The sequence below is a fragment of the Sinomicrobium weinanense genome (genome assembly GCF_018863395.1).
GTDB lineage: Bacteria > Bacteroidota > Bacteroidia > Flavobacteriales > Flavobacteriaceae > Sinomicrobium > Sinomicrobium weinanense.
Window position 1 is genome coordinate 1 of sequence record NZ_JAHKRR010000014.1, and the last position, 57,671, is coordinate 57,671.

Here is a 57,671-nt window from a genome sequence, read left to right on the forward strand (position 1 = left end):
GTTCGTTTTCCTTTAAGATCTTGATGATCTGACTTTCGGTAAATCTACTTTTTTTCATCGGACAGTTTAATGGTTTAAAGTTAAGAATTTCGAATTTTAAACTGTCTTATTTTTAGGGAAGGCTACAAATGATATTGAGAATCTATAGTATCTATATAGGATTGAATTCTTGGGTTTTCAGCTTTTGTGAATCTTAGATCCTCTCTAATGGAAGCTAAGGATTGATTTATACTTTCTATCGAAGGTATTGGGTTGTTCAATTTACTGTTACACAATGGACACAATGATTTATCTTTACTTGAATCATTATATAAATTAATTGATTCTAAACGAATTTCTTGCTGTTTTGCTTCTGATGAATAACCAAATGAGTTTTTTAGATAATCAGTAGCTGCTTTCTTATTATCTGATATTTTGCTTAACTCAATTCTTAATTCACCTCTTTTATCAATTAGTTCTTTTAAAGCAGAGTTTTCAGCTTTAACTTCAAGTGGTTGATATTCCCACTTTGATACGTATTCTAATAATGAGTATGCCTCTATTTGGTTTTGCGGATTAGCAGATTTTTCCAGAATTCCAATTTCCCTTGCTTCATTGACAAGTGAAAATGCTTGGCTAATTCCCTCAGCTTTAATTTTTTCTGACTCTCTTTTTTCCCTTAGTAGTCTGTTTAGTAGTTTTTTAAGTTGAGTAATTTCACTTTCAATGGCTAATGAATTTTCATTAACGGCTCCTAAAAAATATGGTAGGGTGTCTTTAATTGACTGGGGAACAAATTCCTTGTTTTGATTGTAAAAAAGTTGATATGGGTCAGCTACTAAATATTGTGGTTGATAACAATAAAAGCGTGAATGCTTAAAGTTGGCTTTTAATGGTTCTCTTGTTAAAGTATCGGGAACGTGAACATTCTCAGAAATACCAATCTTTCTAGTTAAAAACTCTTTTAACGAATCTACATTCAGATTGGAGTTTATACTTTCTAATTCAGGTAATTCTTCTCCTAGATTCCTTATTAGACAAACGGTTGTTGAAGCTTGAATACCTTTTATATTTGGATTTTCACGTGCAATAAATGCCGTCTCTGAATCTTTAAAAGTCAACAAGACCGCAAAATATGATACGGTATCTCTTATTATTCCTTCGGGGATATCGCAACCACTTGAAGCCAAGCAATAATTTAATATTTCAATTAGTGCTGATTTACCCGATTTTGATTCTCCCGTTATTATGTTGACTCTACCGAGCTCAAATGGTAAAATTCTTTTTTCTCCACTATGACTGTATAAGATGATTTTTTTTATCTGCATATTAAGGTGTGATTCTTAAAAATGAGTAAATAGACTTGACATCACTCGTAGATGACAACCATTTTCCTAGCATTTCTGCTTTTTTTAAAATTTCATTATATTCTTGATAATCGTCTTTATTTATCTTTTTAACTTTTTGTTCTGTTACGATTATTCCAGCATTATCTTCAAATTCAATTTTGCTGTGAAAAAGTAAGAAGGATAGGGCCTCTTTGGTGTACTTTACCATACTTCTTGAGCGTTTCGTAAAATCAAAAAATAAATCGTCATTTTTTTCTACCCATACGAAAAAATAAGTTTTAACAGTCCGCGGCATCCTTTCTCTAGTTGCTTTGTGCAATACGATTGGCAGTACTAAAAATGCAAATGCAAATGGAAAATTTGTATTGGTGTGTTTATTGTATTCTTGAGCAGTTGCTCTAATAATTTCTCCACAGAAAGCCGGATTAAATAAATTAGCAACTATTTTGTTTCGCTCTGTCCATTTTAGGTTCATATCTCATCTTTATAATTTGGATGCCAACCAATCTTTTTAGAATCCGAAAGCATTTGATAACTACCTCTTGTTAGATAATCTTGATTAAATTTTTCTCGTATCTTAATTTGCGGACAAGTTTTCGCAAATTGTCCTATATAGAATTCCCTCCCTAGTTCAACCAATTCTTCTAAACTTTTATCCTCTGTTTGGTCGCACATAATGTCAAAAATATTCTTCCAATAATCGTGTAATTTCAAGTCATATTCTTCTTCTTCATCTGGATTCAATAAATCAAGTCTCAGCCATTTAGAGCGTTGTTCAAACGCACGTCTAAAATCACTGATAGCACGTTTAAGAGTTTTTGAATTTACTTTTATATTAATTAGTTCAAGTTGCTTCAAAAAATTTCTTTCTTTTAAGCTTTCCACATCTTCGTCAGTTATTTCTAATTGAACAGGGAAATGGTTTGGCAAATTATCTGCTTGAAAAGAATCGCTTATGTTGGCAATTTTTAGTTGTAATTCACTAGCACTAATAAAGTCAATTTGACTTGTCAAATTATCGATAGATTTTCTAAACCACCATCCTTCTAAAATTTCAAGAAATGCGTCTATGGTACTTGGATATGTAGAAAAAATAAGTTCCTTTTTTATTCTATCATTAATTTCAGTTATTCCAATTGAATTATCTAAAATTCTAATGCGTTTAACCAGACTTTTTTTATTATCGAGTGATAAACTTTGATAGGCTAAATAAGCTTTTTCATTGGTTTTATTTGTAGATTCAATTGAAATTTTGTCAAGTTTTTTTATTACCTCTAAAGCATCACTGTCTAAAGTAATATTAGATTTAAATTTATGAAGAACACTAGAACTTGGAATTTCTTCGGTTGTGATTAGATTGAAAATCGTTGTATCTAATTCAATGGTTCCGTCATTTATATATTCCGACCATATTCTTACTGTTTTCCAAAAATCAACACTAGAATCAGTAAGATTCGCTTTATTCTTTATGTGTAGCTTAGTTTGCAATAGTTGTAAGTTGTTGATATCCTCAATTTCAATATCATCAAGGTTTTCAATACGTATTTTAGGGTTGTCAAGTTCTTTAGATTGACTTAAAAGAATTAGTAGGGCATATTTTATTTGGTAGAAGTATCCTAAGGAAGGCTCTTTCGCAGAAAAATCAGTAGATGTCCGTGTCATAGATTATTTTTTATTTTGAGTTTCCTGCTTTATGTTCAGCTAGCTATTAACATTTCGTAGTGATATGCGGAGTTAATTTCCGGATAACAATACATTGTTCCTGGTCTTCTTTGTATGGTATAAATAAAAGAAAACCTGGTCCATATCCCAAAGGGGATTTTCCCCCATAGTTCAAAGGAACATATTTAAAGTTAAACTATTTTACGGAAATCCATAATGGAGCAACTTCGATAGTGAGGATGGCTAATAATAGTGCCATGGCCGACCCAGCCGGAGAATTGTTAGCGGAAGGTAATATGGTCTTCTGGAAAATAAATAAGGAAAACCGGTTAAGGGTATTTTATAAGAAAGTTAAGCCATCTTCTCTCAGGAATTAAAAATCAAAGGGATTTTCAAGGGCTTTTGAATTGTAAAAACATGTTTTTAAGGATATCCGTAAGGCTTTTAGAAATCCATAATGTATGTTTACAGCGGTTCAAAGCAATGTTGTGCTTGGTGTCCAAAGGAAAATAGCCGTTGTGTTTGCATAAAGAACCGGATTTAACCTATTTTTTGCTATATTGGATAGCTTTTCTACGCTTTTAAATGTACGGTATGATAGATAAAACTACTCAAGAAATTATTGTTTTCGATTATATTCCGGCGGTAAGCTATGCTTTATACCAAAATCATGTGCCCGTATTAAAATCATTGGCTATTAAAAATGATACGGATAAACAATGGGAGCACCTCAAGGTTAATATAACTCCTGAAGATGATTTTGCCGAACCCATCGAGCTTTTTGCCGAACAGCTACCTCCGGATACCTTATATGAACCGGAAACGATCAATTTAACACTGAATCCGTCATTTATATACACCTTAACAGAAAAGCTTTGCTCGCGATTACGCCTGACCGTGATGGTGGACGGTGAGGAGATTTACAATCAAACCCACCCCCTTGACATTCTGGCGTATGACCAATGGCTCGGAAGCAGCGTGCTTCCTGAAATGATCTCCGCTTTTGTAATGCCTAACCTACCCGAATTGGCCCCGCTGTTGAAAGCAACCTCTGTGACCATGCGGCAATGGACGGATAATTCCGCTTTGGACGACTATCAAAGCCAGGACCCGGACCGGGTAAAGAAATTGATGGCAGCACTGTATAAAACCATTGCCGAAAAAAACATTACCTACTGTACTGTCCCAGCAAGTTTTGGAGGGATCGGACAACGCGTTCGGATGGTCGATATGGTATTGAAAACAAAGATGGCAAATTGTTTGGAAATGTCTCTTTTATACGCATCTGCCCTGGAAGCTATGGGAATCCATCCTATCCTGGTCGTTATTGAAGGACATGCCTTTGTCGGAGCCTGGCTCATCGATGATACCTTCCCCGATGCCGTCAATGACGATCCGAGTTTGCTTACCAAAAGGATGGTAAGTGGGATCAATGAAATTATACTCATCGAGGCAACGGCCATGAATGAAGGCAATGTTCCTTCTTTTGACCAGGCCATGGAACTAGCAGCGAATCATTTCAATGATTTGGATAAGTTTTTGTATTTTATAGATATACACAGAAGCCGTTTTAGTGGTATTCTACCTGTCCCGTTGCGTAGGAAAAAGGGAGAGGATTGGGAGATCATAACCTTTGACCATCCTTCTGAAGACCCCGTGGATTTACGAAGCCCGGTAGCTCTTGAGAGTGTTGTTGAGTTGCAGCATGTAAAAAAAATAGACTATGGTAAACAGCAGCTATGGGAAAGGAAATTGCTCGACCTTAGTTTACGAAATAACCTGTTGAACCTCCGAATGACCAGGTCCTCCTTACAGCTCATACCCGTTCCTCCTAATGAATTGGAAGATGCAATGGCTGAGGGGGAAGAATTTCAAATCCTGGCAAAGCCCAAAGATTGGGAGAACCCGCTGAGAAATACAGGGGTCTACCAGGCACTGCATCATAAGGACCCCATTCTCCAGCTGGTTAAGAAAGAACTCAAGCAACATCGCCTGAGGGTATACCTTACCGAAGAGGAACTGCATAAAGGATTGTTGAACCTCTACAGGAATGCCAGGCATGCGCTGGAAGAAAATGGCGCCAATACCTTATACTTGGCTATCGGTTTACTGCGATGGTACGAAACACCATCCAGCCAGAAACCCAGGTTTGCCCCCATAATGCTCATGCCGGTTGAAATTATCCGGAAATCAGTAAAAAAAGGGTTCATCATCCGTAGCAGAGAGGAAGAAACGGTGCTGAATGTCACACTCCTGGAAAAGTTACGGCAGGATTACGGCCTCTCCCTTTCAGGACTGGACCCTTTGCCAAGGGACGAAAGTGGCGTGGATGTTAACTTGGTGTTTAATATCATCAGGCAGACGATCATGTCCGTTCCGCGATGGGATGTAGAAGAACAAATCTTTCTCGGTACTTTTTCTTTCAGTAAGTTCATCATGTGGAACGATATTCATTCCAATGCTGAAAAACTCGCAATGAACCCTATTGTTAAAGGGCTCATTAAAGGAAGCCTGGAAGCCCCGCTAAAATACACCCGGGAAGAAGAGCTGGATCGTAAATACGGCCATGAAAAACTCCTGCTCCCTATCAGTGCGGATGCTTCGCAATTGCAGGCTATCGCAGCCACAGTCTCCGGAGAGAGTTTTATACTACATGGTCCTCCGGGAACCGGGAAATCACAGACCATCACCAATATGATAGCCAATATGTTGTACCGGGGCAAAAGGGTCTTGTTTGTGGCCGAGAAAATGGCCGCTTTGTCCGTAGTACAAAATCGCCTCGAAGCTATAGGCCTGGCGCCCTTCTGCCTGGAATTGCATTCCAATAAGGCGAGAAAGTCTGAAGTGTTGGAACAGTTCCGTAAGGTGATGGAAGTTGCCAAAAGTAAAATCCCTGAACACTTTACCAGTCACTCCAAAAGACTGGACCTTTTAAGGGACGAACTCAACCAATATGCCGAAAAACTTCACGAAAGACAATACTGCGGGTACTCCCTTTTTGAACTCTTTAATGCATATTCTGGATGTAAAAAGGGTTCGGACCATGTACCGTTTGATACAGATGAACTCAAAACATTAAACAGGGAACAGGTACAGGAACTTATGGATGTTGCCGAACAATTGCAAATCGCTGCGCTTATCTGTGAAGGGGCATCGAGTAAACACCCGTTGTACGGTATTGAGGTCTCAACATACAACAGTGGCTTTAAGGACAATCTGGGCGATCAACTGGAAGTATTTTTAAAACACAGGAAAAGCTTAAATGAGCTCCTGGAAAACATTGCAACCGCTATAAATTGGTCCGATACTTCCTGGGATGATCAAAAGCTGGAAGATTTTAATCAAATGATCCGGATTATTAATGAGCTACCGCAGGTGCCTGAAAAATTCTTTACCGAAAGGGAATTATATCGGTTGGGAGAGGAACTTCAACCGTTAATACGTGCCGGAGAAAAAAGAGATGAACTCAAACATAAGTTGCTGGAACGGTTTCAGGCTACATACTTAACAGCCCCTGCCGGGGAAATGCTAACGGCGTGGAACATGGCTTCCGTTCAATGGTTCCTGCCAAGGTATTTTGCGCAAAAAAAGATGAGGGAAACCTTGTATGGGTACCTGAAAACAGGGAAAATACTAAAGACCGAAATACATCAGATCCTACTGGATCTATTGTCGTATCAGGAAAACCAAAAGCAGATTGATGACCATAAAAATTTTCTAACGGAAAAACTCGGGCCCTTATGGAGAAATGGTACGCCTAGATGGGATAAACTCAACGAAGCCCTTTTGGGAATACAGCGTGTGGAACAGGAACTTTTAAAACGGTTGCCGGGTAAAGAAGAGGCCTTTAGGATAAGAACAGCCATAGGACATTTATACGACAAGGGCTATGTATATTTCAAGGAACATTACGGTGACGTATTCAGTAAACTGCCTGTGGTTATACAACAGGAAGAAAAAGAGCGAAGAGTTATAGAAAAACTGGTCGGCTGCGACTTGGGGTATGAGAAACATGCCGGGGTGGATGTTGGCATGGAGAAAGCGATGCGTTGGAACCGGCATTTGGATAAACTTAAAAACTGGTATCATTGGACCCAGGTGCGTAAAAAAGCAATGTCCCTGAATCTTAAAGGACTGCTTGATGTGTATGAAAAAGGAGAGCTTTCCGATGTAGAGATCAAAGATACACTCTGTAAAAGCCTGTACAGGGCGCTTGCAACTATAATCATAGAACAGGAAGAAAAATTATCCATTTTTAATGGAAAGCATTTCGATACCCGAATATCCAGGTTCAAAACCTGGATCGAGGCCTTTACAAAACTTACCCAGGAAATGCTTTATGCCGAATTGGCCATGCGTATTCCCGAACTCTCGCAAGGTACCGTAGCCACCTCGGAAACCGGGATATTACAGCGGGCTATAAAAAGTAAGGGCAGGGGAAAATCACTTCGCCAGTTATTTAACGAAATTCCCAACTTGTTACCGCGAATAGCACCATGTATGCTTATGAGCCCTATTTCAGTAGCACAATACTTGGAGGTTGATAACGACCCCTTTGACCTTGTTATTTTTGATGAAGCTTCACAAATGCCGACAAGTGAAGCGGTAGGTGCTATTGCCCGTGGAGAAAAACTAATTGTGGTAGGGGACCCTAAACAAATGCCCCCGACAAATTTCTTTTCTTCCATACATTTTGATGAGCATGACAGTAATGAGGATTTGGAAAGCATCCTTGATGATTGTCAGGCACTGTCTGTTCCATCCAGGCAACTGCAATGGCATTATCGCAGCCAGCACGAGAGTTTAATAGCCTTTAGCAATGCCAAGTATTACGATAACAACCTGTTTACTTTTCCATCTCCCGATGATCGTATATCCCGGGTACGTTTTATGGGGATAAATGGGGTTTATGACCGTGGTAAAACCCGGCAAAACCGCGCAGAAGCAGTTGCCATAGTGAAAGAATTAACACGACAGTTGACAGCTCCACAAGGGAAAAGAAAAAGTGTAGGGGTCGTTACCTTCAGTTCGGTACAACAGACCCTGATTGAAGATTTGTTAAATGATGAATTTGCAAATAACCCGGTGTTGGAAGAGATTAATAATAGCCTGGAAGAACCCCTGTTTATCAAAAACCTGGAAAATGTTCAGGGAGACGAAAGGGATATAATCCTTTTTTCAATATGTTACGGTCCGGATAAAAATGGCTACATCTCTCATAATTTCGGGCCCCTGAATCGTGAAGGAGGCTGGAGAAGGTTGAATGTTGCAGTGTCTAGGGCAAGGTATGCCATGAAAGTCTATTCCAGCTTACATGCAGATCAGATCGACCTCTCACGTACACGCTCGGAAGGAGTGGCTGGATTAAAAGCGTTTCTGGCTTTTGCTGAAAGAGGTAAAAAGGCCCTCCCGGTATCTCCTGTTACCTTATCCCGGGACAATCAAACAGGAAACCTGGAGGCCTCCGTAGCTGATTTTCTCATGGAACAGGGCTATAGCATAGAGACCAATATCGGGAATTCCGGTTATCAGGTAGATATGGCTGTTATCCACCCGGATAAGGACGGGGAATATCTTGCCGGGATATTATTTGATGGAGCAAATTACCGCTCAGGGAAAAGCGCCAGAGACCGCCACGTGATACAACCCTCAGTGTTAAAACTGTTGGGTTGGAATATCTTCAGGATATGGAGCCTGGATCTATGGGAATATAGGGAAGAAGTATTACAGGACCTTCTCGAATTCCTCGACAGGTTAAAATCCGGGAAGAAAGAAGAGAAAGCTCCGGATAAAGTTGCAGAAAATATGGAAACAGATACTCCCGAACCGGTACTGACCCATGTAGATGTTTCTATACCGGAATCTTTTGAAGAAAAAACGACACCTGAACCCCTGCCTGAAAATAAGCTGAACAGCAGCTTAAATTTCATTAATAGCCTTCCGGTAAAGGAAAACCTCCGCACTGGGCAGAATCCGATCTATACCATTACAGAATTGACACCTTTGTACCAGGTGAGCTATGAAGACTTTTTGTCGGAAAACAGTACGGAGAAGATCATGGACCAAGTACGACAGGTAATAGCAATAGAAGCCCCTATCAATGAATCGCTTTTATGTAAAAGAATATTAGAGGCATGGGGCATAGCTAGGCTGGGATCTCGTATTCAGGCTTATCTTGACCAGATTTTTGAAAAAATGGAGTTGCAAAGAACCAAGGATAGCAATGGAACCGCTTGTTTTTGGAAAGATAACCAGGTTCCGGAACACTATACGGTATACCGTATTCCGGCACAAACCTCCGAACGCCGAAATGCAGAAGACCTACCGATTTACGAAATCTCAAATGCTGTAAAAGAGTTACTTGTGAATCAAATAAGTATGCCGGAAGAAGACCTTGTTCGTGCAGTGGCCAAAGTTTTTCAATATGCCAGGGTAGGGGGCCAAGTAAATGCTGCCGTGAGGCAAGGCATTGCTTTAGCAATAGACAGGGGAATGGCAAGTAGAGATAAAAATGACAGAATAGTGAATGTATAAAAATAAAATTGTTTACGAGCTTTTTTTGCCATGAAACGAATAAGGATTTAGTGTTCGCGACCCAATACGATTTGCTAAGTTGTAAAGGAACAATGTATTGATATCCGGAAACTAACTCTGCATATCCATACGAAAGGTTAATGTATAACGAGTTGTAAAACATTTTGAAAAACCCAATGGAAGAATTTCTAACTAACTACGGACTTTATAAAGAATATATTCTTTTAGAGGATTATTATATTGGGAATCAAGACTTCACCGACCCAATTGACTTTGTTGGAAGAACTTTTGAATATTGGTGTGAAAACGAACAGGCAAACAGAACCTTTGAATTGGATTTAGATGAAGCAAGAAAGCATTATTTTGGTAGTCATAGAGCAGATTTAATACACGATGACCACTTTATTGACGGGAAATTGAACTACATATTTACGGCAATTGGAAAATGTAAATCTTGCAATAAATATCATATATATTTCGACCTAAATGTTTATTCAAATAAACCGATTTCAAATATTATTGATAACGTTGATAATATCGCATTTCACAAAAAGAACACAGAACAACACCCAAACACGAATATTTATATTCAAAAGGTAGGAGCTTTTCCAGAAATTAAAAGAGTTCCTAATAAAATAATAAGTAACTATTTTGACAGAGAAACAAATCAATGGTATTTCAAAGGAATAAATGCTCTCGATAAAAATTTTGGAATCGGGTCGTTCGCATATTTTCGAAGAATAATAGAAAAAGAATTAATAAACATTGTAGAGAGCATAAAACTATTACCTGACTCACATACCGCTGAAATTCAGAAATTGCTTGATAAGCATAAAGAAAATCCAAAAGTTAGTACTATTTACGACAATATTTTCCAACACCTTCCAAACTCTTTAAAAGTATTAGGAGATAATCCAATTAAGTTACTGTACAATCAAACTTCTGAAGGACTTCATTCGCTGACAGAAAAAGAATGTCTTGAAAAATCAGAGAAAATATTAAAGTTACTTGAGTTTGTGATTAGAAAAATCAATGAAGAGAGGTCTGAAATAAAAGACTTAAAAGAAACAATAAAAGGATTGAAATAAAAAACGTTTTACAATAACTAAGCGTTCATGTGGCCGTACCGACCACACGAACGCTTAGTTATTAGCGACAGGATTTTTTGTTACTCCATTCCAGTATAACTTCACGCGTCAAACCAGTTTTTCCGTCGAGCACTTTTTCTAATTTAACCAATTCGGTAATTCCAAGTCCAAAATCGTCAATGCCCTTATTCACTATTTCATCGTCTTGTCCAGTCATTATTTTATGAAAAATATCCTTATTTGGACTTTTTATCGTGTCCTTTGAAATTAGATAGAAAAATTTTTTTCTTTTATTTTCAGTCAGGTAAAGTGTGTCATTGTGAACTTTCCAAGTTCCTTTAACTTCCCTACACTTTAGCTGGTCGTCATGATTAAAAATATGATATTCAAAAGTGTTGTCCTTTTTTAAGTCAATCCAGTAATAGTGATTGATTGCGCTAATTTCTGTGCAAGCATATTCCTCTCCAAAATATTTTCCTTCTTGTGAAAATCCAATTTGGTTCAAAGTCAAAAAGAGTATTAATAAAATTCCTTTTCTCATCTTATCACTGACAGCTTAATATAACGTTTCGTAATGCTATACGGAGTTGGTTTTAGGATAGCAATACGTTGTTATGCTGTGTCCCTGGTACGGTTTGCATCCTATAAATAAAAGAAAACCTTGTCCATATCCCAAAGGGGATTTTCCCCCATTGTTCAAAGGAAAACATTTAAAGGTAAACTATTTTACGGAAATCCATAATGGAATACCCCCGATGGTGACCCGGTATGCCATGGCCGATAAGTACGGATCGCTCCGCTAAGGGACCGTTTGTCGGCTGATGTCCCTAAAATTAAAGGAAGTTTTAAAACTGGGGCGCCCCAATCCCCTGAAATGTATACCGTCCCTGCCCACCGCTGTGATCTTCTGCTTTGGGGCGTCTCCCCCCGGGCCGGGCTTTCCGCTCCAATCTTTTCCCCCGGGGAAAAGGGTACCCGCTGCAATCCCTGACGCATACTACAAGCCCTCTGAAGGCCATAGCCTTTCTGAACCTACCGCTGACAAGCGTAGCCCGGAAGCGTTTTTTGACCCAAAAGGGACAAAAAGGACAGCAAAGAAATAGCCATCCCGCTGGACGGGGGGCGCTTAATGCCGCCTTTGCGGCCCCCTTCGGGACTTATGCCCCCCGTGCACCGGGATAGCAGGCTAGTGGCTGTCTTTTTGTCCTTTTCAGGGCAAAAAAAATAGGCGGGAAAGGGAGCCGTGTCAAAGCAAACCCCACAGGGGAGGCAGCACCAATCCCGACCGCAGTAGTCAAACTCTTTGTTTAACGTAAATCTTTTACATCATGCACAACATCAATTTGAACAGCAAAACAGGAAAGTACAGCTTTTTCAGTACACGGAAAACCGCATGGCACGGCCTGGGGCAGGTCGTTCAGGACTATCCCACCAGTGAGGAGGCCATGCAGTTCGCAGGCCTGGACTACCAGGTGGACAAAATCCCGGTCTTTGCCCATTGGGATAACCCGGATGCCGGGGGCAGCCCGCAGGAACTTATCCCCGTACCGGATCATTTCGCCACCGTGCGGACAGATACCGGGCAGGCCTTCGGGGTGGTCGGGAAAGACTACCAGGTGGTACAGAATACCGAAGCCTTTGCCTTTTTTGACGAGATCGTAGGCGGGGGAGAGGGCATCCTCTACGAAACCGCCGGGGCGCTAGGCAACGGGGAACGGGTCTTCATTACCGCCAAACTCCCCGGGTATATCCGCGTAGGGGGTGGGGATGATATCACCGAAAAATACATCTTCCTGACCACCTCGCACGACGGTTCAGGGAGCATTACCGCTGCCTTTACCCCCATCCGCATCGTATGCCACAATACCCTGAATGCCGCCATGAGAAATAAAACCAACGTGGTGCGCATCCGCCATACCACCAATGCAGCGCAACGCCTTAAAGATGCGCATAAAGTAATGGGACTGGCCAATACCTTTGGCCAGGAACTCGAAACCCTCTTTAACCAATGGGCACAAGTGCGCATTAAAGACGAAGAAGTAAAACAACTGATCCGCATGGCCATGTGCCCGAATAAGGAAACCTGGCAAGCCCTTGAAAAAGGGGAGGAGGACAAGCTGTCCACCACCTATAAAAATACCTGTGACCAGGTGTTCTCCTATGCCATGATCGCCGAGAGCCAACAAATGCAGACCACCAAAGGAACCGTGTTCGGGGCCTACAACGCCGTGACCGGCTACTACCAGAATGTGCGCAACTTTAAAGATGATAACGCCAAAGTGAAATCCATCTACCTCGGGGGAACAGCCCAAAACCGGGGACAGAAAGCCTTCGACCTCTGCAACGCCTTTGTACAACACGGGGCGGCAGCCCTGAATATGAACTGATACCAACCGGGGTTTCCCTTCCCGGGAAGCCCCTTAACATTGGCTTGCAGGTGACGACCTCCCGGCAGCCGCCGGGACACACGCCAGATACCACTACACAGTAATCCTTACAAATAACTAAATAACCAATCCCATGAAAACGAAAATACAAACCTATCGCATCCCCGATTTTTGCCTGCCCTACCTGTATTACCGGGAAAATACCGGGGAATTATCCGCAGAAGAAGAAAAAGCCATCCAGGACTTTATCAAAACCGAAGGCGTACTGCACGTAGTGGAAGTGCTGGACCTCCAACCCTATCCCTATCCGGTCAATGATGTGTTTAACGGGACCAACGGTTTTACCTACCGGCTCTGTAGGGTCTATGATGTGAAGATCAGTGTAGTCTATGCATGCGGTTAAACAAATCCCTCTGAAAGCCGGATTGATCTTCCCCTGCCAAACACAATGTGGGTATTTCTCATAAAACTCCAAGCATAAAAGTATTGATGGTTAACCATTTGAAATGGTCCCATTTTAAAACTGGTTTGACTTCCGGGAATTAAAGATTTGTTCAACCGGTTCTTTGTTGGCAAAATGTTTATTTCTTTAGTACGGATAAGTTTAAGGAACTCTTTCCATGTGTAATTCAACATATTCAGATTTAGACCTGGAAGGGTGGCTTTTAATAATTAAAAAATGATCATCTAAAGTTAATATCTTGTATGTTTCTTTCATACTACCATTAATTATGATGAAAAATATCCCTTCTTTATAATCCCATTTAGCCGGAACTTTTTGTTCCATACCGTTACCAAAATCAAACACTAACGATTTGTCTTGCTTTAATTGATATGTGGTTTTTTCAGCACTCTCTTTGAATGATTGAATAGATGCATCAGAGAATCCTTTTCCTGCAAAATTTGCCTGGGTAACTTTCCAGGTACCAACTAACTTTTGTTCATAATTTTCATCGTAGCATGAAAAAATAATAAGACAAGTAAGGAGTAAAAAAACATTCTTCATGTAATGCGTATTGATTTTAATAGTTGCTAAAGATCTTGGTTATGGGTAGTTGCTTGGCCTGGCATTTAAGTTTGCAAGTACACCATACTAAAAATCCTCGCGGATTTTTCGCCGTAAACCGAAGATAGTAAATTTGCAAAAGATTTTTAAGAGGGAAGTCAAAAGCAATGAATTATAGCCATCTTTGTTGTATGAGCTATTTATCGATCATCAATCTTTTATTCATTTTTTTGATGTGCCTTTTATTATAAATTTTACTGTTTAAAATCCAATAAATCATTATACCAAATACGATTGTTGTTAGAATTGAAATCCAATGAATTCCTTCCCAATAAAACAATCCAACAAGAATAATTGTGAGCGCTGTTTCAAAGATGTATTTTTCTTTCTCTTCATTCCTTCTTTGAAGAATCATTTTGTTACCTCTTCCTTTTTTTATTCTTTCCAACACTTTTTTGGCCAACTTGTCAATACTGTAATAGGTGTCCAAATCTGAAAGACTAAAACAGATTCCAAATTCCAATTCAAGTTTATCCATAAACCTATGATACTTTCTAACTCCTCTAAATGAATTCTTGATTGTATTTTTTTGATGTGCCGGATGAGTCAAGAAGTCCATAAAATGATTTTCATCAAAATCAGCGGAAGAATTACTTCTTTCTGATTTAAAAATCTCAAGTATTTTATCTCTCACTTCTTGTTCGGTCATTTTGGTTTAATTCTGATTAACGGTTTGGTTCGTATGTTTTTACTTTTTATAAATATATAAGAAAATTTCCCCCATTCCTCAAAGGAGGAGTATGAAAAACTAAATTATGTTACGGGTATCCTTAATTTGGTTATCAGCCTACATATTGATGATGATCGAAGAGGACTATATATTATAAGACCAGGCCGTAGGTGGCTGAAAGAAGTGACAAAAGATGCTCGCGATGCTCCCGATAACGGAATACAGCAGTTCATAATTTTTGAAATTGTTCCTGCGAAAGACAATAAGGCCTGTGTTGACTTGCTCTTCTCATTTTCTTCTTTCTTGAACTTGTTCAACTGATCGTTCAGAAGTGTCATTATACATTTGTGCCATAGTTAATTGAACGGTAAGATAAAACTATAAATGATGAAAAAAACATTGACAGTAATTGTATTTGCTTTAGCGCTTACATCGTGTAAACAACAGAAAAACGAATATCAAAAAGAAAACATTATGGCACAAAACACAACGGAAACGACACCATTTGCCGAAAATGGCAAAACCGCTTTGGTAATCATAGACATTCAAAATGATTATTTTCCGGGAGGAACAATGGAACTGGTATCAGCAGATGAAAAGGCACAAAATGCAACTAAAATGCTTTCGTATTTCAGAGATAATGATATGCCTGTAATCCACGTAAAACATATTGCTCTCCAAGATGGTGCTACGTTCTTTTTGCCCAATACCAAAGGAGCAGAAATTCACAAAAGTGTAACACCGCTTAAAACCGAGAAAATCATCACCAAAAACTACCCTAATAGTTTCAGGGATACTAAACTGCTGGATTATTTAAAAGAAAACAATATTTCAAATTTAGTAATTTTGGGTATGATGACCGATGTTTGCGTAGATGCAACAACACGAGCAGCAATGGATTATGGTTTTAACAATACCATTATAGCAGATGCGGTGACCACAAGAGACCGGGAACTGAACGGAAAAATAATCCCGGCTGAACAAGTGACCGAATCCTATTTGGCTGGTCTTAATGCATTAGACGGTCTGTATGCAAAAATCATAACAAGCAAAACCTATTTGCAACAAGAACAAAAATAAAATGAGTGAACACTCTTCATTTCATAAGAATATTCAAAAATATGTAGACTTGTCAGAAGATGAATTGACAAAACTCAGTTCATTCTACGCACTTGAAAAAGTAGAAAAGGATACGGTTCTTTTGAAAGAAGGTGAAATTTGTGAATTTGAAGGATATGTACTTGAAGGGTGTTTTAAAGTTTTCTACGAGGACGAAAACCTTAGGGAACATATCCTTTATTTTGCTATTGAAGATTGGTGGGTTTTGGATATCGGTAGTTTTGTAACAGGTAAATCCTCGCAACTAAATATTCAAGCGTTGGAAGACTCTGTCATTTTAACCATCAACAGGAACAAAAAAGAACAGCTATATAATGAAATTCCCAAAGTGGAAAAACTATTCAGGATAATGAACCAAAAATCATTATCGGCAATGCAATTGCGTATGATTAGTATGCTTCGTGAAAATGCGGATAAAAGATATTTGGATTTTATAAAGAGGTACCCAACTTTGACACAAAGAATCGCCCAACACCAAATTGCTGCCTACCTTGGAATTTCACACGAATTTCTAAGTAAAATCAAAAAAAAGATGTTACAGAACAGAAAGTGAAATCTTCTTTCAAATCTATTAGATAAAACAGCCCTCTATCAAAAGACAAGGGCTGTTTTTTTATGCCCATTAAAAATAATTGATGAAAAGCATATCTTCATCATCCATTTTATTGTTTTCCTTTAGGCTTTCAAAGAACTTTAAAAGAGGTAATAAGTATTCACCTGGATTCCTGTTATCTCGACTGAGCGGGATTTTTGTAAGAAATCCCGCTTTTTTATGTAGGTTCATTAAATGTAATCATCTGATTTATAATGAATTAAGCATGAACGATTGAAGTTCGATTTCAGAAAATTTAGATATTTTTCATGAATTTTATTTGTTTGAATATCAGGTAGTTATTTTTGATCGTAGGAGAATAAAATGTAGGATTAGCGGGTGGTTTAATTTTTTACGTGCTGATAATGAAATGTTTACGGTTTTTTAGGGTTTGAGTACTTCAAGATCAATATTTTATTCTCTTTCGAAATCCCCTCGTGTTTAGTAGGATAAACATTAATTTTTTCCCTAATAACCTTAATAAATACTCATTTCACTTTGCACCTGATTTGGTCTGCTATGTACTTTCAGACTATCCAAAAACGTTAAAAAGGGAATAAGACGCTCTATGGATATACTGATATTCTCATACGATAGTATATGGTCAGGGAATGTTGTTTTCTTTTCATGAGCCAGAAGATTTTTTTCTTTAGAGTGTTTATGGAGGTATAGATATGACGCATGTCATTGAGGAGATCGAGATTTTTAGTTAATAGATCGGGTATTTGATTTTGACTTAAAGATTAAGGTCAAATTGTAATTGATTTATTTAATCAACTCCTTTATGATTTTAAACTAACTTTCTTTTCTATGCCCAAACGTTTCATTTTGGCAAAAAGTGTCTTGTCCTTCATCTTTAAAATTTTTGCAGCGCCATTCGGTCCGCTGACGCGCCAATTGGTGTGATCCAGCACCTCAATAATATAATCTCTCTGATTTGCTTCGAATGATTTAAAGTCGCTGGATGCGGCTACAATATCTTTTTCAGGTATCCAGTTTCCTGGTTTTAAAGTTGGGCCGTTCTCAACTATTACCGCACGCTCGATCATATTTTCCAGTTCCCTGATGTTGCCGGGGAAATTATAGTTCATGAGTGCGTCAATGGTATCTTTGGATAAACGCTTAAAAGTTTTTCCGGCCTTGGCAGAATACTTTTCCAGGAAAAACTGGGCCAGTAAAGGGATGTCGTCCTTTCTAGCTCGTAATGGAATATTATGGATGGGAAAAACATTTAAACGGTAGTAAAGGTCTTCCCTGAACTTCCCTTCACGTATCATTTCCTTTAAATCCCTGTTTGTTGCCGCGATGATCCGTACATCAATTTTAATCGTTTTGGTACCGCCCAACTCATCATATTCACCTTCCTGTAATACCCGTAATAGCTTGGGTTGCAATTCCAGCGGCAGTTCTCCGATTTCATCAAGGAAGATCGAGCCTCCGTCCGCAAGGGTAAATTTCCCTGCTTTATCGTTGATGGCCCCTGTAAAGGCTCCTTTTTTATGGCCGAACAGTTCACTTTCTATAAGGTCTTTTGGCAATGTGGCACAGTTGATTTTGATCAGGGGGCGGTTTTTTCTTCCACTACCGCTGTGTATGGCACTGGCCAGCAATTCCTTACCAGTACCAGATTCCCCCGTTATCAATACCGTTGTTTCGGTAGGGGCAACCTGATCGACCTGGATAAGTACGCTTTTGTACGACTCACTTTGGCATATGATATTATTGAAGTTGATTTTATTGCTGATCTCTTCCTGAAGATATTCATTCTCGTTTTCCAGACGATCTTTTAAGGATTTGATTTCTTCCAGTGCTTCATATAATTGCAGGTCGCGCATTTTTTTTGCGGTGATATCCCGGACCACGGAACAGCTATAATCTTCATCATAATACTTCAAATGGCTTGAAGTAATGTCAACAGGGAATTTAGTGCCATCCTTTCTTGAGATCAACCATTCAAACCTGTGCGACCCTTTTGTCCTAAGCATATCGAAATGTGCATCGTAGAATTCCTCTGTGACGGCTGTATCCAGATCGAACATCCCCATTTGATCCAGCTCTTCTTTACTGTACCCCAGTTTTTCGATCAATGATTCACTATAGAGCAACAGGTCGCCCTTGTCATTGTACACATAGATCAAGTCCTCCACATTGTCAATGACGGTCTTATAGAGGGTTACGTCATTTTCCTTGTGCTTGATCTCGGTCACATCCTGATAGACCCCTAATATTTTATAAATTTTATCCCCCTTCAAGATAGGTTTGGCCACAGTTCTGATATATCGGGGCGGTGAATCCTTGGTTTCAAACAGTTCATCAAAAGCAATCCCTTTTCGGATAACCTGCCCGAGTAAGAACTTGAACCTGCCACTGTCTTTAAATCTATGGATGACCTTGGGCGGGGTCAGATCTTCCGAACTTTTGGCATTCAAAATATCCAGGGCACAATTGGTGGCCAAAATAGATCCGTCATGCAAGTTCAGTTCCCATCCTCCGACATTGGCGATGCTGTGTGTGTTATCAATCAGGTTTTTGTAAAAACTGGACTCGGAAAATTCATTTGTTGTTCCGCAGATGTAATAATTTCCATTATATGAGAATTTTTGAACATGGACCTCAACTTCATAGAATTTTCCCTTCTTGGTTTTATGTACGGCCCTGAATTGGACGGCGCCCTTTGTCATTACTTCTTCCCAATGGTTTTTCCAGCTTTCAGGGGTGACCGTAACATTGATATCCGAAACTTTAAGTTTCATGCATTCCTTTTGGCTATAGCCCACACCCTCACAAAACTTGGCATTGGCATATATAATCTGGCTGTCTTCCCTGACCCAGACCATTTCGTAGGGAAGTTGATCTATCAACCAGCCTTTTATCTGCAAATCATCCATAGTATTATCCATTTTTTCAGCATTTTAGTCGCAGTAAAAATAGTATGAAATTCTTAAATAATAGAATTTTATAAAAAAGCAGAATTTGTTGTTCTTGATGCGAAGTGTTAATGATTTGGTTGTTAGGTTGTTGTGGTTGTGGCATAATAATGGCCAGCAATACCCCGAAATGGTTGTTCAAACCGCCTTGATGATAATCGGGTAAAGGATGGCCATAGCTGGAAAAAACTAACATTTTAAAATCTTAAGCATCATGAGCAAAATGCCAAAAAATGGACTTGAGGGACTTCTTCGACCTGAAGATAGCATCCTTGTATTAATTGACCACCAACCGTATCAGTTCACCAATTTGAACAGCCATGAACCAACCATGGTCATCAATAATGTGGTCGGTCTTGCCAAAGCGGCGAAAGTGTTTAACGTGCCCACTATTCTTACCACAGTGATCGAAGAACGCGGAGGGTATATCATGAAAGGGCTACAGGATGTATTCCCTGAACAAAAGCCCATCAACAGGACCTTTATCAATACCTGGGAGGATCCCAAGGTCACGGATATCGTAAAAGAAAGCGGGCGCAAGCAGCTGATCATAGCAGGGCTGTGGACGGAAATATGTGTGGCCATGCCCGCCATCCAGGCAGCGGGTGAGGGCTATGACGTCTTTGTGGTCACGGATGCCAGTGGATCCACATCGGTCGAAGCACACGATATGGCCGTACGTCGAATGACTCAAGTGGGTATTGTGCCCATCAATTGGATTGCCGTGGTCTCTGAATGGCAGCGCGACTGGGCCCGTACGGAAACAGCTAACCAACTCTCTGATGTCCTCTTTGATCATGGGGGAGCGAGCGGTATTGCCCTGGCATGGGAATTACAACTTTTGGCAACTCCTGCGCCTCAAGAAAACCAATAATCTGAAAACAAGGCTGTTTTCTAAATAGCCTTACGTCAACCTGAACTTGTTTCAGGTTCTCATAGTGCATAATCAGTGTGATGGGATGCTGAAACAAGTTCAGCATGACGGATTATTAGAAGACAGCCTCTGTTTATGGACTTAAAATACAGGCACTTTATGTGTTTCTGGATTAAACAAAAAATGAGAAATGAAAAAAAGAACCAGTTTTTCAACACAGGGCCATAGGGCCGATATAGGGGACCTGACCATCAATAGAATATTGGCCAACCGGTATGCGGATGCCGTTGGCCCGTTTGTCTTTTTGGACCATATTGTTCCCAGGCACCAACCTGCTGTCATGGATAGCGGGACAGGGGCACATCCCCACCGGGGTATCGCGACGCTGAGTTATATCATTGAAGGGGAAGATGAACATTTCGATAGTGCAGGAAATTACGCCAAGGTACATTCGGGCGGGGTGCAATGGATGAAAGCCGGTAATGGCATTATTCACGATGAGACCTTAAATGTGGATTCACATGCCGGTACCAATCGCACTCATGCCTTTCAATTTTGGATCAACCTTCCATCCAGGAACAAAGCTGAAAAACCGGAGTATCTGGCCATCCAGGCCAATGAGGTCCCTCAAAAGGGATTGCCCGACAATGGAGGTTGGATAAAGGTGATCGTGGGCGATTATGAAGGCCTTCATTCGGCCATACCCAATTATTCCATGCAGTTCTTATATCATATCAGATTGGAACCCGGCAGGGATTTTACTATTTCCATGGAGGAAAACATAGAGGTTGCCGCCTTTTTGCCCACAAAGAAAGCCATGCTTAACGGCGTTGAGTTCAAGGCAGGGGAATTTGTGGAATTTGATAGGGATGCGGGGGAAATAGCTATTGAGAACAGGCTTCAGGGAGCCATTGATGTTATTTTATTTGGTGGAGAACCTTATACGGAACCCATTGTGGCTGAAGGCCCGTTTGTGATGAACAGCCGGTCTGAGATTGCAGATGCGTACCGGGATTTTTATGCCGGGAAGTACGGTAACATAAGATATAAAAAACAAGCTTAACGTAAAATCAACAAACCATGAAAAAACTGATCGTCCTGGTGGTCGCAATTATTTTTGGTGTAAATAGTAGGGCACAATCCAATGAACAATTCATCGGTGCCGATATGATTGTATTTAACGCAAAAATCAGCACCGGAAGCCTGACCAAGCCCGAGGCTTCTGCACTTGCTGTAAAAAGAGGGAAATTTTATGCTGTAGGCACTGATGCCGAAATACTGGGGCTGAAAGACAAAAACACCAGGATTATCGATGCAGGTGGCAGGCGTTTGATACCAGGTGTCAATGATGCCCATACGCATATACTGAATGAAAGGAGCTTTAACTACAATGTAAGATGGGAAGGTGTGCCCACATTAAAACGTGCATTGGAAATGTTGAGCGAACAGGCAAAACGAACTCCCGAAGGCCAATGGGTGAAAGTGATCGGTGGTTGGTCGCCATACCAGTTTGAAGAAAATCGGTTGCCAACCATCGAAGAGATCAGGAAAGCAGTTCCAGACAGGCCTGCGATCGTACAGTATGCGTACAACCGTGCATTTTTAAATGAACTGGCCATGAAAGTTTTTGGAGTAGGTACCGATCGTTTTCCGGCATTGCCGGGTACCGTTTTTGAAAAAGACAAAAAAGGAAATTACACAGGAATAGTGGAAGGGTATACATTTACCTTTATCTCACTGGAATCCATGGTGCCACAGCCTTCGAATGAAGAGCAGCTCAGTTCCATTACAAATGTGATCCATCAATTGAACCGTTTCGGAGTTACTTCAGCCGTTGACGGAGCCTCCTTGATCGGATTTCCCCAGGGACATACCCAAATACAGCAACTGGCAAAGGAAAATCGCCTGAATGTAAGGATGCCGTTCATTGACCTTCAATTTGGTGATCCCGACAGCGCCAGTTTGGTGGATGCAGAAATTAAGGCCGTAACAAGGAAATCCCCCATAAGTCCTGGGGAAAATATGCATCCGACCATGGCGCATGGTCATGAATATGAGGGGGCCGGGGAATTGCTCAGGGAAGAATTACATGACCATGAAAATTTCGACAGACCTGAAGTGATCATTGATAAGGAAGTCATGCGCCGTTACATCAAAGAGGATATTTCAAAACTTGTGGAGAAAGGGATCCCTTTCCGAATGCACATTAGTTACAACGAGAATATCACTCCTTTTCTGGACGCCCTGGAGGCCATCGACCAAAAGACACCATTTGACGGTTTACGCTGGAGTATTGAACATGCCGAAACGATTGACCTCAATAATATTGCCAGAGTAAAAAAACTGGGCGGCGGCATTGCATTGGACATGAAAATGGCCATGCATGGGGATGGATTTATAAAAACCCACGGAGTTGAGAAGGCATCACAAACCCCAAGGTTGCGACAGTTGGTAGACAGCGGTGTCCCGCTAACCATGACCACTGATGCATTCAGGGTTTCATCCTATAATCCATGGATCGGTATTAGCTGGATGACTACCGGAAAATCGGTGTCGGGTTCTGAAATACTGGCAAAAAATAATCGGTTAACAAGGGAAGAAGCCTTGAAATTAGTTACGGTCGGACCTACCTGGTTTGAAGACCAGGAGGATGAAATGGGCAAAATCATTCCGGGTCATTTTGCAGATTTTGTGTTGCTTAATAAGGATTACTTCACCATACCGGATGAAGAAATAAAGACCATCTCATCCTTATTGACTGTTGTTGATGGTAGGGTGGTTTTTGGTGCGCAAGAGTACAGTGACCTGTCTCCGAAATTGCCTGAAACACTTCCTGAATGGTCACCTTTCAACTATTTTGGGGGCTATTATAATACGAAGAATTAAAACTAACGACATGCATATCCTGTGCTTGTTAAATAATAAAATCATATGGACATTGGAATAGATAGCTTTGCCTCGGCAATGTACGGTAGCAACCTTACCGGTGCCGAGGCCATGGAGCAGTTGCTGGACCGTATTGTAAGGGCCGATGAAGCAGGACTTCACTTTTTTGGCATCGGGGAACATCATAAAAAGGAGTTTTTGGATTCTGCACCCGATGTGATCCTGGCCGCTGCAGCGGCCAGGACCAAACAGATTCGTTTAGGGAGTGCCGTTAAAGTATTGAGTACTTCCGATCCGGTTCGCGTCTATCAAAGTTTTGCGACCCTGGACCTTATCTCAAAGGGAAGGGCAGAAATAGTGGCCGGACGCGGATCGGCCATCGAATCCTATCCGCTTTTCGGATATGACCTCAAGGACTATGACGCCCTTTTTGCAGAGAAACTGGAGCTACTGCTTCAGATACGCGATAAGGAATTCATTACGTGGTCAGGCAAGTTTCGTCCGGCTATACATAACCAACCGGTTTACCCAAGGGCGCTTCAGGAAAAACTGCCGGTGTGGTTGGGGGTTGGCGGTACGCCGGAATCCTTTGTTCGTGCGGGGTCTTTGGGACTACCCCTGATGGTAGCGGTGATCGGTGGTCAAACGGAACGTTTCCGCCCCTTGGTAGACCTTTATCGGGAAGCTGGCGCAAAAGCAGGTTTTTCGACCGAAGAGTTAAAGGTTGGGCTGCATTCACCGGGCTATGTGGCCGAGACCGGTACTAAGGCCATTACAGACTATTATCCCGGCTATGCGGAACAATGGACGAAATTGGGCAAGGAAAGAGGATGGCCACCGGTAACCCGGGCGCACTTCGATGCCATGGTTGCACCCGGTGGGGTATTGGTAGTGGGCGGTCCTGAACAGGTTGCGGAAAAATTGATGCGTCACAGTAAAGCTCTTGGGGGTGTAGATCGATTTACTTTTCAAATGGATAATGCAGGGCTGTCGCACCAACAATTGTTGCAATCCATCGGATTGATCGGCAAAAGGGTGATCCCTCTTGTGAACCAATCCGTACAATGATGTTGTGAAATCAACTTTATAAAATACAACCAACCGATGCGGACTATCTTAGTTTTGATTTTAATTTCCTGTCCTTTTCTTTTATGTGGGCAGCAATTTCCCGATTTTAAACCGGCTCGTTATGATGAGGATTACTCGTTTCTTGAAAATGATACGGTTTCCAGTTGGTACAAAAGCCTAAAATATAAGAAAATTGGCAAAAAGGCCTACGTTGGTTTTGGAGGGGACTTTAGGGAGCAATACCTGATAAAAACCAATGAGGGTTGGAGTTCCGAATTAGAGGACGGTGACGGTTTCACGTTGACAAGGTGGTTGTTCCACGCAGATCTACATCTCTCGGAGCACGTGCGCTTTTTTGCTGAACTGCAAAGCGCCCTGGCCAATGGAAAGGATACGCCCATTCCCATTGAGGAGAATCCACTTGAGGTCCATCAATTTTTTGTGGATGTAACACCATTTCCGAAGATCCCTTTGTCTTTTAGGCTTGGCAGACAGGAAGTGGCCTATGGTTCCCAGCGTTTGATCTCCTATCGGGATGCTCCGAACAGTCGCCGTGCATTTGATGGTATCAAAATGATGTTCGCAAAGAATAACATCGAGGCTGATATATTCTATTTACATACCGTTGTCGATAAGGTGGGGATATTTGATGATTCCTCATCCCCAGATCTAAGGGTTTGGGGATTGTTCTCGAATGTACCTTTGACAAAGGGAGGGCTGAGTTTCTATTATTTAGGGTTCAATAACGCCATGGCAATTTTTTATGATGGCCCTGGGATTGAAAATAGGCATACTGTCGGTGCCCGGATCCTCAAAAAGGTTGGGAATTGGCAATATGACGTGGAAGGGGCATATCAATTCGGTTCCATTGGTGATCGAAACATTGAGGCGTGGAGCACGGGCTTGGCTGTTTCCTATCGGTTTGAAGGTTTAAAGTATTCCCCGGAGCTTGGTGTCAAAGCAGATTTCATCAGTGGCGATAAAAATCCTACCGATCAAGTCCAGCAAACATTGAACGCGATGTTTCCTCCAGGGGCCTACTTTGGCTTGGCTGCTCCAATTGCACCGAGCAACCTTATCGATGTCCATCCCAATGCTACATTTCGCTTGAGTGATACGATGTCCTTTTTATGCGATTATGCATTGCTGTGGAGGAATAGCAGGACAGATGGTCTTTACCGGCCCAATATGACCCCGTTTTTTGAATTGGATAGTGGTGCAACTTCCAGGTTTATAGGGAGTCAGCTCTCGGGAACATTGATGTATCAGACTTATGGACATCTTTTCCTTGGAACTGGCTTTAGTTGGTTTGATGCCGGCCAATATCTCAAGGAAGTGACTGAAGGGAAGAACATATTATTTGGATTCGTCAGTGCGCAGTTAAAGTTTTAGGGGCGGCCATCAAAGCGGCAATTCAGCATCCAGTGCAATGGATAGGGGCAACATAAATCTCAATCGGAAAATAGGTGTTTTTGGATTCAGTATTGATGGAGGTTCATTAGCTGTAGTATAAGTCAATGATTTTCTTCTTTACCTTTATTGGGATTTGAAATACGCCGATATTAGACTTTATAGTCCATTCATATACCATATAAAAACCCTCGGTATATCGAGGGCTTTCTGATATTTAAATGGTGATGTTTCAGATGTTCTAACAGTTTATGCTAACAAATCACCCATTCCATATGCTCTTAAAACTTTTGAGTATTCCACTTGTACAGCTTCATTGGCTGCCTGGGTCATTTTCCCGGTAGAAGGATCAACCACTGTTCTCAGCGGTCTTTTTCCTTTCGGGGAATTTATCAGCTTAAGTACGGCATCTGCAACATCTTGTGGGTCGGGTTTTACTTCCTCCATCATTTGACCCACGGCAGCACCCATCTTTTCAGGAATACCAGCTATGGCTTTGTATCCTTCATTAACCGATGGGTCCGAACTCGCATAATTTTTTTGGTACATTTCCGTAGGGAAACCTCCTGGCTGGAGGATGGCCACATCAATGCCCAACGGTCTTGCTTCGTAATATAGCCCCTCGCTTAAACCTTCCAAACCAAATTTTGATGCACCATACACTGCAAAAAACGGAAATGAGAATCTCCCGAATCCACTTGAAACATTAATGATCAAGCCTTTGGATTGCTTTCGCATTGTTGGCAATACCTTTTTCATCAACCGCCATGGTGCAAAAACATGGACATCAAACATTTCCTGCACATCGGTCGTGGTAAAGCTTTCGGCTACTCCTGTGATGGCATAGCCCGCATTGTTCACCAATACATCTATAGTGCCCTCTTCAGCTATTATGGTTTCTATGGCATTGGTCACACTCTTATCATCCGTTAGGGTAAGATCCAAAACCGTAATGTTTTCTATCTCTGATAATGCTTTGGCCTTTTCGGCATTTTTGCCAGTGGTTGCTCTCATTGTTGCGTAAACCTTGTGACCGTGCGAAGCAACAGTGTTGGCTGTAAGCCATCCAAAACCACTATTGGTCCCTGTAATCAATACAACTTTTTTGCTCATTTCTTTTATTTTTAGATGATGAGACAAATTTCCGCATCGAAAAAACCAAATCATTTACCATATGGTAAAAAGGGTTTAAGCGATGTTTTTTCGTATTCTGCTCAAGGATTGCTGGGTAATGCCCAGATAAGAGGCTACATAGGAAAGCGGGATTCTATTGACAAAACCGGGAAAATTTTTTAAGAAGGATAAGTAGCGGGTAGTGGCATCTTCTGAAACCAAGGGACTTCTTTTTCCTATCGCATCCAGTAAACATTGGTTATAGCTGCGATCGATAAGATGATTCCACTGCGTTAGTTCATTTGAAATTTCAACCCAATTTTCTTTTGAAAAAACCAGTAGTTGACAGTCGGTTACGGCCTGTATGTATTCACCAGAGATTGTATTCGCTTCAAAATTCGGATAATCAGTTATAAAATTATTCTCTCCGACAAAGTAATTCGTGATTTCTTCACCCTTGTCGTTGTAATAACAATACCGGAAAATCCCGTTTACGATAAACCCAACTCGCTTCGGAACTTTGCCGGCTTCCGAAAAAAAGTCGTCTTTTTGAAGGTGTAGTTCTTTGGCCCTGCTTACGACAAAATCTATTTGATGTTTATTCAAGTAGAATACTTGCTCCAAATAATTTATAAATTCTTTCATAGCCATAGGTCAATTAGCACTGTATTCCGTGTTGGTTTTTCTGTTATTTAAGAAATGTTTGTTGATGTTCCGATACATGGGTCTTTCTCAGGTTGTTTCCGGAATGTTTTTTTATAATCCGTATCAACAATATCACATTTGTCAACAGTTACGAAACCAAATATTCACCCTCACAAAATTAATCAATAAATCACAATTCGGAGAATGAAGCAACTACCTTATTAAATGCTCTTAAAATTCTAACATTTTAGAAATGTACGAATAATAGGAATGTTTGGAAGTTCTTTTTATTCCGCAAGTAACTATTAATCAACACAGTATGATAATGGCACGGAATTCGTCATTAAGCGGGTAATGTTAGAAACCAATAAAACAATTCTGAAAAAAGCAAACGAGGCCGTATCCAACGGCAACTATGAGGAATTTCTCAAATATTGCACCGATGATACAAAATGGACATTCATTGGAGACCAGGTACTCCATGGAAAGGAGGCGGTACGAAAATGGATGTTGAAAGAATATATCGAACCACCCATAATCCATGTTGAAAAGCTAATAGGAGAGCATGATGATCTGACCGCACTGGGCCATATCACTGTCTTTGGTAAAAAAGGGGAGGAGCGTCAATATGCTTATTGCGATGTCTGGAAGTTTCGTGAGGGTAAAATGGCTGAACTAATGGCCTATGTGATAGAATCCAAATCAACATGAATAGTAATCCTAAACAATAATAAAAATGAGTACAGCAGTAAAAACAAAATGGAATATTGATACTGCCCACTCTGAGATCATCTTTAAAGTAAAGCATATGATGATTTCTACAGTGACCGGTCACTTTGAAGATTTCAATGCCACAGCCGAGACCGATAATGAGGGTTTCATTGGAGCAGATTTCCACTTCACGGCAAAAACAGCCTCAATCAATACAAAGAACGGCGATAGGGACAAGCACTTACGATCGGATGATTTCTTCAATGCAGAACTATTTCCAGAGATATTGTTTACGTCCAGATCATTTGACGGAAGCACTTTGGTGGGAGATTTGACCATTAGGGATGTCACCGGGGAAATTCAATTGGATGCTGATTTCAATGGAATTGTCGTGGATCCTTATGGGCAGACCAAAGCCGGCTTTGAAATGTCCGGCAGTATCAATAGAAAGGATTTTAACCTGGCATGGAGTGCCATTACCGAAACGGGAAGCATTGTGGTCAGTGATACTGTAAAATTGACGGCATTTTTACAATTTATCAAAGAACAGTGATAGGTTGTTGATGGATATGAAACGTGATTTTCCAGGTTCTTTTTTACGGGAAAATAATTTGAAGGACGCATTTTATCATTTTTTGTTGACTTCGGAAATACATTTTTAAAACCATGAAACTGTGGAAATACAACTAAAGGAGCTTGATGCCAAAGGGTTTGTTATGACACGAGAGAATAATAAACGCGTAGGGATGATGACCTATTCCATCGCTGGAGCAGAACTAATTATCATAGACCATACAGAAGTTGAGCCAGCGTATAACGGCAAAGGGATAGGCAAACAGATGCTCTGTAAAATTGTGGAAATGGCCAGGAAGAAAAATATAAAGATCATTCCCTTGTGTCCGTTTGCCGCAGGCATGTTCAGCAGATTCGAAGATATCAGGGACGTATTAAAATCATAAACAACAACTATGGAAACCATCAAAGAATACCAAAAAGAAAATTTAACGATAATCTGGAAGCCAAAAAAATGCATTCATGCCGGTGTTTGTGTAAAAACATTACCAAAGGTCTATGACCCAAAAGCAAAGCCGTGGATTAAGTCAGATAATGCTTCGATAGAGAACTTAAAGGGTCAAATCGATGCTTGCCCGTCAGGCGCATTGAGTTACCGGGAATCTTAAACCGAATTTTATGCAGCACCATATTCTTATAAACATCTGTGCCATTTTTGGCGTTGCTACAGCTGTTATCATTATTTGTAGGTTCCTTAAAATCAGGTATATCATCGGGTATCTTATTACCGGTGTTTTACTCAGTCCGAATACCTCCGGTTATTTTGCCAAAATGGATGAGGTAGATGTGTATGCAGAAATAGGGGTTATACTCCTATTGTTTACCATCGGACTTGAATTTTCGTTTGACAAACTGAAAAAAATCCAAAAATATGTATTGGGTGGTGGTAGCGCACAAGTGTTCTTTACCATCATAATTACGGCAGGACTTATCTGGCTGACCATGAGACCCAGCTGGGAAGAAAGTATATTTTGGGGCTTTTTGTACGCGTTGAGCAGTACCGCCATTGTAATAAAAACATTGCAGGATTCCAATAAAATAGTAACGCCCCACGGTAAATTTATATTGGCAGTATTGCTGTTTCAGGATATTATGATCGTACCGCTTATGCTGTTCACACCTATTATCGCTGGAGTAGGCGGTGATTCATTTGCAACATTTGGTTGGTTATTGGGAAAATTGGTATTGATGGGTGGGATTGCCTATGTACTGGCCCGTTTTGTGATTCCGTTTTTCCTAAAAAGTGTAATGAAGGTGCAAAGCCAGGAGGTATTTTTGATTGCCCTGATCTTTATCGTTACCGGTATTGCCTTGCTAACGGAACAATTGGGTTTATCCCTTGCTTTAGGTGCTTTTATCGCAGGTTTGATCATTGCCGAAACAGATTACAGCCATATGGCGATTTCCTGCTTTTTGCCTTTTCGATATGTGTTTATGAGTTTCTTTTTCATTTCTATGGGGATGTTGCTCAACTATGAGATATTTCTGACCGATTTGGGGTGGATTGTGTTTTGGACATTGTTTGCCTTTGCAGTAAAAGCTGTTGCGGGGATCCTTGCGGTAAAAGTGTTGGGGCTGGAATGGAAAACTGCTCTTGCCGTTGGATTTTCAATCGCACAAATTGGTGAGTTTTCCTTTGTACTTGCACAAAGCGGGTTAAAGTATGAATTGATAACCGCCAGTAATTATCAAATATTTTTGGCAGTATCTATAATTCTAATGTCCCTTACACCATTCATAGTGACCAACGCGGAAAAAATCCATCCTTTATTTAAAAAACTGACAACCAAAAATGGATAGACCAAAATTACAATTATATGGAACTGATTGGTGTCCCAAGTCAGCTGTTCTACGTAATTATTTGCAAAGCAAATGGATAGAATTTGATGATTTTAATGTGGAAACCAATGTTGAAGCAGATGCCAAGGTACGTGCACTGTACGACGGAAAATTAAAGTTCCCTACAATAATGGTAGGTACTGATTTTATTAAAAATCCAACTATACCACAGCTCAATAAATTTTTAAAAAAGCACAACATCGATTAAAGATAATAGGAATATGTGGTAAAAAGATCATTTTGCAGTCAATTGAAAAAGTTTAAACGGGTTCACTATTAATCAAAATATTATGAAATGCCCATAACCAAAATTTTGGATACCAACCGATATGATAAACAGGGCATTACTCACGACATTTTGATTTTATATGATGGAGTTCGTGAAACCTAACACAGTGGTTCAGCGTAGCTAATCTTCGATTTCCATCTGACCTTTGGAAATTTATAGTGAGTTTACCGAACTAACAAATAAATATTAACAGATGAAACGCATCGGCATATTAATGACAACGATTTTAATCACTTTAAGTACAAGTATAATGGCACAAACGACACCCGGAGAAAAAGATCCGAATATTTCAAAAGAAACCCGTGTATTTTTAAAAGCATTAAACAGTGGAGGTGGACCACCTTTGGAAGCCTTAGCACCTAAAGATGCCCGTCAGGTCCTTATAGATGCCCAAAATTCAGTGTCCTACGATTACAGCGATATTGAAGAATCAGAAAGAAACATAACGCAGGATGGTCAAACGGTCACCATTCATATCGTAAAACCCAAAGGAGCTAAAGACAACCTTCCAGTGTTCATGTTCTTCCATGGTGGGGGATGGGTATTGGGTGATTACCCAACGCACAAACGTTTGGTGAGGGATTTGGTTGTAAAAAGCAGGGCAGTAGCCGTCTTTCCCGATTACACCCCGACTCCGGATGCTCAATTCCCTGTGGCCATCAATCAAGCGTATGCTGCCACCAAATGGGTTTCCGAAAATGGAAAAGCCATTGGAGTTGATGGTTCTCGATTAGCTGTTGCTGGTAACAGTGTAGGAGGAAATATGTCCGCTGTAATTTCCTTAATGGCCAAAGACAAAAAGGGCCCCAAAATATCTTTTCAACTCTTGTTATGGCCGCTTGTTGACTCCGATATGAGCCGACCATCTTATAAGAAATTTGCGCAGGGTAGATTCCTGACCACTCCAACAATGAAATGGATGTGGGATATGTATATACCTAATCCTGATGACAGGAAACACAAATATGTTTCTCCAATTAATGCTAGCCTGGATGAATTAAAAGGATTACCACCCGCATTAATTCAGGTTGCCGAAAATGATATCTTATATGATGAAGGAGTTGCCTACGGCCGCAAACTGGATGAAGCAGGTGTACCAACCACTGTTACAGTGTATAAAGGATTTATCCATGATTACGGCATGTTGAATCCATTATCACATATTCCGGGTGTACAGGAAGCAGTGACTCAAGCATCAGCATTATTGCATGAAGCCTTGTTTACCAAGTAAAATTTTTAGTTAATTCAATAACAGTGTCAGCTATTGTTGGTACTGTTATTAAAACTCGAAATACTGAATGATCGCATATGAAAACATTGTTGTCAAAGAAAATTTTCTAAAACTACCATCCTAGGGGGCATGTGACCAGCAATCAAGGCGAACGATGCATAAGAGTCAGTTCATAAAATAAACTACAAGTTGTTTTGAATACTATTTTTCGGGAACATTTTGCTAAATTTATAGCATTGAAAGATTAACCGCTCTCAATTGATGTCCTATTTTAAAAATTAAGATATAAAATACTGGTTCGTATCGGGTTGTGTTCTGGTTTTAAATCCTGCCACGAAGATCTTTTTTTGATAGAGAATTTATCGTCCTCGTTATGACAAAAATGTTTAATATATAAAACAATGAGTTCGTACTTTTCCCCTAATTCTTTCCTCAGAATATTAAACCCCTTGGTTATTTGCGCTTCTACTGCTTTTACCGAGATATCCATATAATCTGCTATTTCCTTATTGGTTAACCCCTCCTTTTTACTTAAAGTAAAGACCTGGCGGCATTTTGGGGGGAGTTTTTCGATTTCTCTGGTTACAATATTCAGAAGCCTTTCAAGAGTAGACTCATCCATCTTATCAACAACGTCATACATGGTTTCATGATACTTCAGTTCCAGGAGTATAGTGGATTTATCTTTTTTATAAGTATTTACAAATTGATTGTAAACCGCACTGAACAGAAAACTTTGAATTGAATATTTACTGTTCAGTTTGTCCCTGTATTGCCATGTTTTCAAAAATACATTCTGTACAATGTCTTCCGCAGCGGCATGATCGTGAATCAGGGTATGAGCATAAGCAAAGAGCCTTCTATGAAATTTGTCAACTAAAAAAACGTATGCCTTTTCTTCTCCTTTCTTTAAGTGTTCAATAAGTTTTTCAGTATTCTCATACTCAGTGACAGGCTTCATATAATTCAATATTTGAAATGATTCTATGCGAAAATAGAAAAAAAGATAATAAAAAGTTAGGGTATTGTTAATTTGCTTTGTACTACTTAATAGAAAATGTTATAAATGGCCGATCAGAGAATACATAAGTTATTACACAGGTATATTGAAGAATCTGCAAGTCTCGAGGATCTGAATGAGCTTAATAAATGGGTTAAAGATCCGTCCCATAAGCCCTTACTCAAAGATTATTTAACTGCACATTATGCAATTACAATAGGCATGAATGAACCGGACCCAAGTCAAATCAAAGAAAAACTTTTAAACCGTATCCGTAGCGATAAAAAGGCTCTGAAAATACGCAGAATTTTGAAAAAGCTGAGTTATGCAGCTGTGTTAATCATGTTTTTGGGGCTGGGGTATTTTTTCTATCAAAAACAGGCTATCGATCAGAATAAGACCAGAGTAGTTGTTGACAATAAAGCTATAACCTTAGAGAAAGCGAACGGTATTGTCCGGGTATTGTCTGATAGTCTGGAAGGTTTTATTACCGATGAGGATGGTAATGTTATAGGAAAGCAGAACGGAAAGGAACTTGTTTACAACACGGCAATTCTGCCTGGAGCAACAGGGTATAACATCCTGAAAATACCCTATGGAAAACAATTTAGCGTTCAACTTTCTGACGGAACAAAGGTCAGGCTGAACGCAGGCAGCCGGTTAAAATATCCTGTGCCATTTGCAAAAGGGAAAGAAAGAAGGATCTTTCTTGAAGGGGAGGCTTATTTTGATGTGGCCCATGATGCCGAACATCCGTTTGTGGTGACATTGAATAATTTAAATGTAAAGGTATTGGGTACGGCTTTTAACGTATCGGATTATCGGGAAGACAGGGTTTCGGAGGTCGTCCTGGTAAGGGGATCGGTGCGATTGCAGTTTGTGGACGATAGTGTGGCCCGAAATAAAGAAATGATGTTAACGCCGGGCGATCAGGCTATTTATTCCAAATCCGGTCATACTGTTAAAACCAAAAAGGTAAACACAGACTTATATACTTCCTGGATAAATGGTCTTATGGTATTCAGGGATATACCTTTTGAGATCATGCTAAAAAAGCTGGAGCGGCATTACAATGTGGTATTCAGGAACAACAATCAAAAACTTGCAAATGAAAAGTTCAGCGCAACCATAGATCTAGAGAACGATGATATTAATACCGTCCTGGAATACTTCAATAAGATATACGGAATAGACTATATTATTCGGAATAATGAAATCATTATAAACTAAAATACGATACAATGAATTGAAAAATACCCAACGCCAGTATCTTTTAAAATAACTTCAGCTTCATTTTATAACAAAAAACCAGAGAATGCCCTCACATCCTCCGGTTTTAATGAAGTGATTAATAGTAATCACCTAACAAATTCATACAAAATTATGAAAAAACTATTGAAATTTGATTTCAAGAGTCTCTGTAGAATTAAATTCGACCTTAGAATGAAATTGTTGCTTTTGCTTTTTATCGTATCCATTTCCATGTACGGAAAGATGTCTTTCGGGCAAAACAATAAATTTTCTATGGATTATGAAAACGTTACTATAGGGCGGCTGATGGATGAAATTGAGGTAAAAACCCCCTTTAAATTTATATATAACAGTAATACGGTTAACCTTAACAGGGTTATTAGTATAAATATTAAGGATCGAAAAATTGAAGAGGTCTTAAAAGTTATATTCGATAAAAGTCATGTGTCTTACGAAATTTATGATGGAAAAATTTTATTAAAGCCTTCAGCAAAAAATAAAAGATCAGACACTTCACCAGCTCAGCAACAAATTGAAATAAAAGGACATGTCAATGATGCCAAAGGTACCCCTTTGCCCGGAGTGAATGTCATAGAAAAGGGGACCAGGAACGGGACCCAGACCGATTTTGATGGCAATTTTAAATTGGATGTGACCTCAGAAAAATCGGTGCTCGTATTCTCATACATAGGCATGCAAACCATAGAAAGGCCGGTGGATGCCGATTCTGACCTGGAGGTTGTCATGAAAGAAAACAACGTTAATCTGCAGGAAGTTGTAGTTGTAGGATATGGAAAGGCCAAAAAGGCAGATCTGACCTCGTCGATTTCAACAGTAAGTCCAGATGATTTAGAGGACTTACCCGTTACCGGGGTGGAACAGGCTTTACAAGGGCGGGCTTCAGGTGTAACGGTTACCTCAAGTTCGGGATTGCCCGGATCCTCGGTTTCTGTCCGAATCCGCGGAATAGGTACTGTAAACAATAATAACCCGCTATATGTGGTCGATGGGGTTCCCACAGATGGAATGAATTATTTGAACCCATCGGATATTGAATCCATTCAGGTTTTAAAAGATGCTTCTGCTGCAGCCATTTACGGATCGAGAGCAGCTAATGGGGTGATCCTGATCACCACTAAAAAAGGAAAACAGGGCAAACCTTCATTTTCTTTGGATGCATACTATGGCATTAGTAAGCCCTGGAGATCCTATGATCCGGCAGATCGCGAGGAATATTTATATATGGTAGGCGCGGTGAACGGAACGAATTCGCCCATATACACCACCGCCCAGGCAGAATACGATCGCGGATATAACACCAACTGGTGGGATGAAACCATTAGAACTGCCAGTATTCAACAGTACAATTTTAGTGTCAATGGGGGAACTGACAAGGTGAAATATAACTTTAGTATCGGTCATCTCAATCAGGAAGGTTCCATAGACCCTTCCGGATATAAGAGGTTGACAGGGCGTATCAATACTTCATTTGAATTGACCAAATCGATTGAGGTAGGGGAGAATTTAAGTATTTCCAACGAGGTCAGGCCCAATACCTATTCGGGTATATTGCGAATCATGGAGCAATATGATCCTTTGGTCCCGGTCATAGACCCGGAGCACGATCAGAATGATCCTTATAACAAATGGGGAAATTCGGGGATCACCTTTGGAAGCAGTCCGCGCGCTATGTTGGCGCGGACCATAGGTGAAAGTAAATCACTCCGTTTATTCGGAAATGTGTATGCCAACCTCAGTTTTACGGATGACCTGGTATTTAGCTCCAGCCTAGGGTTTGATGTCAGGAGGGACGATATGCATTCTTTTAGCCCCATTTATTATTTTGATGCCAGCGACCATAACGACCTGGCTTCGGCCTATGCCGGGAGTACAAGTAGCGATGGCTGGACGTGGTCCAATACGGTGACGTGGACCAGGGAATTCGGCCCTCATCATATTAAGGCCCTGGCGGGTATGCAGGCCGAAGAAAGAAAATCGAGATGGGTCAATGGTACAAAATTCGGGCAACCCGGAAATGACGACAGATTCCAGTATATAGATGCCGGTACAGAAGGGGACCGTATCAACGGAAGTGCTGCGAATTTTTCTCTGGCCTCTTATTTCGGAAGGGTCAACTACAATTTTAAGGATAAATATCTTTTAACAGGAAGTATTCGCTGGGATGGCTCATCAAATTTTGCAAAAGAATACCGGTGGGGGATGTTCCCTTCCGTTTCCGGAGGATGGGTTTTATCGAGGGAAGCGTTTTGGAAAGATCTCGGTATCTCGTGGCTTTCGAGTTTAAAATTAAGAGGGGGCTGGGGCCAGTTGGGAAACCAGCAAATTCCCGGAGGTTCCTATGTATCCTTTGTCGAAGGCGGAATTTACAGACGTTTTGTATTGGGCAATGACAATATTGTACAGGGGTATTCCATATCAAATACGGGAAATTCTACCATTCAATGGGAAACATCAGAACAATCCAATGTGGGGATCGAGGCCGGTTTTTTTAATGGTGCACTTACGGCAGAATTTGAAGTGTACAACAGGAAAACAAAGGACATGCTTATCGCCTATCCCGTTGCAAGGACTTTCGGGGCTTCTTCACCCTGGGTTAATGCAGGCTCTGTTGAGAATAAGGGGTTTGAGATTACAGCAAAATATAATGGAATTATAGGAGATGATTTTAAATTTCAGGTCGGGGGGAACCTTTCCCATTATAAAAATGAGGTAACGGGTCTGGGCCAGGGACAGCCATACGTAGAAAGTATCCCGGGGTCCAGGGTAACAGGGGCTTCAAGAACTACTGTCGGGCACCCCATCGGGGAATTTTACGGCTGGAAAACGGATGGTATTTTTCAGGATCAGCAAGAAATTGACAACTATACGCATAACGGAAATTTAATTCAACCCAATGCAAGACCCGGAGATTTCAGGTTTGTAGATACAGACCATGACGGAACTATTACTGATAAGGATAAGACCACCATTGGTAACCCACATCCCGATTTCACTTACGGGGCCAATATTGACCTCGAATACAAATCCTTCGACCTGTCCGTATTTTTACAGGGTTCGTATGGAAACGACCTTTTCAATATCAATAAATATACGATTAACAGGCCTTTGGGTTTTGACAACGTGGAAGCAGGAGCGGTATACGATGCATGGACCCCGGAAAATGGCTCGAATACCAACCCGGTAATGTCCATTAGCGACCCGAACAATAATTACAGGGCTTCGGACTGGTATGTGGAAAACGGTTCGTATATGCGGGTTAAAAATGTGCAGCTGGGCTATAATTTCCCGGAATCCCTGTTGTCTTCACTGCATATTTCCAGTTTAAGGATCTATATCGCGGCACAAAATCTATTCACCTTCACCCGATACTCCGGCCTGGACCCTGAACTGGGCGCATATGCCGTGGGTGATAGCGGTCAGCAGCAGCGTTTAATGGGAGTGGATTTCTTCACCTTCCCGCAGTCCAGGACCTTTCAGGCAGGATGTAGTATTAAATTTTAAACCGGTTGAAATGAAAAAGATAGTATATATAGTATTGACATTGATTGTAGCAGCAGGATGTACAAATGATTTTCTGGACCAGGAAATCCCGGTAAAGCGCGAAATAGATGCTTTTTATAAAACCCCGGAAGATATTTACGGCGCTTTAATGGACGATTACAGCGCTTTGCAGAATGATGCCCTGGCCAATGCGAGATGGGTTTTTGGCGATGTAGCCACGGATGATGCGCTCAAAGGAGGCGAAAGCGCCGGTGATGGTGCCGATTTTGAACAGATCGCGGAATGCAGGCCGCTTGCCAACAATAGTGCTGTAAAAGATTTATGGGTACAGTCTTACAGCGGTATAACCAAAGCCAATATTATTTTGGACAAGATCGGAGATGTTGATTTTTCGGGACAGGAAGACCTTAAGGCCACATACCGGGCCGAAGCTTTATTTTTAAGAGCTTTCAACTATTACTATATAGCCATGGCTTTCGGTGATGCCCCGATATTGACTTCCGGGGTCACCGATTTTATAGATATAGACCCCGAATTACTCGAACGCCGGCCCGTTACCGATATATGGGGTTTAATAGAAGGCGACCTTAAGGAGGCCATCCCCCATCTACCCCTCAGATCCCGACTGATTGAGGAGGGGCAACTGGGAAGGGCCACCAGGGCCGCCGGCCAGGCCCTGTTGGCCAAAACGTATATGTTTCAGCGAAAATATACAGAGGCGGTTCCGGTATTAAAGGAGATTGTTGAAAACAGTAATTACACGCTACTTGATGATTACGGGACCCTGGTTCGCCCCGAAGGTGAATTCAGTACCGAAAACATCTTTGAGGTCAATTTTATCAATCAATCCTCGGGATGGGGAGATGATAGCGAAGGAAGTACCCGTGTAGTGTTTCAGTTGAGCAGGGATGACTGGGGGTATGGATTTAATCAGCCCACACAGGACCTGGTTGATGAATTTGAGCCCGGAGACCCGAGATTGATTTATACGGTGAATTGGGGAGGTGACGAATACGAGAAGGGAGTTCCCCAGGGAAACAAGCAATACAATCCTTATGGCTACAGCAATAGAAAAATATTCCTGACCGCCTCTCAAAGACCGGCGAACGTTTTTTCCGCCGGGAAGAATGAAGTCATCTTCCGTTTGGCGGATTTCTACCTGTTATATGCCGAGGCCCTCGTACAATCATCCGGAGATCCGTCAACGGCCCTGCATTATCTCAATCTGGTCCGCCAACGGGCAAACAGCACACCCAAGATCGATCCGGAAAGGCTGGTGCAGGTACATACCGTTGAAGACGTTGATCTACCGATGCGCACTTTTACCACTAAAGGACAGTTACTACGGGACATTTATCACGAAAGGAGAGTGGAACTCGGTATGGAAGGCATCCGGTGGTGGGATCTGGTGCGCCAGAACAGGACAGGTGTATTGGCCGATTATTATCAGAAATGGTCGGTAGACCGGGACAACGAATCAAAAGGAGATCTGACCGGAAAGTTTTACGAACAGTGGGTAGGACAGATCGGAAGGCCGGATTATCCCGTATTCCCCGTTCCCCAAACCGAGATCGATGCCTCCCAGGGACACCTGGAACAAACAGCGGGCTATTAATAGAGAAAATAAAACAAACGGCCTTATATTTTTATGAAAACAAAGAATGTTCAATATCATATCCTGGGTTTGTGTTTAACGCTAATACTCGGGAGTTGTAACCCCCAAAATCCATCTCCCGGTAAATCCGGTGCCAACAGTATTGAAAAGGTCAATTATGCGGCATTGGTAAATACAACGATCGGCTCTGAAGGAAAGGGAGTCAGCAAAACCGAATTGCAGTTCGAAGCAGGGTTTACCTTCCCCGGGGCCATGTACCCTTTTGGCATGGTACAATTCACACCGACGTTTTTTGTGCCGGATCAGGGGTTTGTCGTGAACCAGTTAAGTGGTGCCGGTTGCCCGAATATGGGGAATTTCCCGACACTTCCCCTTTCCGGGGTATTGGAAAGTTCCCCCGGCGACATGAGGGGGCTGAACCCCTCCGATACGATTAAAAAAGCAGTTGCAGGATATTACAGAACAGCATTGAATAGCGGTGTAGTAGCAGAGTTAACAGTGACCGAAAGAACCGGAATGGCACGGTTTAATTATCCTGAAGGGGATAAAAAGGGGACCGTTGTCATCGGATCGGGCATTAACGCCAATAAAATGAACAGGGCCCAAATAACCATCACAGGGCCAGATTCCTGTGAAGGCTATGCCGATGGCGGTTCGTTTTGTGGTGCAGCTACGGGCTATACGGTTTATTTTGTGGCCGAGTTCGATCAGAAGGCCGTCATATCCGGTACCTGGGAAAAGGAGAAACTTCATGAAGGAAGCACTTCTGCGGCAGGAGCGCATTCAGGCGCATATTTTACCTTTGATGTGTCGTCCGGAAAACCCGTTCAGTATAAATTCGGTATATCTTATGTTTCCCTGGAAAATGCCAGGGAAAACCTGCACACGGAAAACCCGGGTTTTGATTTTGACAAAACCAAAAGTGAAACGACACAGGCCTGGAATTCCTACCTTTCCAAAATTGAGGTTTTCGGGGGTACCCATGACCAAAGAACCCAGTTCTATACACATTTATATCATGCTTTGGGGCATCCGAGTGTTTTTAATGATGTGAACGGAGAATATGTTGGTTCTGACCATAAAATCCATAAGGCCGAAGGGTATACCTATTATACTGCTTTGAGCAATTGGGATACGTACCGTTCCCAAACACAGCTCATAGCTCTTCTGGCGCCGGAAGTAACTTCGGATATTATTACATCCCACCTGAAATTTGCCGAACGTTGCGGAGGCGGATTGCCGCGTTGGGTGCTGGCCGATTTTGCAACGGGAATTATGCAGGGTGACCCGAGTGCCGCCTTAATAGCCAATGCCTATGCTTTCGGCGCCCGGGATTTCGACAGTAAGAAGGCATTGGAAATAATGCGGAAAGGCGCTGAAGTGCCGGGTATCAAAACGCAGGATATAATTACAAGGCCTTTTTTAGAACAATATCTGAACAAAGGATATATCTATGATCATATGGGGGCTTCCATAGCCCTGGAATACACTTCCTCGGATTTTGCCATCGGACAATTTGCCCTGCAGACGTTTGGAGACAAAGCCTTGTATAAAAAATACCTCCGCCGGTCCCGGAACTGGAAAAAGCTATACAATCCCGGGACCACATGGCTCAACTCGAGGTTTGAGGACGGTAGCTGGAAACCCCGAGGCGATGACTGGCGGGAAGCCACGTATAAAAATTATTTCTGGATGGTGCCTTACAACCTAAAAGGGCTTATAGACACTATCGGGGGACAGGAAATAGCCGAAAACAGGCTGGATTCCCTGTTTGTGAAGCTGAATGCAACCTATTATGACGATTGGTTTGCAGCAGGTAACGAACCCGATTTCCAGGTGCCCTGGACGTATAACTGGACCGGTTCTCCGTATAAAACGCAATCCATCGTAAGGAAAATTTTAAAAGAATCGTACCAAAACAAGGCCAATGGCCTTCCCGGGAATGATGACCTGGGAGCAATGGGAGCGTGGTATGTTTTTGCAAATCTGGGACTATATCCCGTGATCCCTGGAGTAGGAGGGTTTTCTGTGAACAGTCCGGTGTTCCCTGAAATTAAGGTACACCTGGGCCATGATAAAATATTACACATCACCGGGGGAGCCGACAGCAAATCTTATATAACCTCACTTGAACTTAACGGGAAGGACTGGAACAATACCTGGATATCCTATGAGGATATAAAGAACGGAGGGGAACTTAAATTCAACCTGTCCGAAAAACCGGACAAGACCTGGGGTACAACCGCTGAACCTCCTTCATTTAATGATTGAAAATCAGGAGAAGGATCAGGATCAGGTCACAAAAAAATAGAAGGGCCTGTTTTCGGATAGTTTTTGCGGCGGTGTTTCGAAACTTTATCTGGAGCATTACACTTCATAGATTGTTTCTCAGCTCCAGGAACACTGAGGGTGGAATATTAATTTCGAAATAGAACCGGAACCCCGGGGGCAGGTGTCAAAAACAGCCTCAGAAGCCTGTTGAGACGACGGTAACTGTGAACAATGTTTTATGGCCACATCAGGAAAACTGGAAAACTGTCCGACTTTGGTAAAAAACCATGTCACAATAAACAATGATCATGAAACTAAGTAGTACAACATGCCTTTTATTCTTTCTGTTGGCATACAGTTCATTTGCACAGGAACTAAAACCTTTTGAAGATGGTGACCGCGCCGTTTTTTTGGGCAATAGTATTACGCATGCCGGGTTTTACGAATCATATATTTGGCTGTATTATATGACGCATTTTCCGGACAGGAAGGTTTATGTTTTAAACGGAGGTTCAGGCGGCGATGTTGTGGGGCAAATGAATGCCCGATTTGAGGATGATATTTTACCCATGGATCCTAATATTGTGATCCTGACTTTTGGGATGAATGATTCAGGTTATTTGGGCACAGATCATCCAGAGACAGCTATAAGAAGTGTAAAGAAATCATATCATGATTTCGGACTAATACAGGAAAAATTGAAAAGTCATCCGGAAATCACCCCTGTAATAATGAGCTCTTCGCCTTACGATGAAACTCAAAGGGCCCAGGACAAAGTTTTTAAAGAAAAAACAGAAATCATGAAAAAAATAACGGACTTGCAGGAGAAAGCTGCTGAAAAAAATCACTGGGCTTATGTTGATCTATTTCACCCGATGATGGAGATGAATCTAAAGCAACAACAAAAAGATCCAACATATAGTATTCTGGGAGAAGGTAGAGTTCATCCCGGGCCCGGAGGTTATTTGATTATGGCCTCATTGTTTTTGAAAAATCAGGGATTGGCGGGAAAACCGATTGCCGATGTTATTGTAGATGCACAAAACTCAGAAATTGAAAAATCAGAAAATGCAAATGTGTATTTATTAGATGCCGGGCCAGATAAGGTATCCTTCGGGTATAAAGCAAAATCTCTTCCCTTTCCTCTAGATTCCACTGAATCTACCTGGGGGAATCCACAAAAATTAAGAGATGCTTTTATAGTATATCCTTTTACTGCGGAATTCAATCGGGAATTACTTCGGATAAAAAACTTAAAACAGGGAAATTACAAGTTGGTCATTGATGGGGAAAAGATCGCAGAATTTCCGTCCGATAGTTTAAATAAAGGAATAAACATGGCGATGTTTACCAATACACCGCAATACAAACAGGCCATGAATGTGATGTTTTTAAATAAGCAGCGCAAGGAAATAGAAGGAAAACTACGCGAATATTATTGGGTGCAATCCAATTATTTCAGAGATAAAGGCATGTTGTATGAAGATTCCCAACGTGCTTATGATATGGCAAGTCGTGAAAAAGAAGGATTTGTAGGGAGCAAAATGGGGGTGTACCGTACGGCACGTTTCCCGGAAGTACGAAAAATGTGGGAAAATAACCAGGAAACATTGATTGACAAAATCTATGAGATCAACAAACCCAAACTTCATAAAATTGAAATTATTCCCGTAGCTGCTAAGTAAATTCATCAAGGGGAGTTGCTGAATGATATAATAAATTAACCGACCTGATATAACCATAACATGATGAGATTATTGAATAAATTAGGATGCACTTTAAGTCTGGTTCTACTATCCGGTGTGGTGTGGGCAGCCAAAATAGACACCGTTAAAACCTATAGCGCCGCCATGAAAAAAGAGATCAAAGCGGTTGTGATCACACCCGATAATTATTCGGATCAAGAAAAAATTCCGGTAGTATATCTTTTACACGGTTTTTCCGGTAACCATAAGGACTGGATCGCTAAAGTGCCTTCCATAACCGAATATGCAGACAGGTATCATTTGATGATCGTATGTCCTGAGGGAAATTTTGCAAGTTGGTACTTTGATAGCCCGGAAATGCCGGATGTCCGATACGAAACCTATATTTCCAGGGAATTGGTAAACTGGATTGATGCACATTACAACACTGTAAAAAACAGAAAAGGACGTGCGATTACCGGACTGAGCATGGGCGGCCATGGCGCTCTTTACCTTTCTTTTAAACATCTGGATGTTTACAGCATTGCCGGGAGTATGAGCGGTGGTGTCGATTTAAGACCTTTCCCGGGGAATTGGGGGATCTCCGATGTATTGGGAACTTACGCAAAACATCCTGAACATTGGGAAAAGAACAGTGTCATTAATATGACACATTTATTAACCCCGGATGCCCTGGCATTAATTTTTGCCTGCGGAAGTGATGATTTCTTCTACGATGTGAATGTAAACCTCCATGAAAAGTTATTGCTGAATAACATTCCGCATACCTTCATTTCTGCTCCTGGTGGCCATACCTGGGAATTCTGGGAAAATGCATTGCATTATGAAATGGATTTCATCAACACGCATTTCAAAAAGCAATTAAAAACAGACCAATAATTCTTCAAAAAGACAATGACGCATACCCGGGCGGACGTGTAAGCGTAGGAAGAAAACTTATTTCACAACATTTTACTGGTGGAAAAACCTTATAGTGATGAAAATAAATAGTGTAGTTCGATCCACTTTCCTGTTTACTTTTTTGATGAACTCAATTATGCTTGCCGGGCAAATTGATACCGTTTCGGTATTGAAATTTGCCGATCCCCTGACCGATAATATGGTGGTTCAGCAAAACAAAGCCTTTACGGTATGGGGAAATGCAGGTAGAGAGAGTGAAGTTGTTATAAAAGCTGACTGGACATCTCCCGTAACGGTTAAAGCCGATAAAAAAGGAGGGTTTAAAGGGATCATTCCCGTTCCTGAAGCAAAAAAAGGAGATTTTACCAAACACCGGCTTTCCATAATTTCCGGAGGACAAACCAAAGTCCTAAACAATATTCTGATCGGTGAAGTCTGGATTTGCAGCGGACAATCCAATATGCAGTTTGCCATGAAAGAGGTGGTACATGCAGCGGAAGAATTAAAGAAAACGGATCACCCCAATATTCGCCTGTTTAATACCGGTTTAAACTTTAGCAATACACCAATACTGAATGTTTCGGGACATTGGCAGGAATGTTCCCCGGAAACGGTCGAGGGGTTTTCTGCCGTAGGATATTATTTCGGGAAAAAACTATATGACCGGTTAAAGGTACCTGTGGGCTTATTATTTACGGGAATCGGGGCATCTGCATGCCAGGCATACCTTCCGAGGGAAGTGTTGGCCGGTGACCGGTTGCTGGACTCGGTGTATTTGGCTCCCTATTTAAGATCAGGTAAATCAAAAGAAAAGATTGATGGGGGATTTTCCTTTGAAAAGGTAACGCGCCCGTACCTGTTGTATAACGCAATGATCAATCCCTTTAAAAACCTTTCCATCAGAGGAGTAATTTGGTATCAGGGAGAAAGTAACCGTAAAGACAGATTACCTTATACCCGGGCCATGTATAAAATGATCACTTCCTGGCGGGAAAAATTCGGCCAGGGTAACTTCCCTTTTTATTATGTCCAGGTAGCCCCTTTCTTTTATGATCAGGAAGATCCTGCACTTGCCGATTATGCCTTTTTCCGGGAGCAGCAGGAGAAAATCAGTAAGCTGGACCATACAGCTATGGTAGTCACCATGGATGTTGGAGAGGCCAAAAACCTTCACCCCAAAGACAAAAAACCGGTAGGAGAGCGCCTGGCCGGAACAGCACTACACAAAACCTATAATGATTTAGACGAGCCTTATCTGGGCCCGCATTTTCAGCATGTGGTCTTTGAAGGCAAAAAGGCCGTTGTAAGTTTTATTCCGGAAACTATTTTAAGCGGACTAACCACTAATGACGGGAAAGCGCCAAAGTTCTTTCAGTTGGCAGGAAAAGATCAGGTGTTTTATCCGGCGGCGGCAAAAATAGAGGGAAATAAAATAATAGTGACCAGCAAAAGGGTAAAATCTCCGGTAGCTGTGCGGTATGCATTTACCAACTATCCGGTTACTAATTTGGAGAACAGTAACGGTTTACCGGCCGTGCCTTTCAGGAGTGACCGCTGGGATGAGAAAGGAAATAACATGAAAGACTGACCGGATGCATGGCATGTGCATTCCGGCCTTTCCTGGAAAACACAGGATAGATCGAATGAAGTAAAAATTCATTGTTCCAAATATAAATTAACCCGAAATCATATGAGAAGATCATTCTTTATCCTTTTAGCATTAAGTGTAATGCTTGATTTTTCCTGTAAGCAACGCAAAAAATCCATGCAGGAACAGGAGGCCATTGAAAACGATTCGTTGCCTTCATGGGCGTTGACAGGGTTTGAACGTCCGGAGGGTATAAACCCTGTGTTGTCTCCCATCGATTCTACCTCCTTCTTTTCAGAAATGAACAGGAAAGATGTGGCCTGGGAATCGAATGATGTGTTTAACCCTGCAGCGGCGGTAATGGGCGACAGTATCTATGTCCTGTATCGTGCTGAAGATAAATCCGGGGTCGGGATCGGGGAGCGGACATCCAGAATAGGGTTGGCTAGCAGTGTAAATGGTACAGAGATGTATCGCGACGGAAAACCGGTGATATATCCTGAAAATGATGCTCAGAAATCTTATGAATGGCCGGGTGGCTGTGAAGACCCTCGTGTGGCAATGACCGAAGAAGGGATTTACGTCATGTTATACACACAGTGGAATAAAGAAGTACCGCGTTTGGGCGTTGCCACGTCAACCAATTTAAGGGATTGGACCAAGCACGGCCCTGCATTTGAAGAAGCCTATCAAGGAAAGTACAGGGACATGGCTACAAAATCGGCCGCTTTACTAACTGAGTTAAAAGACGGTAAACTGGTCATTTCAAAAGTTGACGGGCACTATTTTATGTATTGGGGAGAGCGACATGTATATGCCGCAACCTCTGAAAATTTAACCGATTGGAAGCCTTTGGAAGACGAAAACGGAGAATTGAGGATTTTGATGTCCCCAAGAGTGCATTATTTTGATAGCCAACTTACGGAGTGTGGTCCACCTGCCATAAAAACCGATAAGGGCATTGTATTGATGTACAATGGTAAAAATCTTGCAGGGGAGGATGGGGATAAGAATTATACATCAAACTCGTATTGCGCCGGGCAGGCATTATTTGATGCAGAAAACCCGGTGAAGTTGCTGGCCCGCTTAGATAAACCATTTTTAGTACCGACAGCTTCTTTCGAAAAAAGCGGACAATATCCGGCGGGTACTATTTTTATAGAAGGACTGGTATATTTTAAAGACCAATGGTTCCTGTACTATGGCTGTGCCGATTCCCGTGTTGGGGTGGTGGTAAGCAAAGGATAATACCATAGTTATATCAAATTGTGGTGTCCATGGTGGAACCCGAAAAACCTTATAAGAGTAGGGATTAACTAAACTAAAATAAATTATGAAAACGAACCTTATTGCATTTGCTGCTGCTTTTGTTGTTGCTGCCGCGACCGTTAGTTGTAGTTCCGAGCAGATCGACCTGCCTGGCGAAACAGAGGCCTTAGCCGTATCGAAGAAACACAAACTTTCGGTTGGGCCGCCAAGCGCTTATGGTTGCTTTTCCATTGTAAATGTAGCTTCGGGCAAGGTCCTGGAGGTGAGGGGAGATGATGACCTCATGTCCGCCCGGGCCAATCCAAAAAATGTACAACAATATACCAGTTTTGATATGGGTACGGGTACATCGCAAAATCAAAAATGGTATTTAATACAGCAGGATACCGGTGCTATAACGGCTTCCACACCCTTTAAGATAATGAATGTGGCCAACGGCCTCTATCTTGAAGCACCCGATGGCAACGAAGGCACCCAATTATTTACCGATCATGCCAATGATTTTCCAAGTCAGATATGGTATATGCATAAGGTAGGCAATACCAATAATTACTACATACAAAACCTCAATGGTTTTGTGCTTACCAACAATGATGGCTCAACAGCTGATGGCGCAGCTATTACTCAAGCCTCCTTAGTTAATAAGAAAAGTCAGTACTGGAATTTTAGCAGTATCACTGCGGAAGCATACCGTGACGATCAGGTGGTACAGTTTTTCAGGCGTTCAAGTGGTTCAATTGCGTTTGATCAGGGTAGCAGCATACCGCTTAGCTATGGCGCAAATAATGGCAAAGTCTTATGGATAGGGGAAGATACCTACACCTCAAACATCGGTACCTGGGATCCGGTAACCGAAACATACCCGTGTTACGGTGGAAACCAGATACAGCTTTTTGACATACGCAATTCGGCACTGTTGCAGCCCTCAACTACCAATTGGGATCCTTCGCAAACATCAAACATTACCACAAATAATTCAACCTATACTTACGAGATTTTGGCCAGCCCGGACCCCAATGATCATGGGGGTACTTATACCTGGCCGGGCGTAGGTGTTGAAATCGACAACCACGTGTACATGTACGCTCATGAGGGAGGCGGCTCGTATAACAAGACGGTTATTTATGATTTTACCGAAAATACCGCAGGTCTTGATTGGGGTACTGCCATACGGCATACGGTGACTGGCCTTTCAGATCAGACTGACATTGGTTACTCGTTAGGTTTTGTGAAACCCGGAGACGGTTATGTATATCCCTACGGCAATCTGACCGATGCGTTTGGAGGTAAATACCTTCATGTAGCCCGCTTTGCTACGGACACACCATTCACCTGGCAGTTTTGGGATGGCACTAACTGGGTGGCTACACCATCAACGGCCTCAATTGCCCAGTTAGGGCTGGATGGTAATACCACCAAATCGTTAAAAGCAAACAGCAGTGTTACTTATGTGAACGGCAAATATGTACTTGTTGAGATGGATTTTGGTTACTTATGCCCGAGCGACAGTGAGCCACATAATATCTATGTGTCAACATCAACTAGCCCGACAGGGCCGTTCACAGCCCGCAAAAAAATTTATGCTATACAGGATAAGATAAATGGAGCCCTGGTTAATCACTACGTTGTCAACGCGCACCCGGTTTTCGATAATGGCCGTAATGAACTGCTGGTTACTTACTGCATTAATTTTACAGGCTGTTCAGATGTATCGCCATGTACCAATAACCGGACCGATCCGTACTACTATCAGTTAAAGGCCGTACGTATACCATATACTACAGCGGGTATTTAAGTTTGCCTGGGCCGTGGTGGAATGGTTAAAGAATCGCCACGGCCTTATTGTTTAACAGCGGCGCGGGTCCCGTCAACTGCAATGATCACGAAAAAATAATTTTATAAAACATTATTTCGGTGGGTTAAACCCCAGTCTATCATTACATCAATAAGATCAGCAAGACTTTCTCCCGATGCTGTTAATTCATATTTTATTAAAACTGGTGTTTGGTCATACACTTTTCGAGCTATGATGCTGTTCATTTCCAGTTCTTTCAATTCTTTCGATAACATTCTTGGGGTTATCTTTTCTATGTTTTCCAGTAAATCTTTAAAACGGTTTTTTCCCTTCAATAATGAGGCTATTATCGGCAGTTTCCACTTCCCACTGATCACATTCATAGTGTCCGTTAAAGCCATTACATAGCTCTGCGGGCATTGCTGCTCTGCTTCTTCCTGACTTATAATTTCTTTAAAACTGTTCATACCTATTGAAATTATTAATACTATACAAAAGTATATTAATATTTTCAGGTAATAGAGTATACAAAATATACTTCCTTGTCTAATTTTGAGCTATTATTTAAAAACAATAAATTATGATTTTAGTTACAGGTGCAACCGGTCAGTTTGGTTCAAAGGCAGTTGAACATCTCTTAAAAAAAGGGATTGATCCATCAGAAATCTCAGTTTTAGTTAGGGATTCAGCTAAAGCTGATCACTTAAAAGAAAAAGGAGTTCAAATAAAGGAAGGTGATTATACCCATCCTGCTTCTATGGTACAAGCCTTTCGGGGGGTGAAAAAATTGTTATTGGTGTCCAGCAACAATAGAGAAGCTATTGAAAACCGTACACAACATCACAAAAACGCCATAATGGCGGCCAAAGAAGCAGGGGTAAAGCAAATTGTGTATACCTCATTCGTAAGAAAACCAGGATTTGAAAATTCTGCCATAGCCGATTTTCAAAATTCTCATATTGAGTCTGAACAGTATTTAAAACAGAGTGGTGTAGCATACACCATTCTTCAAAATGGTATTTATGCAGAAATGATCCTGGCTTTTGTCGGAGATAAGACTGCGGAAACCGAAACAATTTTGTTTCCCGCGGGAGAAGGAAAAGCGAGTTGGGTGGTACGTGAAGAGCTGGCAGAAGCTGTTGCCCATGTTTTAATTACGGAAGGTCACGAAAACAAAACCTATACCCTGACAAATACAGCATCGATTGGCTTCAAAACCATTGCCCAGGAAATTTCGGATGTATTGGGTAAAGAAATCAATTATCAATCTCCGGAAATAGGTGAATTTAAAGCCATTTTAGAAAAAGCCGGAGTTCCGGAAATCTATATTGGTATGTTTGTCATGTGGAGTACCGCTCTGGCACAGCAAACAATGGACAAAGAGGATGATACATTATCCCTGTTTTTAGGTAGAAGGCCAAGATCTGTTAGCCGGTTTTTGAAAAAGGTTTACGGTTAATTTCTCCCGAATATAGTTTTTGAAATAGGTTGTCTTAATTCTATTTTGATGACCTATTTTAGAATGAAAATGACTGTAGCAAAAGCCGTTAGCGGCAACATAGGAACTCTAGAAAACACAAGAATTCACTTACCAATAATTTTCTTTCTGTGCAGCAACCCCCAAAAATGCAGTTCATCTAAAACTTTTTCAAGGGACATTCCGTGTTTGGTAATCGAATACTGAACCTTTGGGGGAAATGTGTCAAATACTTCCCTTTTAATGAGTTGATTTGCCTCTAAAAGTTTCAACTCCTTTGACAACATTTTATCAGTAATCCCGGTAACATCCCGGCTAATCTCTTTAAAACGTTTCGGGCCTCCCGACAAAGAAAATAGAATTAACAATTTCCATTTTCCTTCCAGAGCTTCGAGAGCGTCCTTGATGGAAAGCATTGTTTTAGGGCAACCGCCTTTAGATAACATATCTTTTACTTTTAAAACGTTACTTTCTCAAAGGATAGTGCTATACAATGGGAAAGTAATATCATTTAGATAGCAAATATAAATATTTTTGTGTCTTGTAATCCAAATGACATAAAGACAATGACAAAACAGAAAAATTTTAAAGTAATGAACACAATCCTATGGATAGTTCAGGTTTTCTTGGCAGTTACATTTATTTGGGCAGGTACAATGAAATTATTTCAATCCGATGAGTTGCCTTGGCCATGGGTAAAAGAAAACCCGGAATTGGTGACTATTTCAGGAATTTTTGATGTATTGGCAGGTATTGGTTTGACACTACCTTCTCTGCTTCGAATTCAACCCAAATTGACAATTTATGCTGCTTATGGGACAGTAGCCCTAATGGTTTCCGCAATTGTATTCCACATTATGAGGGGAGAAGGAAATCAAATCGGCTTTAATATTTTTATTTTGGCTTCTGCTGTTTTTATTGTTTGGGGCAGGCTCAAAAAAGTGCCAATAAAACCGAAACCATAAAGGGCAGCTGCTAACATTGATGCCACGAACCAATTTGACTACAACAACGACTAACTTGACTACTTTTTTAAAGAATCAAATCAAGAGCTTTGCATAGTAATCTTAAGTTAAGAGAAAATGCAAGACGAAATTAAAAATAAGGTTGTACTCATAACCGGTGCAAGCAGTGGTATTGGTAGATCCATAGCTCTGGAGTTGGCAAAAAATGGTATAAAAGTAGTTTTAGGTGCCCGCAGAATAGAACAATTAGAAAATATTGTGGAAGAAATTAAAAATAAAGGAGGTGAAGCATCATGCAGGGTAACAGATGTAAAGAACAAAGCAGATCTGGTAAACTTGGTTGCCTTAGCTATAGAACGGTATGAGCGATTGGATGTCATAGTAAATAATGCGGGAGTCAGTCAGCTTAGCAAAATTGATGAATTGGATACTGAGGGCTGGGAAGAAATGATTGATATTAACCTAAAAGGTGTTTTGTACGGAATGGCAGCAGCAATCCCTGTTTTTAAAGAAAAACGATCAGGACATATTATCAATATCATTTCAACAGCAGGAATAAAAATCACTCCGACTATGGGAGTGTATGCAGGCACAAAAAATGCTGTCCGTACCATTACCGAAGCTTTTAGACAAGAATCAGATGGCTCTATACGCATTACCGGAATTTCCCCAGGTTTCATAAATACAGATTTTGCTAACAATATTAGAAACGAAGAAATGAGGGCAGCAATCATAGAAAGTAGGGACCAGATTGGCATTAGCCCCATAGCCATTGCTGATGCTGTGATCTATGCTATCAGTCAGCCTAAAGACATAGAAATAGGTGATATTGTTATTCGTCCTGCAATTCAAAATTGATTATTTTTAACGGAAATAAGAATATGAGGCGCCCATCAAACATACATCATATTGAAAATGTCTCACAGTTAATGAGATATCTGGAACAACCTGCGCCCTTACACCCGTTGATTGCAATAGTTGATTATAACAATGTTCCGCTTGAAGTATTTGAAAAAGAGGATAAAATAATGCTAGACCTTTTCAAAGTTTCATTTAAGAACAAATTCAGCGGACAGGTGAAATATGGACAAGGCTATTACGACTTTGAAGAAGGCGGGTTGGCTTTTTTAAAACCTAAACAAGTAGTGTTTTCTTCTGATAATATACAAATGTACGAAGGCTATGCACTGTTTTTTCACCCTGACTTTATCCGGAATTATCCATTGGGAAGTGCCATCCATCAATACGGTTTTTTTTCTTACGATGTTTCAGAAGCACTTTTTTTATCGGCAAAAGAAAAGGAAATCATCAGCAGGTTGTTTTCTACTATAGCCAATGAATTGAATAACAATATAGACCAATTTAGCCAGGACGTCCTGATCTCTCAGATAGAGTTATTGCTAAGTTACAGTAATCGTTTCCTCAGTCGTCAGTTCATCACCAGAAAAGTGGTAAATCACAGTATCATAACCTCTTTGAACAAGTTGCTAACTGAGTATTTTAACCGAGGTAAAGGATTGGAAAACGGTTTGCCTTCGGTGCAATATATCAGCAAACAATTGAAATTGTCGCCACGCTATCTAAGTGATATGCTAAGTACGCTTACAGGGTTAAATACACAACAATACATTCAAATTAAAGTAATTGAATATTCCAAAGAATTACTAAGTACCTCTTCTCTCTCAGTTACAGAAATAGCCTATCAATTAGGGTTTGTACATCCACAATCTTTTAGTAAACTGTTTAAAAAGAAAACAAAACAATCGCCAATGGAGTTTAGGGCGGGTTTTAATTGATATACTTTTACCAAATGGTAAACCATAGCCCAAGCCATTTCCTAACTTTGCGAGAATGAAAGAATTGATAGCCTATGTTTTGCAGTTCGGCAACTTAAACAAACAGCAGGCCGACCTTATTGCAGGTAAAGCAACGGAAGCAGAACTTCGCAGGGACGAGTATTTTTCGGAAGCAGGAAAAATTCCCCGACAAGTCGGTTTCGTTGTGGACGGTGTTGTTCGCGGTTGCTATTACAACAACAAAGGCGACGAAATTACGCGTTGCTTTATTGCCGAAAATAATTTGATGGTTGATTATGTAAATTTTGAGGCAAATACCGTTTCTTCAGAATATTTACAGGCTTGTACCGACTGCAAACTCGTTGTGTTTTCTAAACAAAATTGGGACGAGCTTTCCCAAATTATTGTGGACTGGGACCACATTAAAAACAAGATGGTGCAACTGTGTATGCATCAAAAATCCAGAAAAGGCCCGGTGATTTCGCAGGACGCTACCACACGTTACTTGGAATTTTTGGAGAACTATCCATCGCTTATCAACCGTGTTCCATTGGCTTATGTGGCTTCTTACTTAGGGGTTACACAGCAATCATTGAGCAGGATAAGAAAAAATATCCGCTAAAATCGCTTTTTACCATTTGATAAACCGTTTCATTTTTAATCGGGCAATCTTTGCATCATTAATTTTAAAACAGGATAAAATGAAAAAAGCATTGATTACGGGAGCCAACAAAGGCATAGGTTTTGAAACCGCAAAACAACTTTTGCAAAAAGGATTTTACGTTTACATCGGAAGCCGGAGTTTGGAAAACGGTTTGCAAGCCGTTGAAAAACTGAAAGCCGAGGGCTTGACAAACGCAGAAGCCGTTCAGATGGACGTAACCGATGACAATTCTGTAAAAAACGCCCGAACAGAGATCGGCAGGAGAACAGACGCCTTGGACGTTCTGATCAATAATGCGGGCATCAATGGTGACGTGCCGCCATATACTGCACTTGAGGCCAAAACAGACCAATTTTCAGCAGCATTCAATACCAATGTATTTGGCGTAGCAAGGGTTACACAAACCTTTATTGATTTGCTGAAAAAATCGCCTGAACCGAGAATTGTAATGGTAAGTACCAGCGTGGGCTCACTCACACTTCAAAGCGACCCCGACTGGCCGGCTTACGACTTTGCAAAATATGCGGTTTACGGTTCGTCAAAAGCGGCTTTGAATATGTACACCATTCATTTAGCCTACGAACTTCGGGATACGGCATTCAAAATAAATGCGGTTTGCCCGGGTTATACCAAAACCGATTTTACAAACCACAGCGGAGGCGAAGTGGAAGAAGCTGGAAAACGCATCATAAAATATGTCGTAATTGACCAAACCGGACCAACAGGAAAATTTTTCAGCGAAGAAACAAATCCGGAAACAGGTGAGATCCCTTGGTGATAAAAAACTCAATGGCCCTATTGGAATGCACTAATCTCCTTAATTTTTTTATTTTCTGCACAGGGCGAAAATGATGCTGTATTTATTAGATAAAAGTTTGAATTTTGTATTCAAATAACATCATTTTTCATCGAATTGATTCAAATCACCTCCGATTTTAACAATTTCTGAATAATTGAACTGTTTTGCAGAAAAAATGAGATATTTCTTCACAGATTTTTAAAATAAAATATTTCACTTTGGTTCAGAATTATTATAACAACAATTTGTCCTTATTTCAGGTGAATTGTTAAAATTTTCATTGAAATTTTATGCAATTAATAATAACGAAAACCTTTATAAAAATACCTTATCTGCTTATTATCGGTTCCTCTGTACCTTCTTTTCGGACACCGGAAGATCTTTGTAGGTCGGGCACTACCTGCGAAAGCGGATTTGTGCGGGACTTATCGCAATGGACACCATCATCCAAACTCCCGTTAAAGATGCTATGATATAGATCGTGACGGGTATTTTTTATGCAGTAATTACGCAATCGATTGCGAGAATAATAAAAGTCAAAATTGACTTTAGGAATACAAATGCTGTAAAACCACCAAAACCCAATACAAATGAAAACGAATTTTTTGCACCTTTTTGCGGTAACGACTTTGTTGCTGCATAGTTGTAGCTATGACTCCAATAGCGATCACCCCAAAGCTGAAGCAAAAACAGTAGCAAAAATGGCAGGTACCCGGCAGATCTACCTGGCAGACCCTACCATCTTTGAAAGTGACGGTACCTATTATCTCTACGGCACCAAGAATGACCCGGAGATCGAAGGCCAGGGCTTTTTGGTCTATACCTCGGACGATCTTGTTCACTGGGAGGGGCCTGGCGGAGCTACGGACGGTTTTGCCCTGAAAAAGGGAGATGCCTTTGGCACCGGTGGATTCTGGGCGCCCCAGGTATTTCATCACAATTCCCAATACTACATGGCCTATACGGCAGACGAGCATATTGCCATAGCTACGGCAGATAGTCCGCTGGGACCTTTTACCAATAGTGGCGAGGCCATAGAAGCCCCGGTAAAACAGATCGATCCTTTTGTTTTCTTCGATGCCGGAAAAGCATATATGTATCATGTCCGGTTGCAGGACGGGAACAGGATCTTCGTAGCCGAAATGACGGAAGATCTGACGGCGCTAAAAGCCGAAACCCTGCATGAATGCATTTATGCTGAGGACGAATGGGAAAATACGGAAAATGCAGCATGGCCCGTAGCCGAAGGCCCTACCGTGATTAAAAGAGGGAGACAGTATTATATGCTGTATTCCGCCAACGATTTCCGGAACCCCGATTATGCCGTGGGCTATGCGGTCAGCGATTCCCCTGTAGGCCCCTGGGAAAAGTCGGAGGACAACCCCGTGATCTCTTCGCAAAACACAGGAGAACCCGGGTCGGGCCACGGTGATATTGTGACCGACCAACACGGAGATCCATATTACGTACTGCACACACACTACTCCCCACAGAAAGTACACCCCCGGAGAACAGCCCTCGTAAAACTCGATTTCCGGAACGGGCAGTTCCGCATGTCTCCCGAAAGTTTCCGATGGATACAGAGTATCACGAAAAATTGATGCTATCCCTGGTAAAAAAGCTACACCTAAAGAAAGACCAATAACCAACTTAAAAATGAAAACGATATGAAAAAAAAGAGGGGTAACCTTTTACAATTGCAAAAGGATTTACCAAAAAAGACGGTTCTTGTAACACTGTTCTGTTTTTTTGTATATCACGGTTTCGGCAACAGCATATATGCAAAAAACAAAATTGCGGACCTCAAAACCATGCAAGAAGGAACCATAACCGGAACAGTTGTAGATGCCGGAGGAGTTCCCATGATTGGGGTCAATGTTGTAGAAAAAGGAACCTCAAACGGTACCACAACAGATTTTGACGGTAATTTTAGCCTGAAAGTAAATAAATCGCCGGCAGTGCTTGTATTCAGCTATATCGGTTTCTCCACTATTGAAAAAGAAGTTACCGATAATCAGCCGATATCCATCACCTTGGAAGAAGATGCGAGCAAACTGGATGAAGTGGTGGTGGTGGGTTACGGTACGATGAAGAAAAAAGACCTTACCGGTTCCGTCGTCCAGATCCGTCCAGACAAAATGGCCAACGAAAACCCGAAGACCGTTCAGGATATTCTGCGCGGAGCCCCGGGACTGCGTATTGGCTACAATGCTTCAGCCAAAGGCGGGGGAAATATACAAATACGCGGGCAGCGCTCGGTATATGACGACGGAGGGCACAACAACCCCTTGCTCATCCTCGACGGGATGATCTTTTATGGAGAACTCTCGGAGATCAATCCGGACGATATCGAACAAATAGATGTGCTCAAGGATGCTTCGGCAGCAGCGATCTATGGGTCAAAAGCAGCAAGTGGCGTTATCATCATCAATACCAAGAAGGGGAAACAGGGTAAGCCTGTTGTCAATGTGACCACGAATACCGGTATGACGAGGGTAAGTAATTACCGTGAACGGTTCAGCACGGATGCGTATTTGCAACATCGCCAGGATTGGTATACCAAAAACACGTATGGCGTGAATCCAGAAACCGGAGGCTATGAAGCCTATCAAACCGGTGTATATGCCGACCAACCTGGCTTTTTTATGAGGCCCGATCAACTGCCTTCAACAGTTTCTGTTGAGGATTGGCGGGGGTATACTACCAACGAAAACGGTGAATCGGACCTGAGCATATGGGCCAAACGGCTGGGATTCCAGGGTAATGCGCTTCAAAACCTTCTTGCCGGGAAAACCGTCGACTGGAGAAAACATACTTTCCGGACCGGGTTTGACCAGGATTTTAACGCCAGTGTTAGCGGTGCCACCGAGAAGACAAACTATTACCTGTCCATGGGCTATCTGAAGAACGAAGGAGCTGTGGTCAATGACGAATACCGGGCCATCCGTGCCAATATGAAAGTGGATACCAGGGTGGCCGACTGGTTTGAGATCGGTGCCAATGTAAATTTTCAGGACCGTTCTGATGGCAATGTAGGTCTT

General features: G+C 41.3%; 47 protein-coding genes (1 of these 47 running past the window's edge). 35 read left to right on the top strand and 12 right to left on the bottom strand.

Annotated features, from left to right (window positions below; all coding sequences use genetic code 11):
• Nucleotides 1–122: 122 nt before the first annotated feature.
• Genes KN811_RS20865 through KN811_RS20875 form a run of 3 tightly spaced genes read right to left on the bottom strand, consistent with a single transcriptional unit; the run spans nt 123 to nt 2,990 of the window.
• A complete protein-coding gene (locus tag KN811_RS20865; protein WP_187967741.1) occupies nt 123–1,307 on the bottom strand; it encodes a P-loop NTPase family protein in 1,185 nt (394 codons plus the stop codon).
• 1 nt (nt 1,308) lies between these two features.
• Nucleotides 1,309–1,803: a three component ABC system middle component gene (locus tag KN811_RS20870; RefSeq protein WP_187967740.1), complete on the bottom strand. Its 495-nt coding sequence runs from the start codon at nt 1,801–1,803 to the stop codon at nt 1,309–1,311.
• On the bottom strand, nt 1,800–2,990 hold the full coding sequence (locus KN811_RS20875) for an ABC-three component system protein (RefSeq protein WP_187967739.1): 1,191 nt from the start codon (nt 2,988–2,990) through the stop codon (nt 1,800–1,802). Before KN811_RS20875 ends, KN811_RS20870 begins: the two co-directional genes overlap by 4 nt.
• A 594-nt stretch (nt 2,991–3,584) precedes the next feature.
• Between KN811_RS20875 and proA the strand changes: the two genes are divergently transcribed.
• Nucleotides 3,585–9,524 carry an anti-phage protein ProA gene (gene proA, locus KN811_RS20880; RefSeq protein ID WP_216335013.1) on the top strand — a complete coding sequence of 1,980 codons (5,940 nt, stop codon included), beginning with the start codon at nt 3,585–3,587 and terminating at the stop codon, nt 9,522–9,524.
• Between the two features lie 176 nt (nt 9,525–9,700).
• Complete coding sequence (locus KN811_RS20885) at nt 9,701–10,612, top strand: hypothetical protein (protein ID WP_187965590.1); 912 nt, start codon at nt 9,701–9,703, stop codon at nt 10,610–10,612.
• Between the two features lie 61 nt (nt 10,613–10,673).
• Here the strand turns inward: KN811_RS20885 and KN811_RS20890 are convergent, their stop codons facing one another.
• Nucleotides 10,674–11,153, bottom strand: a complete 480-nt coding sequence (locus tag KN811_RS20890; RefSeq protein WP_187965589.1) for a hypothetical protein — start codon at nt 11,151–11,153, stop codon at nt 10,674–10,676.
• 784 nt (nt 11,154–11,937) lie between these two features.
• Between KN811_RS20890 and KN811_RS20895 the strand changes: the two genes are divergently transcribed.
• Entirely contained in the window at nt 11,938–12,999 is a 1,062-nt protein-coding gene (locus KN811_RS20895; RefSeq protein WP_187965597.1) for a DUF932 domain-containing protein, read from the top strand.
• A 133-nt stretch (nt 13,000–13,132) separates the two neighbouring features.
• On the top strand, nt 13,133–13,402 hold the full coding sequence (locus tag KN811_RS20900; RefSeq protein ID WP_187965588.1) for a hypothetical protein: 270 nt from the start codon (nt 13,133–13,135) through the stop codon (nt 13,400–13,402).
• A 201-nt stretch (nt 13,403–13,603) separates the two neighbouring features.
• Here the strand turns inward: KN811_RS20900 and KN811_RS20905 are convergent, their stop codons facing one another.
• Together KN811_RS20905 and KN811_RS20910 are read right to left on the bottom strand one after the other, a co-directional pair.
• Nucleotides 13,604–14,005, bottom strand: coding sequence for a lipocalin family protein (locus KN811_RS20905; protein ID WP_187965587.1), 402 nt, complete (start codon nt 14,003–14,005; stop codon nt 13,604–13,606).
• 196 nt (nt 14,006–14,201) lie between these two features.
• Entirely contained in the window at nt 14,202–14,714 is a 513-nt protein-coding gene (locus tag KN811_RS20910) for a hypothetical protein (RefSeq protein ID WP_187965586.1), read from the bottom strand.
• A gap of 405 nt (nt 14,715–15,119) precedes the next feature.
• Between KN811_RS20910 and KN811_RS20915 the strand changes: the two genes are divergently transcribed.
• Together KN811_RS20915 and KN811_RS20920 are read left to right on the top strand one after the other, a co-directional pair.
• On the top strand, nt 15,120–15,815 hold the full coding sequence (locus KN811_RS20915) for a cysteine hydrolase family protein (RefSeq protein WP_247716577.1): 696 nt from the start codon (nt 15,120–15,122) through the stop codon (nt 15,813–15,815).
• A 1-nt stretch (nt 15,816) separates the two neighbouring features.
• Nucleotides 15,817–16,407, top strand: coding sequence for a Crp/Fnr family transcriptional regulator (locus tag KN811_RS20920; protein WP_187965585.1), 591 nt, complete (start codon nt 15,817–15,819; stop codon nt 16,405–16,407).
• Between the two features lie 821 nt (nt 16,408–17,228).
• Here KN811_RS20920 and KN811_RS20925 read toward each other — a convergent pair.
• Nucleotides 17,229–19,346 carry a sigma-54 interaction domain-containing protein gene (locus KN811_RS20925; RefSeq protein WP_187965584.1) on the bottom strand — a complete coding sequence of 706 codons (2,118 nt, stop codon included), beginning with the start codon at nt 19,344–19,346 and terminating at the stop codon, nt 17,229–17,231.
• A 250-nt stretch (nt 19,347–19,596) separates the two neighbouring features.
• Here KN811_RS20925 and KN811_RS20930 point away from each other — a divergent pair, with 250 nt between their 5' ends.
• From KN811_RS20930 to KN811_RS20950, 5 genes are all read left to right on the top strand, one after another.
• Nucleotides 19,597–20,247, top strand: coding sequence for a hydrolase (locus KN811_RS20930; RefSeq protein WP_247716582.1), 651 nt, complete (start codon nt 19,597–19,599; stop codon nt 20,245–20,247).
• A gap of 190 nt (nt 20,248–20,437) precedes the next feature.
• The gene (locus KN811_RS20935; RefSeq protein ID WP_187965582.1) at nt 20,438–21,310 is read left to right on the top strand and encodes a pirin family protein; all 873 of its coding nucleotides are present in this window, start codon (nt 20,438–20,440) and stop codon (nt 21,308–21,310) included.
• Between the two features lie 17 nt (nt 21,311–21,327).
• Entirely contained in the window at nt 21,328–23,133 is a 1,806-nt protein-coding gene (locus tag KN811_RS20940; RefSeq protein ID WP_187965581.1) for an amidohydrolase, read from the top strand.
• Nucleotides 23,134–23,178: 45 nt separating this feature from the next.
• Nucleotides 23,179–24,201 (top strand): LLM class flavin-dependent oxidoreductase, encoded by a 1,023-nt coding sequence (locus tag KN811_RS20945; protein ID WP_187965580.1) that lies wholly within the window; start codon nt 23,179–23,181, stop codon nt 24,199–24,201.
• Nucleotides 24,202–24,237: 36 nt separating this feature from the next.
• Complete coding sequence (locus KN811_RS20950) at nt 24,238–25,593, top strand: alginate export family protein (protein ID WP_187965579.1); 1,356 nt, start codon at nt 24,238–24,240, stop codon at nt 25,591–25,593.
• A 267-nt stretch (nt 25,594–25,860) separates the two neighbouring features.
• Here the strand turns inward: KN811_RS20950 and KN811_RS20955 are convergent, their stop codons facing one another.
• Together KN811_RS20955 and KN811_RS20960 are read right to left on the bottom strand one after the other, a co-directional pair.
• Entirely contained in the window at nt 25,861–26,724 is an 864-nt protein-coding gene (locus KN811_RS20955) for an SDR family oxidoreductase (protein WP_187965578.1), read from the bottom strand.
• Between the two features lie 75 nt (nt 26,725–26,799).
• Nucleotides 26,800–27,369, bottom strand: a complete 570-nt coding sequence (locus KN811_RS20960) for a Crp/Fnr family transcriptional regulator (protein WP_187965577.1) — start codon at nt 27,367–27,369, stop codon at nt 26,800–26,802.
• Nucleotides 27,370–27,723: 354 nt separating this feature from the next.
• Here KN811_RS20960 and KN811_RS20965 point away from each other — a divergent pair, with 354 nt between their 5' ends.
• The 7 genes from KN811_RS20965 to KN811_RS20995 all read left to right on the top strand — a co-directional run bounded on the left by KN811_RS20965 (nt 27,724) and on the right by KN811_RS20995 (nt 32,012).
• Nucleotides 27,724–28,080, top strand: a complete 357-nt coding sequence (locus KN811_RS20965) for a nuclear transport factor 2 family protein (RefSeq protein WP_187965576.1) — start codon at nt 27,724–27,726, stop codon at nt 28,078–28,080.
• 25 nt (nt 28,081–28,105) lie between these two features.
• Entirely contained in the window at nt 28,106–28,633 is a 528-nt protein-coding gene (locus KN811_RS20970) for a YceI family protein (RefSeq protein WP_187965575.1), read from the top strand.
• A 121-nt stretch (nt 28,634–28,754) separates the two neighbouring features.
• Entirely contained in the window at nt 28,755–29,039 is a 285-nt protein-coding gene (locus tag KN811_RS20975) for a GNAT family N-acetyltransferase (protein WP_187965574.1), read from the top strand.
• Between the two features lie 9 nt (nt 29,040–29,048).
• A complete protein-coding gene (locus KN811_RS20980) occupies nt 29,049–29,261 on the top strand; it encodes a (4Fe-4S)-binding protein (protein ID WP_187965573.1) in 213 nt (70 codons plus the stop codon).
• A gap of 10 nt (nt 29,262–29,271) precedes the next feature.
• Nucleotides 29,272–30,453 carry a cation:proton antiporter gene (locus KN811_RS20985; RefSeq protein ID WP_187965572.1) on the top strand — a complete coding sequence of 394 codons (1,182 nt, stop codon included), beginning with the start codon at nt 29,272–29,274 and terminating at the stop codon, nt 30,451–30,453.
• Nucleotides 30,446–30,700, top strand: coding sequence for a glutaredoxin family protein (locus KN811_RS20990; RefSeq protein ID WP_187965571.1), 255 nt, complete (start codon nt 30,446–30,448; stop codon nt 30,698–30,700). Before KN811_RS20985 ends, KN811_RS20990 begins: the two co-directional genes overlap by 8 nt.
• Nucleotides 30,701–30,974: 274 nt before the next feature.
• Entirely contained in the window at nt 30,975–32,012 is a 1,038-nt protein-coding gene (locus tag KN811_RS20995) for an alpha/beta hydrolase (RefSeq protein WP_247716578.1), read from the top strand.
• A gap of 271 nt (nt 32,013–32,283) precedes the next feature.
• Here the strand turns inward: KN811_RS20995 and KN811_RS21000 are convergent, their stop codons facing one another.
• Nucleotides 32,284–32,973 carry an RNA polymerase sigma factor gene (locus KN811_RS21000; protein ID WP_187965570.1) on the bottom strand — a complete coding sequence of 230 codons (690 nt, stop codon included), beginning with the start codon at nt 32,971–32,973 and terminating at the stop codon, nt 32,284–32,286.
• A 348-nt stretch (nt 32,974–33,321) separates the two neighbouring features.
• On the opposite strand from KN811_RS21000, the gene KN811_RS21005 reads away from it, so the two are divergent.
• The 9 genes from KN811_RS21005 (at nt 33,322) to KN811_RS21045 (ending at nt 48,929) form a co-directional block, all read left to right on the top strand.
• The gene (locus KN811_RS21005) at nt 33,322–34,242 is read left to right on the top strand and encodes a FecR family protein (protein WP_187965569.1); all 921 of its coding nucleotides are present in this window, start codon (nt 33,322–33,324) and stop codon (nt 34,240–34,242) included.
• 213 nt (nt 34,243–34,455) lie between these two features.
• Nucleotides 34,456–37,785, top strand: coding sequence for a TonB-dependent receptor (locus KN811_RS21010; protein ID WP_187965568.1), 3,330 nt, complete (start codon nt 34,456–34,458; stop codon nt 37,783–37,785).
• Between the two features lie 10 nt (nt 37,786–37,795).
• Nucleotides 37,796–39,400, top strand: coding sequence for a RagB/SusD family nutrient uptake outer membrane protein (locus KN811_RS21015; RefSeq protein ID WP_187965567.1), 1,605 nt, complete (start codon nt 37,796–37,798; stop codon nt 39,398–39,400).
• Nucleotides 39,401–39,433: 33 nt separating this feature from the next.
• A complete protein-coding gene (locus tag KN811_RS21020; RefSeq protein WP_187965566.1) occupies nt 39,434–41,671 on the top strand; it encodes a GH92 family glycosyl hydrolase in 2,238 nt (745 codons plus the stop codon).
• A 308-nt stretch (nt 41,672–41,979) separates the two neighbouring features.
• Entirely contained in the window at nt 41,980–43,356 is a 1,377-nt protein-coding gene (locus KN811_RS21025) for an SGNH/GDSL hydrolase family protein (protein ID WP_187965565.1), read from the top strand.
• 60 nt (nt 43,357–43,416) lie between these two features.
• Nucleotides 43,417–44,256 (top strand): alpha/beta hydrolase, encoded by an 840-nt coding sequence (locus KN811_RS21030; RefSeq protein WP_247716579.1) that lies wholly within the window; start codon nt 43,417–43,419, stop codon nt 44,254–44,256.
• A 97-nt stretch (nt 44,257–44,353) separates the two neighbouring features.
• Nucleotides 44,354–45,865 (top strand): sialate O-acetylesterase, encoded by a 1,512-nt coding sequence (locus KN811_RS21035; RefSeq protein WP_216335016.1) that lies wholly within the window; start codon nt 44,354–44,356, stop codon nt 45,863–45,865.
• Nucleotides 45,866–45,967: 102 nt separating this feature from the next.
• The gene (locus tag KN811_RS21040; RefSeq protein WP_187965564.1) at nt 45,968–47,113 is read left to right on the top strand and encodes a glycoside hydrolase family 130 protein; all 1,146 of its coding nucleotides are present in this window, start codon (nt 45,968–45,970) and stop codon (nt 47,111–47,113) included.
• An 85-nt stretch (nt 47,114–47,198) separates the two neighbouring features.
• Nucleotides 47,199–48,929 (top strand): RICIN domain-containing protein, encoded by a 1,731-nt coding sequence (locus KN811_RS21045; protein WP_187965563.1) that lies wholly within the window; start codon nt 47,199–47,201, stop codon nt 48,927–48,929.
• A gap of 101 nt (nt 48,930–49,030) precedes the next feature.
• On the opposite strand, the gene KN811_RS21050 is transcribed toward KN811_RS21045, so the two are convergent.
• Nucleotides 49,031–49,396 (bottom strand): winged helix-turn-helix transcriptional regulator, encoded by a 366-nt coding sequence (locus KN811_RS21050; RefSeq protein ID WP_187965562.1) that lies wholly within the window; start codon nt 49,394–49,396, stop codon nt 49,031–49,033.
• 113 nt (nt 49,397–49,509) lie between these two features.
• Here KN811_RS21050 and KN811_RS21055 point away from each other — a divergent pair, with 113 nt between their 5' ends.
• A complete protein-coding gene (locus tag KN811_RS21055) occupies nt 49,510–50,388 on the top strand; it encodes an SDR family oxidoreductase (protein ID WP_187965561.1) in 879 nt (292 codons plus the stop codon).
• A gap of 125 nt (nt 50,389–50,513) precedes the next feature.
• On the opposite strand, the gene KN811_RS21060 is transcribed toward KN811_RS21055, so the two are convergent.
• On the bottom strand, nt 50,514–50,852 hold the full coding sequence (locus KN811_RS21060; protein WP_187965560.1) for a winged helix-turn-helix transcriptional regulator: 339 nt from the start codon (nt 50,850–50,852) through the stop codon (nt 50,514–50,516).
• Between the two features lie 120 nt (nt 50,853–50,972).
• On the opposite strand from KN811_RS21060, the gene KN811_RS21065 reads away from it, so the two are divergent.
• The 7 genes from KN811_RS21065 to KN811_RS21095 all read left to right on the top strand — a co-directional run.
• Nucleotides 50,973–51,371 carry a DoxX family protein gene (locus KN811_RS21065; RefSeq protein ID WP_187965559.1) on the top strand — a complete coding sequence of 133 codons (399 nt, stop codon included), beginning with the start codon at nt 50,973–50,975 and terminating at the stop codon, nt 51,369–51,371.
• Between the two features lie 117 nt (nt 51,372–51,488).
• A complete protein-coding gene (locus KN811_RS21070) occupies nt 51,489–52,229 on the top strand; it encodes an SDR family oxidoreductase (protein ID WP_187965558.1) in 741 nt (246 codons plus the stop codon).
• Nucleotides 52,230–52,300: 71 nt separating this feature from the next.
• Entirely contained in the window at nt 52,301–53,167 is an 867-nt protein-coding gene (locus KN811_RS21075; RefSeq protein ID WP_247716580.1) for a helix-turn-helix domain-containing protein, read from the top strand.
• A 55-nt stretch (nt 53,168–53,222) separates the two neighbouring features.
• Nucleotides 53,223–53,789 (top strand): Crp/Fnr family transcriptional regulator, encoded by a 567-nt coding sequence (locus KN811_RS21080; RefSeq protein ID WP_187965556.1) that lies wholly within the window; start codon nt 53,223–53,225, stop codon nt 53,787–53,789.
• A 79-nt stretch (nt 53,790–53,868) separates the two neighbouring features.
• Nucleotides 53,869–54,609, top strand: coding sequence for an SDR family oxidoreductase (locus KN811_RS21085; RefSeq protein ID WP_187965555.1), 741 nt, complete (start codon nt 53,869–53,871; stop codon nt 54,607–54,609).
• 611 nt (nt 54,610–55,220) lie between these two features.
• Nucleotides 55,221–56,231 (top strand): glycoside hydrolase family 43 protein, encoded by a 1,011-nt coding sequence (locus tag KN811_RS21090; protein WP_345725540.1) that lies wholly within the window; start codon nt 55,221–55,223, stop codon nt 56,229–56,231.
• A gap of 66 nt (nt 56,232–56,297) precedes the next feature.
• Nucleotides 56,298–57,671, top strand: partial view of a SusC/RagA family TonB-linked outer membrane protein gene (locus KN811_RS21095; RefSeq protein WP_187965629.1) — the 5' end (the start) only. 1,959 nt of this gene lie beyond the right edge of the window; only the first 1,374 of its 3,333 coding nucleotides appear in the window; the start codon lies at nt 56,298–56,300; its stop codon lies off the right edge, out of view.

Coding starts and splice junctions, on each gene's coding strand:
- KN811_RS20865 (WP_187967741.1), bottom strand. CDS start 1,307: ATGCAGATAAAAAAAATCATCTTATACAGTCATAGTGGAGAAAAAAGA.
- KN811_RS20870 (WP_187967740.1), bottom strand. CDS start 1,803: ATGAACCTAAAATGGACAGAGCGAAACAAAATAGTTGCTAATTTATTT.
- KN811_RS20875 (WP_187967739.1), bottom strand. CDS start 2,990: ATGACACGGACATCTACTGATTTTTCTGCGAAAGAGCCTTCCTTAGGA.
- proA (WP_216335013.1), top strand. CDS start 3,585: ATGATAGATAAAACTACTCAAGAAATTATTGTTTTCGATTATATTCCG.
- KN811_RS20885 (WP_187965590.1), top strand. CDS start 9,701: ATGGAAGAATTTCTAACTAACTACGGACTTTATAAAGAATATATTCTT.
- KN811_RS20890 (WP_187965589.1), bottom strand. CDS start 11,153: ATGAGAAAAGGAATTTTATTAATACTCTTTTTGACTTTGAACCAAATT.
- KN811_RS20900 (WP_187965588.1), top strand. CDS start 13,133: ATGAAAACGAAAATACAAACCTATCGCATCCCCGATTTTTGCCTGCCC.
- KN811_RS20905 (WP_187965587.1), bottom strand. CDS start 14,005: ATGAAGAATGTTTTTTTACTCCTTACTTGTCTTATTATTTTTTCATGC.
- KN811_RS20910 (WP_187965586.1), bottom strand. CDS start 14,714: ATGACCGAACAAGAAGTGAGAGATAAAATACTTGAGATTTTTAAATCA.
- KN811_RS20915 (WP_247716577.1), top strand. CDS start 15,120: ATGATGAAAAAAACATTGACAGTAATTGTATTTGCTTTAGCGCTTACA.
- KN811_RS20920 (WP_187965585.1), top strand. CDS start 15,817: ATGAGTGAACACTCTTCATTTCATAAGAATATTCAAAAATATGTAGAC.
- KN811_RS20925 (WP_187965584.1), bottom strand. CDS start 19,346: ATGGATAATACTATGGATGATTTGCAGATAAAAGGCTGGTTGATAGAT.
- KN811_RS20930 (WP_247716582.1), top strand. CDS start 19,597: ATGCCAAAAAATGGACTTGAGGGACTTCTTCGACCTGAAGATAGCATC.
- KN811_RS20935 (WP_187965582.1), top strand. CDS start 20,438: ATGAAAAAAAGAACCAGTTTTTCAACACAGGGCCATAGGGCCGATATA.
- KN811_RS20940 (WP_187965581.1), top strand. CDS start 21,328: ATGAAAAAACTGATCGTCCTGGTGGTCGCAATTATTTTTGGTGTAAAT.
- KN811_RS20945 (WP_187965580.1), top strand. CDS start 23,179: ATGGACATTGGAATAGATAGCTTTGCCTCGGCAATGTACGGTAGCAAC.
- KN811_RS20950 (WP_187965579.1), top strand. CDS start 24,238: ATGCGGACTATCTTAGTTTTGATTTTAATTTCCTGTCCTTTTCTTTTA.
- KN811_RS20955 (WP_187965578.1), bottom strand. CDS start 26,724: ATGAGCAAAAAAGTTGTATTGATTACAGGGACCAATAGTGGTTTTGGA.
- KN811_RS20960 (WP_187965577.1), bottom strand. CDS start 27,369: ATGAAAGAATTTATAAATTATTTGGAGCAAGTATTCTACTTGAATAAA.
- KN811_RS20965 (WP_187965576.1), top strand. CDS start 27,724: ATGTTAGAAACCAATAAAACAATTCTGAAAAAAGCAAACGAGGCCGTA.
- KN811_RS20970 (WP_187965575.1), top strand. CDS start 28,106: ATGAGTACAGCAGTAAAAACAAAATGGAATATTGATACTGCCCACTCT.
- KN811_RS20980 (WP_187965573.1), top strand. CDS start 29,049: ATGGAAACCATCAAAGAATACCAAAAAGAAAATTTAACGATAATCTGG.
- KN811_RS20985 (WP_187965572.1), top strand. CDS start 29,272: ATGCAGCACCATATTCTTATAAACATCTGTGCCATTTTTGGCGTTGCT.
- KN811_RS20990 (WP_187965571.1), top strand. CDS start 30,446: ATGGATAGACCAAAATTACAATTATATGGAACTGATTGGTGTCCCAAG.
- KN811_RS20995 (WP_247716578.1), top strand. CDS start 30,975: ATGAAACGCATCGGCATATTAATGACAACGATTTTAATCACTTTAAGT.
- KN811_RS21000 (WP_187965570.1), bottom strand. CDS start 32,973: ATGAAGCCTGTCACTGAGTATGAGAATACTGAAAAACTTATTGAACAC.
- KN811_RS21010 (WP_187965568.1), top strand. CDS start 34,456: ATGAAATTGTTGCTTTTGCTTTTTATCGTATCCATTTCCATGTACGGA.
- KN811_RS21015 (WP_187965567.1), top strand. CDS start 37,796: ATGAAAAAGATAGTATATATAGTATTGACATTGATTGTAGCAGCAGGA.
- KN811_RS21020 (WP_187965566.1), top strand. CDS start 39,434: ATGAAAACAAAGAATGTTCAATATCATATCCTGGGTTTGTGTTTAACG.
- KN811_RS21025 (WP_187965565.1), top strand. CDS start 41,980: ATGAAACTAAGTAGTACAACATGCCTTTTATTCTTTCTGTTGGCATAC.
- KN811_RS21030 (WP_247716579.1), top strand. CDS start 43,417: ATGATGAGATTATTGAATAAATTAGGATGCACTTTAAGTCTGGTTCTA.
- KN811_RS21035 (WP_216335016.1), top strand. CDS start 44,354: ATGAAAATAAATAGTGTAGTTCGATCCACTTTCCTGTTTACTTTTTTG.
- KN811_RS21040 (WP_187965564.1), top strand. CDS start 45,968: ATGAGAAGATCATTCTTTATCCTTTTAGCATTAAGTGTAATGCTTGAT.
- KN811_RS21045 (WP_187965563.1), top strand. CDS start 47,199: ATGAAAACGAACCTTATTGCATTTGCTGCTGCTTTTGTTGTTGCTGCC.
- KN811_RS21050 (WP_187965562.1), bottom strand. CDS start 49,396: ATGAACAGTTTTAAAGAAATTATAAGTCAGGAAGAAGCAGAGCAGCAA.
- KN811_RS21055 (WP_187965561.1), top strand. CDS start 49,510: ATGATTTTAGTTACAGGTGCAACCGGTCAGTTTGGTTCAAAGGCAGTT.
- KN811_RS21060 (WP_187965560.1), bottom strand. CDS start 50,852: ATGTTATCTAAAGGCGGTTGCCCTAAAACAATGCTTTCCATCAAGGAC.
- KN811_RS21065 (WP_187965559.1), top strand. CDS start 50,973: ATGACAAAACAGAAAAATTTTAAAGTAATGAACACAATCCTATGGATA.
- KN811_RS21070 (WP_187965558.1), top strand. CDS start 51,489: ATGCAAGACGAAATTAAAAATAAGGTTGTACTCATAACCGGTGCAAGC.
- KN811_RS21075 (WP_247716580.1), top strand. CDS start 52,301: ATGAGATATCTGGAACAACCTGCGCCCTTACACCCGTTGATTGCAATA.
- KN811_RS21080 (WP_187965556.1), top strand. CDS start 53,223: ATGAAAGAATTGATAGCCTATGTTTTGCAGTTCGGCAACTTAAACAAA.
- KN811_RS21085 (WP_187965555.1), top strand. CDS start 53,869: ATGAAAAAAGCATTGATTACGGGAGCCAACAAAGGCATAGGTTTTGAA.
- KN811_RS21090 (WP_345725540.1), top strand. CDS start 55,221: ATGAAAACGAATTTTTTGCACCTTTTTGCGGTAACGACTTTGTTGCTG.